This window comes from Caulobacter zeae (assembly GCF_002858925.1).
Classification (GTDB): Bacteria; Pseudomonadota; Alphaproteobacteria; order Caulobacterales; family Caulobacteraceae; genus Caulobacter; species Caulobacter zeae.
Genome location: NZ_PJRS01000049.1, coordinates 55,595 through 109,260, shown reverse-complemented (window position 1 = coordinate 109,260; position 53,666 = coordinate 55,595). Strand labels below are relative to the sequence as shown.

The window sequence follows — 53,666 nt, the reverse complement described above, 5'->3', positions numbered from 1 at the left end:
TTGGATCACGCTTCTTGAGGGCGGCCGTCAGGGTCTCGTAGAAATCCAGCTTGTGGTCGAACTTGGGGTTGGCGACGCGGTCGGGCAGGTCGCCACCGGCCGGGATGTAGAAGTTCTGGATCTCGACGCCGGCCACCTTCACCGCCACGCAGCGGGCGTGACCCTCGCGGCAGTTCATCAGGGTGGGGACGTCCTCGATCGGCAGCCTCGAGGCGATGGCCACGCCGTGCCAGCCCTTCTGGCCGGCGATCTTGATATGCGGCAGGCCCATGGCCTCGAAGGCCTCGCGCGGGAACTCGCCGTCCTGGCACTTGATCTCCTGCATGCACAGGACATCGGGGGCGGCTTCGTCGACGAAGCGGGCGGCCTGCTCGGCGCGCAGGCGGACGGAATTGACGTTCCAGGTGGCGATACGGAGGCGCATGCCGCTCCCCTACCTGCACCGCTCGCCGACCACAAAGAAAAACGCCCGGACACGCGAGGCGTCCGGGCGAAAGTCAGGTCTCTCATGCCGCCGCCGGGAGGGGATAGATCCGGCACGGTTTGCGAAGAGCGGGTCGGGCGCTCATCGCCATGCGTGATAAAAGTGCCACGCCGAAACTTTTAGTCAAGCGAAAAACCGCTTATCTATTGCATGTTGTGAGAATGTCACAAACCGACCGGCTTGCACGGATGTCAGCCGGTCGCCGGCTTGCCCGTGCGGCGGCGCGGATCGGTCAACACGAACAGCTTCGGATCGATGGCGCCGACCTTGTCGAGGCCCGACAGGCGCACGCGGGTCTGGCCGCCCTTCACGTCGCTGATGGTCCAGCCGATCAGCTCGGGCGCGCTGCTGAAGTTCATCTCCAGCCGGCTCAGGGTCTGGCGCTTGGCGTCCTGGGCGACGATCGTGAAGCCGTCGGCCAGCTTGCGCACGCTGGTGATCTTCACGCCGCGGTCCAGGCGCACCTCGCGCGCCAGCAGCAGGGCCAGCGGCGTGCGGCTGAGCGGATAGCTCTCGAAGGTCTTCAGGCGGCTGTCGAAGATGTTGACGTTATTGCCGTTGCTGACGACCAGCAGGCCGTTGGGGCCGTCATACTCGAAGCGCGCCTTGCCTGGACGTTGCAGCCACAGGGTGCCCTGGGTGGTCACGCCGCGCGGATCGGTCTGCACGAAGCGACCCTTGGCGTTGGACAGGCCCTGGATGTAGGCCGTGGCCTTGGCGATCAGCGCCTTGTCCTCGTCCGACAGTTCCTGGGCCAGGGTCGGCGCGCCGAAGGCGGCGGCCATCAGGCCCGCGCCGCCGGCGGCGATCAGGGTGCGACGGTTCATGGTGGTCTGCGTCATGCGAACTCCTTCACCTCCACCTTTGCCCTGTGCGCGCGTCGCGGGAAAGGCCATGGAAGGGCCCTTTTCCGGCGCTGCGATGAAGGGCCGTTCAGGTTGGGGCTGAAGGGAACGCCGCCGAACGGTCGAGGTTTCGCGGCGAAGTGGGGTCAGGCCGCCTTCTTGGCGTCCTTGTCCTTCTTGGCCTTCTTGTCCTTCTTCGGCTTGTCGGCCTTTTCCGCCTTGTCCTTCTTGGCCTTCGGCTCGGGACGGGGCGCGGTCAGGTCGACGGCGGCCATCTCGGCCAAGAGGTCGAGGAAGCCGTCGCGCTTGCCGGCCTTCAGCAGCGACAGGATGCGGGCGTCGGCGGCGGCCACGCGCGGCAGGCTCTCTTCCAGGATCAGGCGGCCGGCCTGCGTGAGGCGCACGGAGTTGGCGCGGGCGTCCTGTTCCGAACGCTGACGTTCCAGGTGGCCCTTGGCGATCATCCGGGCGACCATGTCGGCCAGGGTCGAGCGGTCGATGCCGGTGGCCTTCACCAGGCCCGTCTGGGTGACGCCCTCGTGCTGGGCCACGGCGGCCAGCACCGCGAACTGGCGCTGGGTGATCGCGCCGGCGCCGGTTTCTTCCACATAGATGTCGAGGGCGGTCTGCAGCACCCGGTGCAACAGGTGGCTGGGCGAGCGGTCCAGCACCCCGACCTCGCGCGCCGCGGTCTTGTCGCTCTTGTGCTTGGCCATGTCGTCCGCCCCCGTTTCCGCTGACGGACGTCCAGCTAGCACGCTAACGCGTCGGTTTGACGACAGATGGTCCGTGGTCGGTGGATCAGTCTCGGCCGGATCGACGCGGCGTCAGGTAACCGGAGGCTCTGGCATCTTCTCTTCTTCGGGCTTGGCCAGATGCTTCAGGAAGAAGGGCACCTGGGTCAGCGAGAACAGGACGGCCAGGAGCGCCAGGCCAGGGAACTTGAACCACACCCAGACCGTGTCGCTCTGGGTGCGCCAGACCACTTCGTTGGCGGCGGCGGCGACCAGGAAATAACAGGCGTAGCGGATCGTCAGCGTGCGCCAAGCCGCGTCGTCCATGTGCAACGCTTCGCCCAGCAGCACTTTCAGCGGATTCTTTGCGAACAGCAGGCCGCCGAACAGGAAGGCGGCATAGGCTATGTTTAGCACTGTGGGCTTGATTTTCAGCAGCCGCGGATCGTGGAAGACCAGCGCGAGCCCGCCGAACACCAGTGCGCCGAGGCCGGCGATCAGCGGCATCGGCGCCAGGCGCTTCTCGACTGCGAAGCCGAAGGCCAGAGCGATGGCCGAGGCCACGACCAGCACCCAAGTGGCCGTGGTCATGCTCTTGGTTACCAGGAAGCCGACGAGGAAGGCCAGCAGGGGGCCGTAGTCGACCGTATGACGAACCCAGCCGGCCGACTTGGGTTTAGGGGCTTCAGGACGGGTCACGCGGCTAGTCCTCCAGCCCGACCAGCGAGCGCGAGAAGGCGCGGGCGTCGAACGGCTGCAGGTCGTCGATCCCCTCGCCGACGCCGATCAGCTTGATCGGGCTGTCCGAGGCGCGGGCCACGGGGATCAGCACGCCGCCGCGGGCGGTGCCGTCCAGCTTGGTCATGACGATGCCGGAAACGCCGACGCTGTTGCCGAACACCTTTTCCTGGGCCAGGGCGTTGCGGCCGACGGTGGCGTCGAGCACCAGCAGGGTCTCGTGCGGGTAGTCGGGATCGACCTTCTTGACCACGCGGATGACCTTGAGCAGCTCGTCCATCAGGCCCTGCTTGTTCTGCAGGCGGCCGGCGGTGTCGATCAGCACGACGTCGTAGCCTTCGGCCTTGGCGCGCTCGACAGCCTCGAAGGCCAGGGCGGCGGCGTCGCTGCCGGTGGGCTTGGACATGAAGTCGGCGCCGGCCCGGTCGGCCCACACCTTCAGCTGCTCGACGGCGGCGGCGCGGAAGGTGTCGCCGGCGGCGATCAGGACGCGGGCGCCCTTCTCCGTCAGGTCGGCGGCGATCTTGCCCAGGGTCGTGGTCTTGCCCGAGCCGTTGACGCCGATGAACAGCACGACATAGGGGCGTGGGCCGTCCAGCGGGTCGAAGCGGCCTTCACGGTCGGCCAGTTCGGCGGTGATCAGCTCGGCGAGGGCCTCCTTGACCTCGCGGTCGCTCGAGGCCTTGCCGAAGCGAGCCTTGCCGAAGGCGTCGGTGATGCGGGCGGCGATCTGCGGGCCGAGGTCGGCCTCGATCAGCATCTCCTCCAGCGCGTCGAGCTGTTCCTGGTCCAGCGGCTTCTTGGTGAAGGCGCCGGTCACCTGCTCGGTCATCGCCTGGGACGACCGGGTGAGGCCGGCCGTGAGACGCTGGAACCAGCCTTGTTTCTGCGAGGGCTTTTCGCTCATCCGCGCTCCTGTAGCGAGGTGGGTGGAAAAGTGAAGACGCGATTTACGATTCAGGGTTAGCGCCACGGAAGCGTGAACGGTTGCGCTTGGCCCCGGAGCATGGCGTCTAGAGACCATGGATCCCTTGGCCGCCGCCCTGTTCTGGCTCGACTACGCCGCCGTCGCCGTGTTCGGCGCGACCGGCGCGCTGGCCGCCGCGCGACGCAAGCACGACATCGTCACCTTCGGTTTCTTCGCCGCCATCACCGGCGTGGGCGGCGGCACGCTGCGCGACCTGCTGATCGGCGCGCCCGTCTTCTGGATCCAGAAGCCCAGCTACATCCTGGCCTGCCTGGCCGCCGCCCTGGTGATCTGGCTGCTGGGCCAGCGCGGCTGGCGGTTTCGAGCCCTGCTGTGGCTCGACGCCCTGGGCATGGCCGCCTACGCCGTGGTCGGCACCGCGAAAGCCCTGAGCCTGGGCGTGCATCCCTTCACCTCGGTGATCATGGGCGTGCTCACGACGGCCTTCGGCGGGGTGGTGCGCGATGTGCTGGCCGAGGAGCCCAACCTCTTGCTACGCCGCGAGATTTACATCACCGCCGCCCTGCTAGGCGCTGCCGTGTTCGCGATCCTGCAATGGCTGAATGTCGGCTTCTGGCCGGCCGGGATCGCCGGGTTCATCGCGGCTTTCGGACTGCGCGCCTGCGCCATCAAGTTCGGCTGGAGCCTGCCCGGGTTCATGGGCGGGGAAGAGAAGCCTTAGCTCCTCCCTCGCGAAGCGGGGGAGGTGGCGCGGCGCTATCAGCGCTGTGACGGAGGGGGCGAGGGCCGGCACAGAGCCCAGTCTCGCCCCCTCCACCGCTTCGCGGTCCCTCTCCCCCGTTGCACGGGGGAGGAGTTGGCGTTCACGTATCGAAATCGGGATGCTGCCTCGACACCACCGGGCTCGCCGATCCGCCCATCGGCGAGCGCACCGGCATGTCGGCCAGATGCTCCATCCAGGCCGGCCGAGTGTCGATCGCCAACTGCACCACGGGCTCAACGGCCGACGGATCGTCGAAGGCGAAGACGGCCAGGTCGATCTTCTCCTGGCTCCATTCGTAGGTCAGCGGCGCGCCGCAGGCGGCGCAGAAGCCGCGGCGGATGGCGTCGGAGCTCTGGAAGGTCGCGCGCTCGCCCCGGGTCCAGGTCAGATCGGCCTGACTTACCGTCACCAGAGCGCCGAAAGGGCCGCCGAACGCCTTCTGGCACATCCGGCAATGGCAGATGGAGGCGCGGCCGGGCTGGCCCTCGACCCGAAACCGCACCGCGCCGCACTGGCAGCCGCCGCTCAAGCCCATGATCCTCTCCGCAAGCAGGGCGGCAACAGAGGTCAGATCCCGCGTGACAGCAAGGCCCGACGTGGTGTTGAACGGACGCAGTAATGCGTTCGAGTTAGTAAAACGTGAGAAAATACAACTGCTTCGATAGGGCGTACCGATTCCTCTCGCGCAAGGCGGAGGGATCGATGAAGGGCTGGGGACTGGTTCTGGCGACGGCGCTCCTGGCGGCGCCGGCCGTGGCGCTGGCCGATCCGTGCGAAGGCGCCCTGCCCGCGCCCGGCGCGCGCTTCGATGGTCCTGTCCGCTATGTCGGCGACGGCGACAGCCTGTGCGTCGGCAGGAGCAGCGATCCGTCGACCTGGATCGAGGTGCGGATCTCCGACTTCTACGCTCCGGAGCTGCATTCGGCCGGCGGCCGGGCGGCCAAGACCATGCTCGAGGACGTGGTCTGGCGGCAGTACCTGCAATGCCGGGCGATCAAGCACTCCTACGACCGGGTGGTGGCCCGCTGCACCATCGACGGCGCCTCGCTGGGCGACCTGCTGCGCGCGCGCGGCGGCGTCGAGGGCGGCAACGGCCGGGGCGGTCGCCGCTAGGTCTTCGGCGTCAGCAGGAAGGTCACGCGATAGCCGTCGTGGTCCGACAGGACCGGCTCGTGGGCGCCGTCGAAGGTGGCCTCGACGCGGGTCGGCGTGACATCGACCTCGTCGCCGTCGAGGAAGCCGATCAGGTCCTGGGTGTCGAGCCAGGGCGCGTCGCCGTCGTAGGAGATCTGGGTGTCGCAGGCGCCCGGCAGGTTGTGGCACCAGCGGCTGACCACCTCGAACGGATAGTCGGCCATCACGTAGTCGAACCGATCGGGCGCATGCATGACGTTGAAGTCGCCGCCGACGATCAGCGGCGCGCCCGGCGTGCGGTCGGCGGCCATGAAGCGCTTGAACTCGTCGGCCTGCAGGTGGTGGGCCATGCGGTTGCGCGACCGGGGCACGCGCGAGGCGCCCTTGGAATTGAGGTGTGTGTCGGCCACCTCGACCGGAGTCGGCAGGCCCGGCACGTTGAGGCTGACCAGCATCACGCCCTTGTTGGCCAGGCAGTCCAGGCCCGCGCAGTAGCGATAGGCATGCGACTTCACGTCCTCGATCGGGTGGTTGCTCAGCACCCAGAGTCCGCTGGAGCCCCACTTGCCCAGCCCCTCGCCCCGCCAGCGATAGGCCACGCGGCGATAGTCGGGCTTGTCGCCCTTGGCCCACAGACTGGCGTCGCGCTGTTTCCGCTTGGGACCGCGCGCCACGTAGGGGTAGCCCGAGCGGTCGATCAGCTCGCCGATCTCCTTGCGGAAGCCCTCCTGGATCAGGACGACGTCGGGCTCGGTTCCCTCAGCGCGCATTTTGGCCAGTTCGTCGCCGATCTTCTTCAGCGCCTCGCCGCGACCCTTCTTCACCGGCCAGGGCAGGCCGGCGACGTTGTAGGTCATGACGCTGAAGGTGACCGACGCATCCTGCGCCTGGGCCGCCGCCGGGGCGGCGAGCAGGGCGGCGAGGACGACCGCGAGAAGGCGCCTCAAGCGGCCCGCTCGGCGATCACGCGGGCGCCGTCATGGCCGGTGACGCGGAAGGCCACGATCTCGCCGGCCGGCGCTTCGCCGGTGAAGGCGATCTCGGTGAAGTCTTCGGCGCGCGCCAGGCCGTCGCGCTCGACCAGGCCCGGCAGCACGCGGCCGACCTGGGCGGCCAGGTGGCGTTCCAGGCCGCGCTGGCCGGCTTCGCGCAGGCGCTTAGCGCGGTCCTTGATCACCGGGCCCTTCACCGGCGGCATCCGCGCGGCCGGCGTGCCGGGGCGGGCGCTGTAGGGGAAGACGTGAAGGAAGGCCAGGCCAGCCTCCTCGACGAGGCGCACGGTGTTCTCGAAGGCCTCCTCGCTCTCGGTCGGGAAGCCGGCGATCAGGTCGGCGCCGAAGGCCACGTCCGGCCGCACGGCCCGCACGCTGGCCACCAGGTTCAGGGCGTCGGTGCGATTGTGCCGGCGCTTCATGCGCTTGAGGATCAAATCATCGCCTGCCTGCAAGGACAGGTGCAGGTACGGCATCAGCCGCGGTTCTTCGGCGAACAGCTTCAGAAGATCCGGATCGATCTCGGCGGCGTCGATCGACGACAGGCGCAGGCGCGGCAGGTCGGGGACCATGCGCAGGATGCGGCCCACCAGCTGGCCCAGGGTCGGCTCGCCCGGCAGGTCGGCGCCCCACGAGGTGACGTCGACGCCGGTCAGCACGACCTCGCGATAGCCCTCGGCGGCCAGCTTGCGGACCTGCTCGACCACCTCGCCGGCCGGGGCCGAGCGCGAGTTCCCGCGGCCATAGGGGATGATGCAGAAGGTGCAGCGGTGATCGCAGCCGTTCTGCACCTCGACATAGGCGCGGGCGCGGTCCTTCAGGCCATCGATCAGGTGACCGGCGGTCTCCTTGACCGACATGATGTCGTTGACCCGCACGCGGGTTGTGGTCTCGACCAGGGCGCCGGGGGCGGCCTTTTCGGCGTTGCCGAGCACCAGGTCGACTTCCGGCATGGCGGCGAAGGCGGCCGGATCGATCTGGGCGGCGCAGCCGGTGACGATGATCCGCGCGTCCGGGCGCTCGCGGCGGGCCTTGCGGATCGCCTGGCGCGCCTGGCGCACGGCCTCGTTGGTCACCGCGCAGGTGTTGAACACCACGGCGTCAGACAGGCCGTCTGCAGCGGCGCGGGCGCGCATGGCCTCGCTCTCGTAGGCGTTCAGGCGGCAGCCGAAGGTGACGACGTCGACGCCGTTGGCGCCGGGCATGGTCACGGCCGGACCGCCTTCCTCGCCAACCTCGGGCTTGGGCTTCGGCTGGGCCTTGATGACGGTGTAGACGCTCATGACGCCATGAACGCCGCGAAGGCGTCCTTCCAGTCGTCGTGCCAGCGCGACAGGGCCGGGCGGTTCTCGATGACGTCGCCCATGGCCCAGGCCATGCGCTTTTCGTCCAGGGCGCGCGGCACGTCGTTGTCCGGGCACAGGATGTAGAAGTCGCCGGCGGCGATGCGGGCCAGCATGAAGTGGACGACTTGCTCAGCTGTCCAGGCCGCGTCGGGCTTGCCGCCCGGGCCGCGCTTGGTCATGCCGGTGAAGGTATAGCCGGGGATCAGCAGGTGGGCGCTGACCTGGCAGTCGACGATCTCGCGCAGGGTGTGGGCCAGGCCCTCGGTGAGCGCCTTCACCGCCGACTTGGAAACGTTGTAGGCCGTGTCGCCCGGCGGCTGGGTGATGCCCTGCTTGGAGCCGGTGTTGATGATCAGGCCCGGATGGCCGCTCTCGGCCATCTCCTCGCCGAACACCTGGACGCCGTTGATCACGCCCCACAGGTTGACGTCCAGGATGCGCTTCCAGGCGTCGTCGCCCGAGAAGGCGTCGCCGCCGCCGCCCACGCCGGCGTTGTTCATCAGCACGTCGACGGTGCCGAAGCGCTTGATCGCGACGTCGCGCAAGGCCTCGACGGCGGCGCGGTCGGCCACGTCGGTGGGCACGGCCAGGGCGCCGATGGCCTCGGCCTCTGCTTTAAGCTTGCGGCCGGTGACGTCGGCCATGACGACGTTGAGGCCCAGTTCGACGAAGGCCTTGGCGGCGGCCAGGCCGATGCCGTCGGCCGCGCCGGTGACGACGGCGGTTTTGCCGGGCGCGAGGGCGGGGTGCAGCTCGCTCATGCGCTGACGGTCTCGGGCAGCTTGCCGGTGAACTCCAGGGCCACCGGGCCGGTCATGATCACGTGGCCGTCGGCCTCGCGCCATTCGATGACCAGCGGGCCGCTCTCGAACTCGACGGTGGCGGTGCGGTCGGTCAGGCCGCGACGCACGGCGGCGACCTGGGCGGCGCAGGCGCCGGTGCCGCAGGCGGCGGTCAGGCCGGCGCCCCGCTCCCAGACCTTCAGCTTGATGTGGTCGCGCGAGACGACGTGGGCGAAGCCGACATTGACGCCTTCCGGAAACAGCGGGTGGTGCTCGACCAGGCTGCCGGTCTTTTCGGCGAACTCGTCGCTCACCGGGGCGTCGACGAAGAACACCACGTGCGGATTGCCCATCGAGACGCAGACCGGTGTGTGCACCCACGGGGCGTCGATCGGGCCGACCTGTAGCTCCACCCGGGCGGTGTCCATCTCTTCGGCCAGCGGGATCTGTTCCCACGACAGGCGCGGCGGCCCCATATCGACCGTGACGCGCTTGTCGCCGGCCATGACGCCCGACAGGCGTCCGGCCACGGTGTCGAAGGCCACCTCGTTCTTGCCGCCCGACTGCATCAGGAGCCAGGCCACGCAGCGGGTGCCGTTGCCGCAGGCCCCGGCTTCCTCGCCGTCGGCGTTCCAGAAGCGCACATAGGCCGAGGCGCCTTGCGCCTTGGGCGGATCGATGGCCACCACCTGGTCGCAGCCGATCCCGCCCTGGCCGCGTTTGGCGATCGCGCGGATCTCCTCGGCGGAGGGTTCGAACGGCTGGGTGAGGGTCTCGATGACGACGAAGTCGTTGCCGAGCCCGTTCATCTTCAGGAAGGTGCGGCTCATGGCCGGGCTATATAGTCGAAAGCGACGCAAAATGCACCGCAGCGGGACGACGCAGTGAGATGACGGCCAAGGATGTTCGCGAGGAACTAACCCGCGCCATGCAAGAGCGCCGGCTCATGCGCTTTCACCGGCGTTTCGAGGACGGCTGGGTCAACGGCTACGTGGTCGGCATCGGGCCCGAGTTCCTGATGCTCTGCGAGATCAGCGACCACATCCACTTCAACGGCTTCGGCTGCTACCGACTGGCCGACGTCAAGAACCTGCGGCCCGCGCCCTATCCCGAGTTCATCGAGGCGGCCCTCGAAAAGCGCGGCGAGATCCAGCCCGAGACGCCGGCGGTGGCGCTCAACAGCATCGGCGACATCCTGGCCACCGCCGGGCGACTGTTCCCGGTGGTCACGGTCCATGCCGAGATCGACAAGCCGAACGTCTGCTATATCGGCGCGATCATCAGCGTCGAAGGCGGGGTGGTGTGGATGCAGGACATCGACCCGGGCGCCGTCTGGGAGCTCGAACCGACGGCGCGCCAGCTCGACACCATGACGCGGGTCGATTTCGGCGGCGGCTACGAGACGGCGCTGGCCCTGGTCGGCGGTTCCCCGCCCGCGCCGGTGGAAGCCAAGCGCGCGCCGTTGCGCCTGGTCGCCGACAATGGCTGAGCGCGAACCGGCGGATCTTCGCCTGCGGGCCCGCTTGAGGGCGCTCTATCACGGCGCCTCGCCGACGGCGGTGCGGTTCCGCTATGCGGTGATCCTGATCGACCTGATCATCATCGCCTTCTTCATCGCCGCGCCGCTGATGCACCACCACGGGGTGACCTTCTACCTGCTGGACTACGGGGTGGCGACGTTCCTGGCCGCGGATCTCGTGGCCCGCGCCATCGCCCACGGCGACATCAAGTCCTGGCTGAAGAAGCCGATCACCTGGATCGACCTCTTCGTGCTGGCCACGCTGATGTTCCCCGCCTGGCTGTTCAACTTCGGCTTCCTTCGGGTGGTGCGGCTGTGGACCCTGGTGCACAGCGAGTTCTTCTGGCGCACCGTGGCGCGGCGCTACGACGACACCCGCATCGAGGACATCACCCGCGCGGCCTCGTCGCTGCTGACCTTCGTCTTCGTGGTGACGGGCTTCGTCTATTCCAGCTTCGCGGGCCGGCACGAGGGGATCGCCGGCTATGTCGACGCGCTCTACTTCACCGTCACCAGCCTGACGACCACGGGCTACGGCGACGTCACCCTGCCGGGCGTCTGGGGCAAGCTCCTGTCGATGGCGGTGATGATCGGCGGGGTGTCGCTGTTCATCGGCCTGATCCAGTCGATCCTGCGGCCGCACAAGGTGACCTTCCCCTGCCCCGACTGCGGCCTGCGCAAGCACGACCCGGACGCGGTGCACTGCAAGGCCTGCGGCCGGCTGCTGTGCATTCCCGACGACGGAGCCCCGTAACTCTATCCCGAGGTCAAAAATGGCCTAGTCAGCGCGCGGAATGGCATTAACGTCCCCCGCCATGCTGACGCTCCGCTCCGTTTCCCCCGCCGCCCTGGCGCTTGCCCTCCTCGCCGCCGGCCCCGCCCGCGGCCAGGAGGCCGCCGACCCTCACCTGGCGCTGGAAGGCGTCGAGACGCCGTCTTCGCTGGACTGGGTCAAGGCCGAGAACGCCAAGACCCTGCCCGTCCTGACCGGCGACAAGCGCTACCAGGGCCTGCACGATGCGGCCCTGAAGGTGCTGGCCGCCAAGGACCGCATCGCCGCCCCGACCTTCATCGGGACCAGCGTGTTCAATTTCTGGCAGGACGCCGACCACGTGCGCGGCGTCTGGCGGCGCACCAGCCTGGAGAGCTACCGCTCGGCCGATCCCAAGTGGGAGACGGTGATCGACCTGGACGCCCTGGCCAAGGCGGAAGGCAAGAACTGGATCTGGAAGGGCGCCGACTGCCGCCCCAAGACCCATGACCGGTGCCTGATCAACCTGTCGAACGGCGGCAAGGACGCCGTCGAGGTGCGCGAGTTCGACCTGGCTGCGAAGAGCTTCGTCAAGGACGGCTTCTTCCTGCCCGAGAGCAAGCAGACCATCGACTGGCTGGACGCCGACACCCTGATCCTGACCCGCGACTGGGGCGCGGGCACGACCACCGACAGCGGCTACGGCATGGTGGTCAAGACCCTCAAGCGCGGCCAGTCGCTTAGCGAGGCCGTCGAGGTGTTCCGCGGCGAGAAGGCCGACGTCAGCGCCCGCCCGCACGTGCTGCGCGACGCCAAGGGCAATCGCGTGGTGCTGATCGAGCGCGCCACCGACTTCTTCCACACCAAGACCTTCCTGCTCGACGACGCCGGCAAGGCGACGCAGCTGCCGATCCCCGAGCGCTCGTCTATCCGCGGCATGGTCGGCGGCGATCTGATCCTGACGGTCGAGGAGCCCTGGAACTACGAACCGATGCCGTCGCTGGGCCGCAACTTCCCGGCCGGCTCGCTGGTTTCGGTCAGCCCCAAGGCCCTGCTGCCCAAGCCGGCGGCAGCCAAGGACGACATCGTCATCAGCAACGACTGCGACCCCTGCACGATCTTCGCGCCCGGCGCGCGCCAGTCGATCGATCAGGTGGCGGTGACCGACAACCGCGTCGTGGCGGTGGTCTACGACAACGTCAAAGGCGGCATCCGCAGCTTCAGCGACCACGGCGAGTTCGGCTGGCGCAGCCAGGGCCTGCCAGGCCTCGACAACGCCGCCGTCTCGATCGTCGCCACGGCCGACAGTGGCGACCAGGTGTTCTACACGGTCGAGGGTTTCTTCACCCCGACCCAGCTGAAGCTGGCCGACGCGACCAGGACCGGCGCCGAGACGGTCAAGACCCTGCCGGCGCGCTTCGACGCCTCCAAGCTGCAAGTCGAGCAGAAGGAAGCGACCTCCAAGGATGGGACCAAGGTCCCCTACTTCCTGGTCAGCCAGAAGGGCGCCAAGCTCGACGGCTCGGCCCCGACCTTGTTGCACGCCTATGGCGGCTTCCAGCTGTCGAAGCTGCCGGTCTACGACCCGCTGATCGGCAAGCTGTGGCTCGAGCGCGGCGGTTCCTACGCGGTGGCCAACATCCGGGGCGGCGGCGAGTTCGGTCCGGCCTGGCACGAGGCGGCGCTGAAGGCCAACCGCCAGCGGGCCTATGACGACTACTTCGCCGTGGCCGAGAACCTGATCTCGACCAAGGTCACCAGCCCGCGTCACCTGGGCGCGTATGGCCGGAGCAACGGCGGCCTCTTGATGGGCGTTGCTTTGACCCAGCGGCCCGACCTCTGGAACGCCGTGGTGGTGGAAAGCCCGCTGCTGGACATGATCCGCTACACCAAGCTGCCGGCCGGGGCGTCGTGGATCGGCGAGTATGGCGACCCGGACAAGCCCGAAGAACGCGCCTGGATCCAGGCGTACAGCCCGTACCAGAACCTGAAGGCCGGGGTGAAATACCCGCTGGCCTACATCACCACCTCGACCAAGGACGACCGGGTCCATCCCGGTCACGCCCGCAAGTTCTCGGCCCGCCTGGCCGATCTTGGGCAGCCCTACATGTACTACGAGAACACCGACGGCGGTCACGCCAACGGGGCGGACCCGGCGGCCAACGCCAAGCGCTGGGCCCTGCACTACACCTACCTGTCGCGCCAGCTGATGGATCACTAGATGCGTAAGCTCACCCTGGCCCTCTTCGCCGCCACGAGCCTCATGACCGTTTCCGCCCACGCCGCTCCCGACACCGCGCCCGCCGCTGCCGCCGCCCGCACCCCGCTGACCGAGCTGGGCAAGGACGATCCCTACATCTGGATGGAGGAGATAGAGGGCCAGCGCGCGCTCGACTGGGCCAAGGCCCAGAACGACCGCAGCCTGCCGATCCTGCAGGGCGATGCGCGCTACGCCGGCCTGCACGACGCGGCCCTGACCATCGTCAACGCCAAGGACCGCATCCCGGGCGTGTCGTTCGTCGCCGAGGACGACCTGCGGAACTACTGGCAGGACGCCGACCACGTGCGCGGCGTCTGGCGCACCACCACCCTGGCTAGCTACCGCACGGCGCAGCCGGCCTGGTCGACGATCCTCGACCTCGACGCCCTGGCCAAGGCCGAGGGCAAGAACTGGGTCTGGAAGGGCGCCGACTGCCTGGCCCCGGAAAGCCGGTATTGCCTGGTCTCGCTGTCGAACGGCGGCAAGGACGCCGTGGTCGTGCGCGAGTACGACACCAAGACCAAGACGTTCGTCGCCGGCGGCTTCGAGCTGCCCGAGGGCAAGCACCGGTTCGACTGGATCGACAAGGACACCCTGATCGTCGCCACCGACTGGACCCCGGGCGAGGTGACGACGTCGGGCTATCCCTACGTGGTCAAGCTGGTCAAACGCGGTCAGCCCCTGTCGGCCGCCAAGGAGGTCTACCGCGGCGCCAAGGACGACGGCGGCTATGGCGTGAGCCCTTACGCCCTGCGCGACCATGACGGCGTGGTGCGGGCGGTGTTCGTGCTGCGCCCGCTCGACACCTTCAACGCCGAGACCCACCTGGTGGTCGGCGAGACGACGGTGAAGCTGCCCTTCCCGCTGAAGTCGTCGATCCAGGCCCTGGTCAAGGGCCAGCTGGTGTTCAGCGTCGAGCAGGACTGGGCCGAGCAGGGCCTGAAGACCGGCGACCTGGCCGCCTTCGACCTCGCCGCCCTGAAGGCCGATCCGGCCAAGGCGAAAGCCAAGCTGATCCTGCACCCCACGGCCCGCGAGTCCGTCCAGGGCGTCAACGCCACCCGCGACCGCCTGGTCGTGGCCCTGTTCGAGAACGTCAAGGGCGCGGCCTATGCCTACGACGTCAAGGACGGCGCCTGGAGCCGCACCAAGCTCGACCTGCCGGCCAACTCGACGGTCAGCCTGGGTTCGGCGTCCGACAAGGACGACCGCATCTTCGTCAGCGTGACCGGCTACCTGACCCCCACGACCTACTGGCTGGCCGACGCGGCCACCGGCAAGCTCGACCAGGTCAAGGCCGCTCCAGCCAAGTTCGACGCCTCGACCCACGTGGTCGAGCAGTTCGAGGCCACCTCGAAGGACGGGACCAAGATCCCGTACTTCCTGGTCCGCCCGAAGAACACCAGGTACGACGGCTCGACCCCGACCCTGCTCTACGCCTACGGGGGCTTCCAGGCGTCGATGACGCCGGGCTATTCGCCCACCATGGGCAAGCTGTGGCTCGAGCGAGGCGGCGCCTATGTGGTGGCCAATATCCGCGGCGGCGGCGAGTTTGGTCCCAGCTGGCACGAGCAGGGCCTGAAGGCCAACCGCCAGCGGGTCTATGACGACTTCTTCGCGGTGTCCGAGGACCTGATCGCCCGCAAGATCACCTCGCCGCGCCGGCTTGGGATCATGGGCGGGTCGAACGGCGGCCTGCTGATGGGCGTCGCCCTGACCCAGCGTCCGGAGCTCTACAACGCCATCGTCATCCAGGTGCCGCTGTTCGACATGGTCCGCTACAGCCAGATCGGCGCGGGCTCGTCGTGGATGGGCGAGTACGGCGATCCGCAGATCCCGTCCGACCTGGCGGTGATCGAGAAGTACTCGCCCTACCAGAACCTCAAGGCCGGCCAGAAGTATCCCGAGGTGTTCATCGAGACCTCGACCAAGGACGACCGCGTCCACCCGGCCCACGCCCGCAAGGCGGCGGCCAGGCTCGAGGCCCTGGGCTATCCGGTGCTGTATTATGAGAACGTCGACGGCGGTCATGCCGCCAGCGCCAACCTTGCCGAGACCGCCCGCCGGGTGTCGCTCGAATATACGTATCTGACCCGCAAACTGATGGATTGATCACGCAAGGTCCGTAAACCGGACTGCAATCTCTGGGCGTCATGATCCGAGCTGGCCTTCTGGAGGCTCGGATCAGCGCTCGGGGGGCGCCCGTGAAGATCGACGTTGTCGAGGCCCTACAGCTCACGCCGGAGGACAGCGCCCGCTGGACCGCCCTGCAGACGTTGCAGCCACGCCTGGATTCTCCTTTCCTGTCGCCCGAATGGGCCAAGGCGGTCGCCGTCGCCCAGCGCGAGAAGGGCGACCGCGTGAAGGTCGCCGTCATCCGTGACGACGACGGCCAGGCCCTGGCCTTCCTGCCGGCGCGTATCAAGGCCGGCGTGGCCATGCCGGCCGGCGCGCCGATGTGCGACTATCAGGCGCTGGTTTCAGCCGCCGACGTCGCCGTCGATCCGCGCCATCTGCTGGCGGCCCTGAAGGCCCAGCGCCTGGATTTCTGCCACATGCTGGCCGACGACGAGACCCTGGCCCGCCACGGCCGCGGCCAGGCGGACTCGTGGATCGTCGACGTCTCGGCCGGCTATGACGCCTATGCCGCCGATCGCAAGACCGCCGGCGTCGGCGTGCTCAAGGACATCGACAAGAAGCGCCGCAAGGCCGAGCGCGAGGTCGGGCCCTGCCGCTACACGCCGATGTCGGACAGCCGCGCCGATTTCGACCAGTTGATCGAGTGGAAGCGCGAGCAGCTCCTGGCCACCGGCCAGACCGATCTCTTCAAGACCGACTGGGTCACCCGGCTGGTCACCGACCTGTTCGAGCGCCGCGACGGCGATTTCGGCGGCGGGCTCTACACCCTGCACCTGGGCGACGAGCTGGCGGCGGTGCACCTGCACCTGCGCGGCAAGCACACGATCCACGGCTGGCTGATCGCCCACAACGCCAAGTTCGAGCGCTATTCCCCCGGCCTGCTGCTGTTCCAGGACATCCTGAAGGGCATGAACGCCGGGTCCTACCACCGGCTGGACCTGGGCACCGGGGACTACCGCTTCAAGCGCGAGCTTTCCAACGCCCGCCAGACCGTGGTGTTCGGCTTCTACGGCGCGCCCTCGCCCGCCACCTTCGTGCGCTCGGCCGCCTGGGGCGTGCGCCAGGTCGCCGAGGCCCTGCCGCTGGGCCGGATGTCGGCGCTGCCGGGCAAGGCCATGCGCCGCATCGACCTGCTGCGCGGGCTGCACTGAGGCTGACCAGGCCTTCCGCGCCGGCTAAGCTGCCGGCGGGAACGGGAGGATGACCATGCGGCGGCTGCTTCTGCTGACGGTGTTGTGCGCGGTCGGCTGCGCCTCCGGCGTCTTTCCGGCCGGCGCTCCGCCTAGCGCCTGGGCGGTCGCCCGCATCGAGACCGGCATTACCGCGATCGAGGACATTCAGGCCGTCGGGGTCGGCGACAGCGCCGGCATGGCCCGGGCGGCCCGCACCCGTGTTCGCGGCCTTCGCTGCGCTCCCGCCGAGGCGGGCCGGTTCCGCTGCACCTACCAGACGGCCCTGAGGATCGCGCCAGGCGAATGGACGCCGCGGACGCGGACCTTCGAGCGGCCGGCGCATCCTTCGCCCAGCCAGCCCCAGGCCGAAGGCTGGGTCGTGGTCGAACCGCCGGCGCGCTAGGGCCCTACCCGGCCTTGCCGGTCTCCAGATAGGCCTTCAGGCGGTCCTGCTGCTGGCCCAGCACCTGGTCTACGATCGGGGCGATCTTATCGAGGCCGCCACGCATGTAGCCGCCGGCGTCGTAGCTCCAGGTCACCGTGGTCTTGCCGTCCTTCTCGGCCAGGGCCCAGATCATGTGGCCGGTCGCGCCCGAGAGCTGAAGGGGTCCCAGGCCGCCGAACAGGGTCAGCTGCTTGCCGGGCTGGGCGTTGACCGTGGTCATGTGCAGCACCGAGCCGCCGTTCGGCATCTTCTCGCAGAAGCAGGCGCCCGAGGCCGCGCCCAGCGACAGGTTGGCGGCCGACCCGGACCAGGTGTGCTCGCTGCTCCACCACTTGGCGGGTTGAACCAGCGCGGCCCAGACCTCGGCGGCGGGCTTGGCGATGACGACCGAGCGCTTGGTGGCGAAACCGTTCGACTGGGCGTCCAGCACCTCGGCGCGGGCGGCGCCGGCCGAGAGCAGGGCGAAAGCAATAGCGGTGGCGGCATGCTTCATGGCGCGTCTCCGAGGCCGAAGTTCCGCGATGAAGCGCCGCCATTGGATCGGAGACAAGCGGAAATGGGGTGCGACCGAACCTCGCCCTTCGACGGGCTCAGGGTGAGGTTCGAGTGCAGGGTCGCTTCTTGATCCTCATCCTGAGCTTGTCGAAGGACGAGGATCACGCGCCGATCGAAAGGCTTTACGCCTTCTCGAACACCAGCGGGCCGCCCCAGAAGCTCTGGACGAGGCCGTTCTGCGGGCCGGGATGGCCGGTGGTCAGGAACACGCGGCCGCCGCCCGTTCCGGGGTCGTACTCCGGGTGACGCTCCAGGTAGCGCTCCAGGGAGTCGGCGGTCGAGGCCGGCTGGTGGATCACCGGGGTGCCGGCCGGAAGGGCGGCGCGGAAGATGTCGGCGATGATCTCGTAGTGGGTGCAGCCCAGCACGGCGCGGTCGGGATAGCGGCCGATGCGGGTCTTCAGCGCCTGGACATAGCCCTCGACAGCCTTGGCCAGTTCGACGACGCCGGCGTCGGCCTCGATCATCGGCACCAGGTCCGGGCAGGGCTGCGAGAACACCGCCAGGTCCTGCTTTCGCTTGTCGATCTCGATCTCGTAGACGCGGGAATTGGTCGTCCCCTGGGTGGAGAATACGCCCAGCACGTCCAGTTGCTCGACCTTGTCGCCGCGGCGCTCGGCTTCGTGCTCCCACGGCAGGCCGGTGGCCGCCTCGATGGTCGGCACGATGATGCCCAGGATGTTGACGGGGCGCCCCAGCGCCTTGCGGTAGCCCGGCAGCCAGGTCTGCTGCAGGCGGCGAAGGGCGATGGCAGAGGCGGTGTTGCAGGCCAGGACCACCAGGCTGGCGCCGGCCTCGAACAGCCGCTCGCAGCCGGCCCGTGTCAGGTCGACGATCTCCTCGCCGGGACGGCCGCCATAGGGGGCGTTGGCCTGGTCGGCCAGATAGACGAAGTCCGCTTGGGGCAGACGCTGCACGAGGGCGCGGTGGACGGTCAGGCCCCCTACGCCGGAGTCGAAGACGCCGATGGTCATGCAGCGAGCATTAGACCCGGTCGCGCGCGTCGTCCATGCGCCGGGGCGGCTTCGCGAAAAGGTTACGGTCCTGTCATGTGACGAGGCCGCGACCTTGGCCTAGGGTCCGGCCACACTTAACGGAGAGCCTTCCGTGCAACGTCGCACCTTCCTTCTCACGACCGCCGCGGCCGCCGCCGCGAGCGCCGCCGCGCCCGGCCTTTCCTTCGCCGCGGAGACCAACCCCTTGCTCGCTACGTGGACCGGTCCGTACGGCGGCGTTCCCGCCTTCGACAAGATGAAGATCGCCGACCTGAAGCCGGCCGTCGAAGCGGCCATGGCCAAGAACCAGGCCGAGATCGACGCGATCACCGCCAACAAGGCCGCGCCGACCTTCGCCAACACCATCGCCGCCCTGGAAGACAGCGGCCGCACGCTGAACGACGTGGTCTGCTACTACGGCATTTGGGGCTCGAACCTGAGCTCGCCGGAGTTCCAGGCCATCGAGCCCGAGCTGGACGCCAAGTTCGCCGAGTTCGGCGACAAGATCACCCAGAACGCCGCGCTCTTCGCCCGCATCGAGGCCGTCTACAACAGCCCCGAAAAGGCCAAGCTGACGCCCGAGCAGCAGCGCGTCACCTGGATCTATTACACCAACTTCGTGCGCGCCGGCGCCAAGCTGGACCCCAAGGCCAAGGCGCGGGTCGCGGCCATCAACACCGAGCTGGCCGGCTACTTCACCAAGTTCAGCCAGAACCTGCTGGCCGACGAGGAGACCTATATCGAGCTGACCGACGCCGACCTGGTCGGCCTGCCGGACTCGATCAAGGGCGCGGCCGCTTCCAGCGCCGAGCAGCGCAAGCTTCCGGGCAAGCACATCATCGTCAACACGCGCTCAAGCGTGGACCCCTACCTCACCAACTCGCCGGTGCGCGCCACCCGCGAGAAGGTCTGGAAGGCCTTCGTCAACCGCGGCGACAACGGCGGCGCGACCGACAACAACGCCCTGATCGCCAGGATCCTGAAGCTGCGCGTCGAGCGCGCCAAGCTCCTGGGCTACCAGACCCACGCCCACTGGCGCCTCGAGAACGCCATGGCCAAGACGCCCGACAAGGCCATGGCCCTGATGGAAGCCGTCTGGACCCCGGCCATCGAGCAGGTGGCCAAGGACGTGGCCGAGATGCAGGCCATCGTCGACGCGGAAGGCGGCGGCTTCAAGATCGAGCCGTGGGACTACCGCTTCTACGCCGAGAAGGTCCGCAAGGCGAAGTACGACCTCGATATGAACGAGGTGAAGCCGTACATGCAGTTGGAGAAGCTGCGCGAGGGCATGTTCTGGGCCGCCGGCCAGGTCTACGGCTTCGAGTTCAAGAAGGTCGAAGGCGTTCCGGTCTACCACCCGACCATGACCGTCTACGAGGTGCTGCGCGACGGCAAGCACGTGGGCCTGTGGTACTTCGACCCCTATGCTCGCCAGGGCAAGCGCTCGGGCGCCTGGATGAACGCCTACCGCAACCAGGAGCGCTTCAAGAAGCCGATCGCCACGATCGTCTCCAACAACTCCAACTTCATCCAGGGCAAGCCCGGCGAGCCGGTGCTGATCTCGTGGGATGACGCCAACACCCTGTTCCACGAGTTCGGCCACGCCATCCACGGCCTGAACGCCGACACCACCTATCCGACCGTCTCGGGCACTAATGTCGCCCGCGACTATGTCGAGTTCCCCAGCCAGCTGAACGAGCACTGGCTGTCGACGCCGGAAGTGCTGAACAAGTTCTGCGTCCACTACCAGACCGGCAAGCCGATCCCGCAGGCCCTGGTGGACAAGATCAAGAAGGCCTCGACCTTCAACCAGGGCTTCGACACCACCGAGTACCTGGCCAGCGCCCTGATCGACATGAAGCTGCACCTGGCCGGCGACGTGGACATCGATCCGGACGCCTTCGAGCGCGACGAACTGGCCAAGCTGAAGATGCCCAAGGAGATCGTCATGCGGCACCGCACGCCGCAGTTCGGTCACGTGTTCTCGGGCGACGGCTACTCGGCCGGCTACTACAGCTACCTGTGGGCCGACACCCTGACCGCCGACGTCGCCGAGGCCTTCCAGGAGGCGCCGGGCGGCTTCTACGACAAGCCCACCGGCCAGCGCCTGATCAAGACCATCATGTCGCGCGGCAACTCGGTCGACCCGGCTGAGCAGTTCCGCGCCTTCCGCGGCCGCGACGTCAAGATCGGCGCCCTGATGCGCGACCGCGGCTTCCCGGTGCCCCCGGGCGCCTGATCGCCGTCTCTGATCTGAGCTGAAACGACAGTGCCCCGCCCGGTGAAAGCCAGGCGGGGCGTTTTCGTTTTTCAAGATCCTCCCCCTCTGGGGGAGGTGGCGCGAAGCGCCGGAGGGGGGCGTTTTCAGCTGCCGCAATCGTCGGCCGATCTCGCAGCCACTCCCCTCTCCGTCGGCTTCGCCGACACCTCTCCCACAGGGAGAGGATCTTGCTATGCCGCCCGCCTTGCCGCGCTCGCGCCGCCCGCCCCGATCTTGAACCGGCTGACCAGCCGCGCCAGTTCGGCGGCTTCGTTGGACAGCGAGTGACTGGCGGCGGTCGATTGCTCGACCATGGCGGCGTTCTGCTGGGTGGCCTGGTCCATCTGGTTCACCGCGACATTGACCTGGGCCAGGCCCGTGGCCTGTTCCTGGGCGCCGGCGGCGATCTCGGCGACGGTGCGGTTGATGTCCTGCACTCCGGCGGTTATGCGGCTCAGGGCCTCGCCGGTCTGTCCGACCAGGGCCACGCCCGCGTCGACCTGCTGGCCCGACGCCCCGATCAGGCTCTTGATCTCCTTGGCGGCCTCGGCGGAGCGCTGGGCCAGGGCCCGGACCTCCGACGCCACGACCGCGAAGCCCTTGCCCGCGTCACCCGCCCGCGCCGCCTCGACACCAGCGTTCAGCGCCAGGAGGTTGGTCTGGAAGGCGATCTCGTCGATCACCCCGATGATGTTGCCGATTTCGCGTGAGGAGGCCTCGATCTGGGTCATCGCCGCGACCGCGCGCTCGACCACCTCGCCGCCAGCCTCGGCGTCCTTGCGGGCGGCGTCGACCGACTTGCGGGCATGGCCGGCGCCCTCGGCCGCGCGGCGGACGGTGGCGGTGATCTCGTCGAGGGCGGCGGCGGTCTCTTCCAGGCTGGCGGCCTGCTGCTCGGTGCGGCGCGACAAATCGTCGGCCGCGTGGCTGATCTCGCCCGAGCCGGCCCGGATGCCGCCCACCGCGCCGCTGATCGTCGTCATCGTCTCCTGCAGCTGGCCCATGGCGGCGTTGAAGTCGCTCTGCAGCTTGCGATAGGCGGGCGGGAAGGTCTGGTCGAGGCGGACGGTCAGGTCGCCGGCCGCCAGCTGTTCCAGGGCCTGGCCGACCTGGGCGACGACGGCGGCCTGTTCGCGGGCGCCGGCGGCGCGCTCGGCCTCGTTGGCGCCACGTTCGGCCTCGGCCTGGCGGCGGTGCTCGGCGGCCTCGCCCTCGACCCGCAGCTTCTCGATGGCGGCGTCCTTGAAGGTCGAAACGGCCTGCGCCATCGCGCCGATCTCGTCGCGACGGCCCAGGGCCGGCACGGCCACGGCGTTGTCGCCGCCGGCCAGGCGGCGCATGGCGGTGGTCATGGCGTCGACCGGCGTGGCGATGCTGCGCGCCAGCAGCCAGCCCATCAGCACGGCGATGGCCACGGCGGCCGCGCCGCCGAGCGCCAGGGCCAGTGTCGCGGCGGTGAAGGCCTTGCCCTGGGCCTGGATCCGGGCGGCCAGTTCGGCGCTCTCGGCCTCGTCGATGGTCTTCAGCGCCTTGCGCACATTGGTCAGGCGGCCGCTCTTGCCGATGTCGAGGCGGGCGGCGTCCAGCCGGGCTGCATCCTGGGCGGCGGCGATCTGGGCGCGGGTCTCGGCGCGAAACACCCCCACGGCCTGGTCCAGCTGGGCCAGGCGCGCCTTCTGGTCTTCCTGCTCGGCGCCGGCGCTCAAGGTCTGGTGCGCCTCGTCGTACCTAGCCTGGAAGTCCTCGTACTTCTTGACGAAGGAGGGATCGAGGCTGGCCACGAAGCCGCGGGCGGCGTTCTGCTGCTCGACCAGTTCGGCCGAGGCCTTCTCGACCGTGGCCCGGTAGGCGTAGCTCTCGGCGTTCAGGGCGGTGACGCGCTGGATCGACGACAGGCCGTTCCAGGCCAGGAGGCCGGCGCCGGCCACGGCCGCCACCAGGACGGCGAAGGCGACCACCAGCTTGTGCGCCACCTTGAGGTTGCTGAGCATCTCGAGAACTTCCCAGGATAGAATTGGGAAGAGTTTCGCTCTATAGAATTAATGGAATTTATTCATGAACACGAATGACGTCCGCTGGGCGTCATTCCCGATTGTTTTAGCCCATGAAATCGCTGTTCTGAAAAGAAGTGACACGATGATGCGTCATCTCGCCGCAGAGATAGACTCGTTCAGGCGAGTCCAGGGATATTAGTCCGTATGCTGATTACTTGCGGATGCATTTAGAGCGAAATCGCCTTTTCAGGGATGTTTCGATCTATGCGCGCTAAGCGGGAATCGTGAGATAAGCAACGGCGCACGGTCGCAACCGGGGGACGGGGCCGCGCGTATTGCACGCATGGTCGAGTTCTCGGCCGAGCCAGGACGCCCTCGATGGAAGCCCCTCGTCCCCTGCCCTTGATCGGTCCCATGCTGTGGCTGGCGGCCGCCGCCTTCACGGCCGGCTTCGGCGGCTACCTGCTGGTGGGTCTGGGCGCGCGATAGGACGTGGGCGCCCACCTTTCCCGCTCAGGCGGCGAGAAAGGCGGATAGCCGCAGGCCTCAGCGGCCGCCGGTCGAGCCGAAGCCGCCGGCGCCGCGGTCGGTGTCGTCCAGGGCGGCCACCAGGCTCCAGGCGGCTTGCACCACCGGGGCGATCACCAGCTGGGCGATGCGATCGCCGCGACGGATGACGAAGTCCTCGGCGCCCAGATTGGCCAGGATCACCTTCACTTCGCCGCGATAGTCACTGTCGATCGTGCCCGGCGAGTTCAGGCAGGTGATCCCCGCCTTGGCCGCCAGGCCCGAGCGTGGCCGCACCTGGGCCTCGAAGCCCTGCGGCACGGCGAACGCGAGACCGGTCGGCACCATGAACCGGGCGCCCGGCTTCAGGGTCAGGGGGGCGTCCTCCTCGACGGCGGCGCGCAGGTCCATGCCGGCGGCGCCGACCGTCTCGTAGGCTGGCAGCGGCAGGCCGTGGGCGTGGGCCAGCTGGACGACGGGAATGTGGGGCGTGGTGGTCATTTAGGTCAGGGCTTCCGCGATGCGTTGGGCGATGGCCTGGGCGACGGCGTCCTTGGACGCGCGCTCCCAGCGTTCGGTATGGTCCTTGGCGATCAGCAGGACCGCGTTCTCGGTTCCGCCCATGACGCCCGGCTCGGTGACGTCGTTGGCGATGATCCAGTCGCAGCCCTTGCGGGCCAGCTTGGCGCGGGCATGGGCCTCGACGTCGTCGGTCTCGGCCGCGAAGCCGACCACCAGTTTCGGCCGATCGGGACCGGAGGCGGCCAGGGTCGCCAGGATGTCGGGGTTCTCGACGAAGGTCAGGGCCGGGGGGCCGCCCTTGTCCTTCTTCAGCTTGGAGCCGAACACCTCGTCCACGCGCCAGTCGGCGACGGCGGCGACGAACACCCCGACCTCGGCCGGCAGGGCAGCCTCGCAGGCGGCCAGCATCTGGCGGGCGCTCTCGACGTCGACGCGGGTCACCCCCGGCGGCGTGGGCAAGGCCACGGGGCCGCTGACCAGGGTGACGCGCGCGCCCAGGCGGGCCAGCGCTTCGGCGATGGCGTAGCCCTGGCGGCCGCTGGAACGGTTGGTGATCCCGCGCACGGGGTCGATCGCTTCGAACGTCGGACCGGCCGTGACCAGGGCGTGCCTGCCGGCCAGGGGGCGGGCGGCGGGGCCGCGCAGCATGGTGACGATCGCCTCGAAGATCTCCGGCGGCTCGGCCAGGCGTCCGGGTCCGAACTCGCCGCAGGCCATGGCCCCTTCGTCGGGGCCGACGAACGACACGCCGTCGGCCTTCAGGGTCGCCACATTGCGCTGCACGGCCGGGTGCAGCCACATCCGCACGTTCATGGCCGGGGCCATCAGCACCGGCTTGTCGGTGGCCAGAAGCGTGGTCGAGGCCAGGTCGCCGGCCAAGCCATTGGCGGCCTTGGCGATCAGGTCGGCGGTGGCGGGGGCGACCACCACCAGGTCGGCCGAGCGCGACAGCTGGATGTGGCCCATCTCGGCCTCGTCGGTCAGCGAGAACAGGTCGTCATAGACCTTGTCCTCGCTCAGCGCCGCCAGCGACAGCGGGGTGACGAATTCGGCGCCGGCCTTTGTCAGGATCTGCCGCACGCCGATCCCGGCCTTGCGCAGCAGGCGGGTCAGCTCCAGGGCCTTGTAGGCCGCCACGCCGCCGCCGACGATCAGGAGCACGCGCTTGCCGCCCGGGATGTCGCTCACCTTGAAGGCCTCTCGTTCGCCGGTTCCCCTCCGCGCATAGAGCGCCTCGCGCCCGCAGGCAATCGCGGCGCGCTTCGGAAGGCGGAAAGCTTAACGGTGGGACTCGACTCGCGTTCTTTTTTCGTTCACTAATCGTTAAGGTGGTAAATAACGAGGTGTGGCGATCATGACGGGAGCGTGGCGTTTCGGACTTCTGGCCCTGCCGGCCTTGCTGCTGGCGGCCTGTGACGGCGGGGCCTCGGCGGTGAAGGCGCCCAAGGGCGGCCAGGTCGCGTCGAGCGAGGGAACCAACAGCGGCGGCGGCGCGCCGGTCTCGCGCGAGGTCGCCGACGCGTCGGCGAGTGCGCGGCAGGCGGCCGATCCACGCGATGCGCCGGTGCGGCTGATCGCCGGCCGGCCGATGTGGGCCGCCAACCGCACCCGCAGCGCCGAGGAAAACGCCCAGCGCGGCTTCGAGCGGTTCGGCGAGGCTTTCGGCGCCCGCGACGTAGACGACTATGTGCGCAAGACCCACGCCTTCGTGGCCAAGCCGCCGGCCGGGGTCCAGACCCTGAAGCGGACGAACGGCGACACCCTGATCTACGACCCTGCCGGCAACGTCTTCGCCGTGGTCACCCGGGCCGGGGCGCCGCGCACCATGTTCAAGCCCGACGACGGGGCCGACTACTGGCGTCGCCAGAAGGAAGGGGCGGCCCGCCGCACGGCGGCGTCCGAGCGGCGCGGCCAGGACGGCGCCGGCTGAGCAGGACCAGGACTAGGACCAGACATTGGGGGGGCGGAGGCATGAAGGAACAGCCGATCCCGGACGCGGCGATGCGCGATCCAGCGGCCACCGAGCTGGCGCGAATCTGGGTGGCCGAGCACGGCCTGCACTGCGCGTTGCGCATCGGGGTCTATGACGAGACGCCGATCGACGAGGCGCGGGCCTGGGGCATGATGCTGGCCGACCTGCTGCGTCATCTCGGGCGGGGCTTGTCGGACTATTATAACCGGGATCCGGTCGAGGTGGTCGACGTCCTGCTGGAGGCGATGCGCGACGAGCTGGCCAGTCCCAGCTCGCCGATCAGCGGCGGCCTGAAGCGGTCGCGCGACGACGAGCCCGAGGCCGGCCAAGCCAAGGCGCACTGACGAAAACAGGAGCTGGCGTCGCGGTTGACCGTGCGCCGTGTCACAGTCGCGCGATGGACGCACGGCTAGGGCGAAGGTTCGACCGTGCCGGCGGTCGGATGGCCGGATGCGGCTTGGAGCAAGTCTCCGGCGCGTCCGGACGCCTGGCGCGGCGCCGGCCCGGACGGCCGGCTGCGTGAGGGCATGAGGGCATGTGGGGAAGAGCGTGATCGAGCGACGGAAGCTGCTGGGCCTGCTGGCCGCCGCGGGAACCACGACCCTGTCGTCCGCCGTTGCAGGCGGAGCCTGGGCGGACGCCGCGCGACCCCTGCTGGCGACCTTTCCGAAGCCGGACCGCGAGGTGCGCCTGCCGGTCCCCGGCGGTCGGGTCTATGTGCGGATCAACGGCGACCTCGATGCGGCCCTGGCGGGCGCCGCGCCGCCGCCGATCGTCATGGTCCATGGCGGGCCGGGCGGCACGCACTCGGGGTTCCTCGACGCCCTGGCGCTGGCGGACGAACGGGCGGTGATCCTCTACGACCAGCTCGACAGCGGCCTCTCCGATCATCCGATGGACCCGGCCAACTGGACCGTGGGCCGGTTCGTCGACGAACTGGAGGCCGTGCGCGAGGGCTTGAAGATCCCCCGCTGGCATGTGCTCGGCCACAGCTGGGGCGGCACGGTGGCCCTGGAGTACGGCGCGCGCCGCTTACAGGCCCTGGCCAGCCTGGTGCTGGCCAGTCCGCTGGTCTCGACCCGCAGCTGGATCGCCGACGCCAACCTGCTGCGCGGCGACCTGCCCGCGGCCGTGCAGGACCAGCTGGCCCGCTGCGAAGCAGCGCCGCCCTCGCCATCGGACAAGGCGTTCTCGGCGGCCTGCGATGCGGCGACCGACGCCTTCTACACCGCCTTCCTGACCCGCGAGCCGCCCTCGCCGGCGCACCGCGCCTACCGGCCTACAGGCGACCGGGGCTTCAATCCGGTGCTCTACAAGACGATGTGGGGCGCGACCGAGTTCTCGGCCACCGGCACGCTGAAGGCCTATGACGGCGAGCCCCTGCTCGACCGCCTGGACGGCCCGCGCACCCTTTTCATGGTCGGCCAGTACGACGAGGCTCGGCCGGCCACGACCATCGCCTTTTCCCGCCGGGCCAGGGGATCGGAACTGGCCGTCGTGCCCGGCGCCGGCCACGCGACCTTCACCGACCGGCCGGAAGAGACCGTGGCCGTGCTGCGCCAGTGGCTGCGGCGGCGCGACCGGCCGGACTGAGCGAAGTCCGGATGGCCGGTGTCCAGAAAAATACGCCTCTCCGCCTAACCATATTGAAATTCAACGCTGCCTTATGAGATCCTGAGAATAGGACGTGCGCGATAACGCGCGTTCAATTGGAAGCATTTTAAAAGGATACAATTCCATGAATACTTACGTTGTAAATCTATACTTCGCGAAAGACGGGGTTGGTGCGCCGGACAAGACGATTTCTGTCGATGCCGCTACGCCGGAGCAGGCGCTGGCCATCGCCTCCGCGCAGAATCCCGACTACCGCACGATCGCGTTGCCCTGACGGTTCATCGGTTGTCGTACGCCCCGCCATGGACTCCCAGTAAGGGCTTGGGCGGGGCGGAAGGGGGCGCGGGGGCCTGGCCGTCGTTCGCCTGCGGCCGGGCCAGGTCTACCGCCGCCTCTTGCGGGCGCCGGCCGCGGCGGTCTTCTTGCGGCTCCCCGGCTTGACCGCCTTGCCCTTGCCGGCCTTGCCCGAGCGGGCGGTCGTCTTGCCTTTGCCGCCGCCCTTCTTAGCGGCGGCGGCGCACTTGTCCTTGGCGGCTTTCAGGGCCTTGCCCTTCTTGCCCCTGGTCGAGCAGGGCGCGGCCCGGGCCGGAGCGGCCGAGGCGGTGCGCGCGGCGGTCGGCGCGGCGCGCGGCGGCCATATCACCGGTCCGCGCGCGGCCACGGCGTAGCCGGCCGGCAGGACCGGCGCGCCGGTGCGCTCGATGGCGATGCTGGTTGGGGCCGCGCCGTCCTGGGTCAGGCGACCACTCCAGGACCCGTCGGGACCGACGTTCAGCGCCAGGGTCGAGCCGACGCCCGCCCGGGGCATGAAACGCACGGCCGCGCCGCCGTAATAGGTGCGCTCGATGCTGTCGATCAGGCCGGTGGAGCCGACCGCGCCGGGGCGGCGCAGGTCGCGCCAGGCGCCCTCGACGGGTCCGTAGCCGCCGGCCGGATCGGCGATTTGCAGCGAATAGAGGGCCACGCCGTCGGCGTCGCGCAGGATCCAGCCGCCGTCCAGCGGGCCTTGCAGCCCTTGCGCGGCGGCGATCGAGCCCTTCACGCGCAGCTCATAGGCCTGCTCGACGCTCATCGCGCCGCCGGCTGTGGTCGGAGTCGCCGGTTCGGGCGCGGGGATCGGCAGGATGGTCGGCTTGTGGCGCGGCGCGGGCGCGGTGGGCGGCGCCTCGTCTTCCTCGTCGGTGGTCTGCGGGCCGCTGGCGGCGATCAGGTCGGCCAGGGGATCCGCGGCGGCTTGTGGCGCGGCGACCTGCGGAGCGGCGGGCCCGGAGCTGGGAGAGGGCGCGGCCTGGCCGCCGGCCGGCGGGGCGTCAACAAGCGGGATCGCCTGGGCCGGGGTCGAAGCGGACGGGTTGGTCGTCACCACCTCGGAAGCGGGCGCCTGGGCCAGGGCGGTGGCCGGAAACGACAGCAGGGCGGACAGGGAAACGGCGAGAAGGCGACGCATGAGGGTCCTTATCAGCCCGCCGTCTTCGCGGCGATGGCCTCGGAAACGGCGACCAGCCGCTGGGCCTGAACCAGGTGCAGCCGCTCGGCCATCCTGCCCTCGACCCGCAGGGCGCCCTTGCCGGCGTTCTCGGGCGCGGCGAAGGCGGCGATCACCGCCCGGCTCCAGGCGATCTCGTCGTCCGACGGCGAGAACGCGCGGTTGCAGATCTCCAGGTGCTTGGGATGGATCAGGGTCTTGCCGTCGAAGCCGAAATCGACGGCCTGGCCGCAGACGGCTTCCAGGGCGGCCAGATCCTCGATGTCGTTGTGCACCCCGTCGAGGATCGAGAGGCCGTGTCCGCGCGCGGCGGCGACCGCCAGCGACAGGATCGGCAGGAAGGCCTCGCGGCCCGGGGTCTGCCGCGCCCGCATCTCCTTGGCCAGATCGTTGACCCCCATCACCCAGGCCGAAAGCCGGGTGGTCTTTGCCGCCTCGCCGATCTCCCACAGGTGAAAGGCGGCCTTGGCGGTCTCGATCATGGTCCACAGCCGGGTGTGGATCGGAGCGGCGTGCAGGGCCGCCTCATAGGCGTGGACGTCGGCGGCGTCATTGACCTTGGGCACGAGCACCGCGTCGGGGCCGGCCTCGGCGGCGGCCTTCAGGTCGTCGGCCCCCCAGGGCGTGTCGAGGCCGTTGGTGCGGATGACGATCTCTCGCGGGCCGAAACCGCCGGCCTTCACCGCCGAGACGGCGGCCTCGCGGGCGGCCAGCTTCATCTCGGGGGCCACCGCGTCCTCCAGGTCGAGGATGATCACGTCGGCGTCGAGCGTGCGCGCCTTCTCCACGGCCTTGGCGTTGGAGGCGGGCATGTAGAGGGCGCTGCGGCGCGGCCGGGCGAGGTCGGTCATGGCGGGGATCATCCTGACGGGACAGCTACTGTAAAGCATCCGCCGCGTGGGACGGGAAGCGTCGATCTCGCGGCGGGCGAAGCCATGGCGGGAAAGGGGGAAACGGGGTTAAGCTGGCGCCATGACCACGCAACCGGCTCCTACGCGCTACGACGAAACGGCCCGCAACGTGCTGGGCGGGGAACTGATCCCCTGCTCGCTCGACCCGGTGACCGGCTTCTACCGCAACGGCTGCTGCGAAACGGGGCCGCACGATCTTGGCCTGCACACGGTCTGCGCCGTGATGACCGAAGAGTTCCTGGCCTTCTCCAAGGCCACCGGCAACGACCTGTCGACCCCGCGTCCGGAGTTCGCCTTCCGGGGGCTCAAGGTCGGCGACCGCTGGTGCCTTTGCGCCGGTCGCTGGCGCGAGGCGTTGGACGCCGGCATGGCCCCGCAGGTCATCCTCGAGGCCACCCACGAGGAGACCCTGGCCATCGTGTCGCTGGGGGTGCTGAAGGACCACGCGGCGGTCTGACCCGCGCAAGGCCGGAAGGATCCCGGATGGTCGGTTATGAACGCAGGCTGCTGGTGCTGGTGGGGGCGATCGCCCTGGCCTTCCTGCCGCTGCTGGCCGCCTCGCTGTTCTTCCTGGCCCGCTTCTCGGCCGTGCAGGACCAGTTGGACGCCGTCTATACCCGCACCGTGATCCTCGCTCATGACCTGCGCGGCGAGAAGATGCGCCAGAACTCGCTGGTGCCGGTCATCGTCATCAACGGCGACAAGACTTTGCTGGTCGAGCTGGAGCGCTCCAATCGCCGTTTCGACGCCATCGTCGGCGACCTGAAGGCGCTGGCCCGCGACGACGAGACGCGCGCGGCGCTGGACCAAGTTTCCACCCTGCAACGCCGGCTGCTGGTGTTGCAGAGGGCCGGCGTCGCCCGGCGCCTCGACGGCGGCACGATGAGCGGCGCCAACGCCTTTTTCCAGAACAACGCCGGTCCGCTGACCAGCAGCATCGACGCGGCGATCGACCGTTTCACGGAGAGGTCGGCGGCGCGCTACCAGGCCGAGCGAACCCATAACCAGGCTGTGGTGCGCGGCGTGTTCGGAGTGCTGGTGCTGGCCTCGCTCTGCGCCTTCGTGTTCTGCGCCTTCCTGGGCCGCCTGCTGCTGCGGCTGGTTGAGCAGAAGCGAGGCTACGACCGGGTCGCAGCCCGCCTGGCCGAGCGGGAGAAGGCGATCTCGCTGGCCCGCAAGGAGGCGGTCGAGGTGGTGGCCCACGACCTCAACAACCCCATCACCACCATCCTGTTCGCCAGCGAGAACCTCTTGGCCCAGCCCGGCGTCGAGCAGCAGCCCAAGGTGCGCTCGGGCGTCGAGGCCATCCTGCTGGCCACCGAGACCATGCGGCGGCTGATCCGCAACATCCTCGACCATTCCAAGATCGAGGCCGGCGGCCTGGTTCTGGCCAAGGAGACGGTCGACCTGCGCCGGCTGCTGGCGGACATCGCCGACCAGTTCGCCCTGTCGGCGGCCCGCAAGGGGCTGGACTTCGCCTACACCCCCGACGCGGCGCAGCCGCTGCTTGAGGCCGACGAGGGCCGCATCGGCCAGGTGGTGGCCAACCTTCTGTCGAACGCCATCAAGTTCACCGAGCCGGGCGGGACCGTGTCGCTGTCCAGCCGGGTGGCGGACGGGGCCGTGGTGGTCGAGGTGCGCGACACCGGCTGGGGCATGAGCCCCGAGCAGGCCGCCCGGGTCTTCGAGCGCCACTGGCAGGGCGAGGCCGCCGCCGCCCATGGCAACGGCCTTGGCCTGGCGATCAGCAAGGCCATCGTCGAGGCCCATGGCGGGCGCTTGGGCGTCGACAGCCGGCCGGGCGAAGGCTCGGCCTTCAGCGTGGTGCTGCCGCTGGCGGCCTGAGGTCCGGGCCGCTCAGCGCCGGGGCTTCAGCGCCCTGTCTTCAGTGTAAGGGCATGGTCTGAGGGGCCGCCGATCCGCACTTCGCCGGCGATGCCGGCGGCCGGTCCGCCCTCGCTCTTCACGTGCGAGCCGACGTAGCGGGCGACGAGCCCGTCCGCCCCGCAGCTAAGGCTGGTGAATTCGAGATGCAGCACCTCGCGGTCCGGCCAGCGACGGGCGACCTCGTCGTCGATCAGCCGGGCGACGTCGAGCACGCCGTCGGTCCGGGCGAACAGAACCTGGGCCTGGTCCTGCACCACGCCCCTGGCCTGGAACCAGATACGGTCGCCGCAGGTCTCGGACCGCCAGCCATGGCACACGCCGTCCATGATCATGGCGGGACGATCGAGCGACCGCCCTGCCCGGATCTCCGCGCAGCTTCCGTCGATCTCCTGCTCGATGCGGACATTGGTCCAGGCGTCGAGCGGCTCCGACGCCTGGGCGGAGGCGACGGCCAGGGCCAGAAGAAGGGCGGCGGAGGCGGACATGATCGAAGGGTGCGCCGTGATCGCCCGGCCCGCAACGCGGCTCGCGCGTCTATCCGATTTCGTCGTGCAGCCAGGTGCGGAAGGCGGCCATGGCCGCGCCGTCGGGGCGCGAATGCAGCCGTGTCAGCCAGTAGCGGCCGGTGACCACCTCGGCGGCGAAGGGGCGGACCAGGCGCTCGGCCGCCAGCTCGGGCGCAAACAGGGCGGCGGGAGCCAGGGCCACGCCCTGCCCGGCCACGGCGGCGGCGACCATCAGCACCGAGTTGTCGAACATCGGTCCGCGCAGCGGCGGGGCTTCGGCGCCGGCGGCGGCGAACCAGCGGGGCCACTCGTCGGCGCGATACGACCGCAGCAGGGTCTCGCGGGCCAGGTCGCCGGGGCTCGACAGCCGCTGCGCGATGGCGGGGGCGCACAGGGCCGTCAGCGGCGCGGTCAGGACCGGTTCGGCATGGACGCCGTGCCAGGCCCCGTCGCCGAAGCGAATAGCCAGGTCCAGGCCCTCGCCGGCCAGGTCGACGCGGTTGTTGTTGGTCATCACCCGCAGGTCGACCTCAGGACAGGCGCGGCGGAAGGCGTCCAGCCTGGGCAGCAGCCAACCTGTGGCGAACGATCCCACCACGCCCAGGGTCAGCACCTCGCGCAGGCGCCCGTCGCTGTAGCGGTCCAGCGTAGCGCCGATGCGGTCGAAGGCGTCGACCAGGACCGGGACCAGGGCCTGGCCCTCGTCGGTCAGGGCCAGGCCGCGCGGCAGGCGACGAAAGAGGGAGACGCCCAGGCGCGCCTCCAGCTGGGCGACCTGGTGGCTGACGGCGCCCTGGCTGACGCACAGCTCGACGGCGGCGCGGGTGAAGTTCAGGTGCCGGGCGGCGGCCTCGAAGGCGCGCAGGGCGTTGAGGGGAAGCTGGGCGCGATCCATGGCCAAGGCATGAACCAGCCTAATGGCTCCGTCCAGATATGATGCTTTGTCGCCGACCCTTGCGATCGGCAGGTTCGCCGCGCCAACCGAAGGGGAGAGCGGCATGAACACCAAGTGGATCGCGGGTCTGGGCGTGGCCGGAGCATTGATGGCGGTGAGTGGACCAGCGGCGGCGCATGATCCCCTGCTGGCACCGATCGAGCCGGCCTACGCGGCCCGCTGGCTGGGGAGCGAGGCGCCGATCAAGGTCTACGGCAATAGCTACGTTGTGGGCTTCTCGGGTCTTAGCGTCGGGCTGATCAGGACCAGCCAGGGCCTGATCCTGGTCGACGCCGCCCTGCCCCAGGCCGTGCCGGCCATCGAGGGCAACATCAAGGCGCTGGGTTTCAAGGTCACCGACATCAAGCTGATCCTCAGCACCGAGCCGCACTACGATCACGCCGGAGGCCTCGCCGCCCTGGCCCGCGACAGCGGCGCGACGGTGGTGGCCAGCGCCGCGGCCGCCGAGGCGCTACGGCGCGGCAGGCCGGGCGATGACGACCCCCAGCGCGCGGATCTCGTCCCCTTTCCGGCGGTGACGAAGCTGCGGGTGGTCAAGGACGGCGAGGTCATCCGGCTCGGCGACGTGGCCATCACCGCCCGCGCCACGCCGGGCCACACGGCCGGCAGCATGAGCTGGACCTGGACCTCGTGCGAGCGGCGCGACTGCAAGGCGGTGGTGTTCGGCTCCAGCCTCAATCCGGTGTCGTCCGACGGCTACCGGTTCTCGGACCCGAAGAACGCAGGCGTCGTGGCGAGCTTTCGCCGCAGCTTCGACGTGATGCGCGGCCTGAAGTGCGACGTGCTGATCAGCGCCCACCCCGACCAGTCGGGCGGCGACGAGCGGCTGGCGCGCGCCCGTCGGGCTGAGAAGCCCAACCCGTTCGTCGATCCCGGTGCCTGCCGAACCTATGCCGACCGCTACGCCGCGCGGCTGGACGCGCGCCTGGCCAAGGAGCGGGCGGGCGGCTAGTCGCCCCTATTCCAGCGGCTTCAGCTCGCCCAGCACCGTGGGGATCAGCTCCGACACCGTCGGATGGATCGGCACGGTGCGTTGCAGGACCGTGTAGGGCGCCTTGGCGTACATGACGTCCAGAACGCCGTGGATCGCCTCGTCGCCCGAGACGCCCAGGATGGCGGCGCCGAGGATTTGCCTGGTCTCGGCGTCGACCAGCACCTTCATGAAGCCTTTCGTCTCGCCCTTCTCGATGGCGCGGCCCACGCGGGTCATCGGGCGTGTCCCGACCAGGGCCGGGCGGCCCGAGCTGCGGACCTCGGCCTCGCTCATCCCCACCCGGCCCAGCGGCGGGTCGGTATAGAGGGCGTAGGCGGTCAGGCGGTCGGTGACCTTCCGAGGATCGTCATCCAGCAGGTTGGCGGCGATGATCTCGAAGTCGTTGTAGGCGGTGTGGGTGAAGGCCCCGCGCCCGTTGCAGTCGCCCATGGCCCAGATCGACGGGACGTTGGTGCGCAGGGTGTCGTCGACCGTGACATAGCCGCGCTTGTCGACGGCGACGCCGGCCGCCTCCAGCCCCAGGTCGTCGGTATTGGGTCTGCGGCCGACGGCCAGCAGGGCGTGCGAGCCCTTCACGGCCGGCTCGCCTTCCTGGCAGGAGACGTGGACGCAGGCGCCCTCTTCGCCCCTTTCCGTCTTGCAGGGCGAGAAGCTGATGCACTCGGCGTTCAGCCGCACCGTGACGCCCTCGGCCTCCAGGATCTCGCGAACGGCGTCGGAAACCTCCGGATCCTCGCGGCCGATCAGGCGGGGCCCCATCTCGACCACGGTCACCTGGGCGCCGAAGCGCCGGTACATCTGGGCGAACTCCAGCCCTATATAGCTGCCGCCGACGATCACCAGGTGCTCGGGCAGCACGTCCAGCTGCATCATGCCGACATTGGTGAGATACGAGATGTCGTTGACGCCGGGCATGTCCGGGACGTTGGCGCGGCCGCCGACATTGAGGAAGATCTTCGGGGCCTCCAGCACCTGGCCGTCGACCTCGACGGTGGTGGGCGAGGTCAGGCGGGCGTGGCCTTCGAAGACGGTCAGGCCGTCCATCCCCTTCAGCCATGTCTCGACATTGCCGCGGGCGTTGCGGACCACGGTCTGCTGGCGTTCCTTGACCGCCTTCATGTCGACGCCGACCGAGCCTTGCAGCACGACGCCGTAGTCGGCCGCCCGGCGGGCCAGGTGCGCGGCATAGGCGCTGGCCACCAGGGTCTTGGTCGGCATGCAGCCGGTGTTGACGCAGGTGCCGCCGAACAGCTTGCGCTCGACCAGGGCCACCTTCCAGCCGGCGGCGGTCAGGCGGCCGGCCAGCGAAGGCCCGGCCTGGCCGGCCCCGATGATGATGGCGTCGAAGGTCATGCTCACGAAACCGCCGAGACGATCAGATAGGCGCCGCCCAGTGCGATCACGTCTTCGACAAGAGCCGCGGGCGTGTCGCGCTTGAAGGCCTTGGCCAGGCGGCCGCGCAGCTCGGCGCCGCCCAGGGTGCCGATCACCGCGCCGATGACGCCCAGGATCGCCCCGACGATCCACGCGCCGCCGGCGAAGCCGATGGCCGCGCCCGAGAAGCCGCCGGCGACGATGCGCGCCCCGAACTGCGGCGGGACCTTGCGGCTGGGGGTCATCGGCAACTGGTCGGTTATCAGCTCGACCGCCGCCAGGGCGGTGAAGATCCAGGTGGCGATATTGCCGCCCAGCCAGGCCAGCGGCGTGCCGGCCAGCGGGATCCAGCCGAGATGCGCGCCCCAGGCGACGGCGGCGGGGGCGGTCATGGCCCGCAGGCCGGCGATCACGCCGATGAGCAGGGCGAGGACGTAGAGGGTCATGCGAGAACTCCCGAGCGTCGCCGCGATCAGGCGCGCTCCGGGAGCAAACCGCAAGAGGCGGGGTCGGGCTTGGATGTTCCGGCTGTGGTTCGCCCGATGGAACCGCCCCCTGTGGGGGGAGAAGCCGCGACGCCCAACCCTTCAGCGGAAGCTGAAAACGGCCCCCCACCGGCCTTCGGCCGCCTCCCCACGGGGGAGGATCTTCCGATCAGCCCTTCAGCGGGTACTCCCGCTCCAGCCGGTACACTGAGCCTTCCTTGGTCTGCCAGCTGGAATAGAGGCCGAAGCGATCGACGTGGAACGGCGGCGAATGCAGCAGGTTGTGGCGCTGGATCCAGGCGCCGACCTCGGGCGCGGTCGCGCGCTTCAGATAGGCCAGGGTGACATGCGGGTGGTAGGTCCGGGTCTCGGGCTTCAACTCGGCCTTGTGGGCGGCGCTTTCGTTGGCCTTCTGCAGGCGGCGCAGCAAGGGCTCGTCCTCGACCCCGGCCCAGACGGCGTGCATGTCGGCGCCTTCGCCGAAATGGCCGGCGCCCTTGAGCTCCAGGTCGAACGCCGGCGCCTCGATCTCAGCCAGCGCCTCGTCGAGGTCGGCGGCCACCGGTTCGGCGACGTCGCCGATGAAGCGCAGGGTGATGTGGAAGGCCTCCAGCGGCCGCCAGCGGGCGCCTTCGATGCCGGATTGTCGGGACTGGAGCGGCGCGCCGATCTCGGAGGGGATGGCGATCGCGGTGAACAGGCGGATCATGCCGCCAGCCTAGACGTCTTCCTGGCGGAGCTCAAAGCGTCTGGTCGGCCATGAGCGTCGCGGCCGGGTCGGCCACGGCGTCGGCCCGCTCCTTCTCCGACTTCGGGGTCGAGACCAGCGGCTTGGCCACGGCCAGGGCGCGGCGGTAGGCCTCGGTCAGGGCCGCGTCCGGGGCGGTGGCGACGTCGGGGACCACGCCGACGGCCTCCCATCCGGCGCCGGTCAGCGGATGCACGACCTGGCCGTTGGGCACGAAGACCACCAGGCCGAAGCCCAGCGGCGGCGAGGGGCGGTTGGCGGGATTGCCGCCGCCGCGGGTCTTCTCGCCGATCAGCACGGCGCGGCCGTTGGCCTTCAGGCTGTAGGCGAAGGCCTCTGCGGCCGAGAAGGTGCGGGCGGCGGTCAGCACGAAGACCGGTCTGTCGGCATAGAGCGGCGCGCCGGGCCCCTGGCGGACCTTCCGTTGTTGGACCTCGACGCGGCCGTCGCCTTGCGTCCAGCGGATGGTCTCCAGCACCAGGGGCGTCTTCGACAGGTGGCCCAGCAGGCGCTCGTCGGCCGCGCCGCCGCCGCCGGTGTTCTCGCGCAGATCGATGATCAGGGCGTCGGTGTCCTTCAGCAGGCCCAGGGCCGCGTCGACCATGTCCGCGCCGGCGTCCGTCTGTTCGAAATAGCGCAGCTTCAGATAGCCGATATTGGCCGGCAGGCGGCGGGCGGCCATCAGGCCGTAGGCCAGGCGCTGGTCCAGCAGGGCCTGTTCAGCGTCGGTCAGGGCGGCGGCCTTGGCGCTGGTGGTGGCCACAGACACCCGCAGGTGCAGATCGCCCGAGACGCCGACGGTGATGGCGCTGAGGGCCTCGGCCAGCTTGGCGCGGTCGCGGATCATGGCGAGCTGCGCGCGGCGGGCGCGCAGGGCGTCCTGCACGGCGATGGCTTTGCGCCGATCGAAATAGCCGTCGAGGCTGCGGCTCAGGGCCTCGATGACCTGGCCGGACTGAACGACATTGAGGGTCTCGCCATCCTCGGCGAAGGCGGGCGTCGCGGCCAGCAGGGCGATGGCGGCTGTGGCGGCGATCAGGCGGCGCATGGAAGGTCCCTCTTGAGCGGCGACCATGGGCCACGGCGAGCCGGCATGACGCCAGTTAAGCTTGCGTCATGACCCATTGTTCATCAGTCGGTGGCGGCTTGCTCGGACGGCAAATTGTCTGACAAATAGCGCCGTCCAGGAGGATCGGCGCCAAGGCCGGCCGGGGCGGGAGGCAGGCGATGACGGGACCCTCGATGGATCGGCGCGGGGTGCTGCTGGCGGGGATGGGCGCGAGCCTGGCGGCCGGCTCGAGCGCCGCGGCGGGGCCGGCGGCCAAGCCGGCGCTGCTGGCCCCGCGCCCGCCGATGGGCTGGAACAGCTGGAACAGCTTCGCCACCACGATCAACGAGGCCCAGGCGCTGGAGACGGCCAGGATCATGGCCGCCAAGCTGCTGCCGTTCGGCTACGACGTCTTCACGGTCGACATCCAGTGGTACGAGCCGCAAGCGGCCAGCTACGACTACAATCGCAACCCCCAGCCGGCGATGGACGGCCATGGCCGCCTTCTCCCCGCCCCCAATCGTTTCCCGTCCAGCGCCGGCGGCCTGGGCTTCAAGCCGCTGGCCGACCAGGTGCATGCGCTGGGCCTGAAGTTCGGGGTGCACCTGATGCGCGGCATCCCGCGCGCGGCGGTGAAGGCCAACCTGCCGGTGCTGGGAACCGGCGTCCGCGCCGCCGACGTCGCCGAGACCGCCAGCATCTGCTCCTGGAACCCCGACATGTACGGCGTCGACATGCGCAAGGCCGGGGCCCAGGCCTATTACGACAGCGTCTTCCACCTGTTCGCCCAATGGGGCGTCGACTTCGTGAAGATGGACGACATGAGTCGCCCCTACGACGCCCACGCCGCCGAGATCGAGGCGGCGCACAAGGCGATCAAGGCGTCCGGCCGGCCGATGATCCTCAGCCTGTCGCCGGGCGAGACGCCCGTGCCGCGCGCCGAGCACGTGCGCAGGTTCTCCCAGATGTGGCGCATCTCCGACGACTTCTGGGACGAGTGGTCGATGCTGGAGGCCCAGTTCACGCGGCTGGAGAACTGGAACGCCTTCCGCGCCCCAGGCGCCTGGCCCGACGCCGACATGCTGCCGCTGGGCCGGCTGGCCCTGGGCAAGCGCGACAGCAAGTTCACGCCCGATGAGCAGCAGACCCTGATGACCCTGTGGTCGATCGCCCGATCGCCGCTGATCATGGGCGGCGATCTGCGCCACCTGGACGACGCCACCCTCGCCCTGCTGACCAACCGGCAGGTGCTGGCGGTCAACCAGGCGAGCACCGGCAACCGGCCACACTTCGTGGAAGACGGGACACGGGTCTGGTCGGCGCGACCGGAGGGCAAGCCGGCCGAGCGCTACCTGGCGCTGTTCAACACGACGGGAAAGCCGAAGGCGGCGGGGATCGGGCTGCGCGAGATCGGTCTGGCCGGCGGCGTGTCGGCGCGCGACCTGTGGAGCGGGCAGGATCTTGAGCGAGTCGACGACCGCGTGGAGCGGATGCTGCCGCCGCACGGTTCGGCGCTGCTGCGACTGGCGGGGTGACTGGCTCGACGTTCGAGGTCGACAGCCGCCTTGCTAAAGTTAAGCTTGCGGTATGTTGCTTCGTTCCGTTCTGGCGCTCGGCGTCGCCCTGATTGCCGCTTCCGCCTGCAACGCGCGGGAAACCCCACGTATCGACCGCGCCGAATGGCGTAGCCTGCCCGACGCCAACAGTATGGCGAGGTACTATCCCGAGCGCGCCACCAAGGAGGGGATCGCGGGCAGGGCGGTGATCGATTGCCGACTGACCGCCGAAGGCCGGGCGGTCGACTGCAAGGTGGTTTCCGAAACGCCGGAAGGCTACGGCTTCGGCGAGGCCGCCGTGAAGATGAGCGTCATATTCGCCTTCGTGCCGCCCACGCGCGACGGCAGGCCCGTCGATGACGCCCGGCGGCTGATCCCGATCAGTTTCGCTGGCGCGCCGCAAGGCGGCTCCGCCATCCGCGCTTACCAGCCGACGCCCGACGGCAAGGCGATCGGCGAGGACGCCATCATGATCGTGCGGGTCAAGGAGGGTACGCCGCGCAACGGGTCCGACCGCTTCGCCTGTCCGGACGGCGAAGGCGAATGCGAGCCGCGCCTGGTGACGTGGCCCGTGCGCCCCGACCGCGAGCAGGCCCGGAGGATCCTGGCCGGCGTGGAAGCCCTTGCGAGCGTGACCAACATGAGCTGCGAAATCGCTTCGGACGGCGCGTTGAAGGGCTGCCGGACGACCGGCGAGGTTGGTCCGGAGGCCTCCAAGGCGGTTGCGGCGGCGATGACGGTCCTGCGCGCCCCGCTTCATAGCGACGACGGCCTTCCGACCGCGGGGAGCACGATGGCGATCCGCTGGAACTGGCCGGAACTGGTGAAGGGGATCGCGCTGAACCCCGAGGCGGCGCCTTAGTCCTCGTCGGACTGCGGGCCCTCGGGCTCGCCCACCATGTTCGGCGGGTCGGCGAGCACCAGGCGTTCGGCCAGCTTCACTTCTGGCGCGGCGGCGCGGGTGAAGGGCAGGTACCAGGTCTGGCCGCCGAGCGGAGGAATGATCTCGAGCAGGTCGCCGGCGCCGAAGTCCTGGACGCTCTTGATCTTGCCCAGGTCCTCGCCGGTGGCGATGTGGCGCACGGCCATGCCGATCAGGTCGGTGAGGTAGAATTCGTCTTCGTCCGGCTCGGGCAGGGCCGAGCGGGGGACGTAGAGCTTGAGGCCACGCAGGGCGTCGGCGGCTTCCTTGGTGGTGATCTCAGAGCAGCGGCAGATCAGGCCGTCCTTGACGGCGCGGGCCGAGCCGATGCTCAGCGCGGTCGAACCGTCCTGGCGCAGGAGCCGCTTGAAGCCCTTCAAGGCCAGCGGCTCTTCGGTATAGGTCGAGATCCGCACCTCGCCGCGCACGCCAAAGCCCCCGGCCACGCGGCCGACCAGGATCAACGGGTCATCGGGAGAGATGGGCATCGACTTGAGTCTTTCCGGACCAAGCCGGGGTCGTGGGTAGAGAAGAGAAAGGCGCCGCCCTCGCCAGGAGGGCGGCGCCGTATCCCTTAGCCTTCCGAAGCTTCTTCGGCGGCGGCCGGAGCTTCTTCAGCCGGAGCTTCTTCAGCGGCCGGAGCAGCAGCGGCTTCGGCGGCGGCCGCGGCGGCGGCTTCAGCGGCGGCCTTGGCGTCTTCCTTGGCTTGGGCTTCGGCGGCCAGGCGCTCTTCTTCGCGCTGGGCGCGCTCGGCGGTGCGTTCCTTGGCCTTCTTGCCCGGCTCGGCCTTCTGCGGGTTGTTGCCGGCGGTCCAGGCGCCAACGCCTTGGGCGGCCAGGAAGCGGGCGACGCGGTCGGTCGGCTGGGCGCCCTTCTTGAGCCACTCTTGGATCGACTCGAGCTTCAGGGTGACGCGCGCCGGGTCATCCTTCTTCAGGAGCGGGTTGTAGGTGCCGACCTTCTCGATGAAACGGCCATCGCGCGGCGAGTGGCTGTCAGCGACGACGATCGAGTAGTACGGGCGCTTCTTGGCGCCGCCACGGGCGAGACGGATCTTCAGCATTTTCGTTAGTCCTTGGATCTAAAGCTATTTTTTCTTGAACGGATTGAAGCCGGGCGGCAGGCCGCCCAGGCCGGAGAGCGGGTTGGCCCCGCCCCCGAGGCCCGGCAGACCGGGCAGCCCCGAAAGGCCTTGGCCTTCCGTCGCGTTGGGATCGCCGGCGGGCATCTTGCCGCCGCCGAGGGATTTCAGTCGGGCCATGTCGCCGCCGCCGAGCATGCCGGCCATGCGGGCCAGGCCCTTGCCGCCGTCCTTGCTCATCGACTTGAACATGTCGGCCATCTGGCGGTGCTGCTTGAGCAGGCGATTGACCTCGGCCACGTCGACGCCCGAACCGGCGGCGATGCGGCGCTTGCGCGAGGCCGCCAGGATGTCGGGCTTCTTGCGCTCTTCCTTGGTCATCGAGCTGATGATCGCCTGCTGGCGGCGGAAGATGCTGTCGTCGATGCCGCTTTCGGCGATCTGCTTCTTGACCTTCTGGACGCCCGGCAGGAGGCCCATGATGCCTTCCATGCCGCCCATCTTCTGCATCTGCGACAGCTGGGACGACAGGTCGTCGAGGTCGAACTTGCCCTTGGCCAGCTTGCGGGCCATGCGCTCGGCTTCGGCAGCGTCGAGGTCGGCGGCGGCCTTTTCGACCAGCGCGACGACGTCGCCCTGGCCCAGGATCCGGCCGGCGACGCGGCGGGCGTCGAAGACGTCGAGCTGGTCGATCTTTTCGCCGGCGCCGAGGAACTTGATCGGCAGGCCGGTGACGTGGCGCATCGACAGCGCCGCGCCGCCGCGGCCGTCGCCGTCGGCGCGGGTCAGGATCAGGCCGGTGAGCGGCAGGCGCTCGTGGAAGGCCTTGGCCGTGCGCACGGCGTCCTGGCCGGTCAGGCTGTCGGCGACCAGGATGGTCTCGGAGGGATTGGCGATGCGGGCGATTTCCGCCGCTTCGCTCATCATCGCTTCGTCCAGCGTGGTGCGGCCGGCGGTGTCGAGGATCAGGACGTCGTAGCCGCTGAGCCTTGCGGCGGTGAGAGCGCGCCTGGCGATGTCCGGCGCGCTCTGGCCGGCCACGATCGGCAGGCTCTCGACGCCGACCTGCTTGGCCAGGGTCGCCAGCTGCTCCATGGCCGCCGGGCGGCGGGTGTCGAGCGAGGCGACCAGCACCTTCTTGCGCTCGGTCTTCGACAGGCGCAGGGCAAGCTTGCCGGTGGTGGTGGTCTTGCCCGAGCCCTGCAGGCCGGCCATCAGGATGATGGTGGGCGGGTTAAGCGCGAGGTTCAGGCCGGTGGGGACGTCTCCGCCCAGCATCTCGACCAGGCCGTCATAGACGATCTTGACCACCTGGTCGGCCGGCTTGACCGAACGGATGACGGACTCGCCCGAGGCCTGTTCCTTGGCCTTGGAGATGAAGTCCTTGACGACCGGCAGGGCGACGTCGGCTTCCAGCAGGGCGACGCGGACTTCGCGCAGGGCCTCGTCGATGTCCTTTTCGGACAGCACGCCGCGACCGCCGAGGCGGTCGAAGACGCCTGAAAGTCGCTCTGTAAGGCCGTCGAACATGCGAAACCCACGTTGAATACAGTGACCAAACGCGATCAGCCCCCGTGGACGATCACGTCGACGGGGGTCCTCGCCGTCCTCGTCCGCATGGTGTCCCGGGCTACCGGGGCGGGGTCGTGACGGTGGAGGCGCTGCTGATAAAGCGCCGGAAGTGCGCGCTTATGCGGGAGCGCTGTGGAAAATGCAAGGATTTCGAGTCGCTTGGGCCCAGCTGGTCGAGGGGCTCGTCGAGGGGCGGGCGCCGGCGCGAAGCCCTTTGCCTTTCCGTCCGCGGAGGATTAAGGGCTTCATCGAACGCGTTCGACGGGATGCGGTCAGGGATTGGGGTCCCGTTTCTTCTGGTCTGATCGCAAGGACTCCATGTCGACCAAGCCTCTCATCGCCCTGCTGGCGGCGGCCGCCTGCGCCCTGCCCGCCGCGGCTCTCGCCCAGGCCCTGCCCTATAAGGCCATCGAAGCGCCCTCGACCTGGGAGGTCGATGTCGGCGGCGGGCCGGTCTACGGCTTTTCCCCCGGCGGCAAGGACCCGCACAAGACCAACTTCACCTTCTGGGGCAGCGCCCACTGGAAGGGGAAGATCTACGCCAACGGCCTGGACGGCCTGGGCTACAACGTCATCAACGACGAGACCCTGCACGTCGGCGCCCAGCTGCGCCCGCGCTGGGGTGGTCCAGACGACACCGACAGCGGCATCCAGAGCCCCGACACCGGCGCGGACCTGGCCGTCTACGCCTACAAGCGCACCTGGAAGGACTTCGTCGTCGGCGGCCGCATCGGTCGCGACGTGACCAGCGTCTCCGACGGCTGGGACTTCTGGGGCTCGGTGTCGCGCCAGGACGTGACGCCGGTGGGCCTGCTGCAGTCGATGGTCTATGCCCGCGGCGGCGACAAGAACACCAACCGCACCTTCTATGGCGTCACCGCCAAGGACGTGGCGGCCGTGCCGAGCCTGAACGAATACGATCCCAAGGGCGGGCTGAACCAGGTGGGCGTGGCCTTCCTGATGATGACCCCGATCGGCGACAAATACGCCATCGGCACGTTCGCCAACTACGAGCGCATCCTCGGCGAGGCCGCCGACAGCCCGCTGATCGAGCGCTATGGCCAGCAGGACGAGTACCGCGGCGGCCTGATCGTCGTGCGGCGGTTCATCGGGCGATAGTCCTTATCTTCCCGTCATTCCCGCCCTTGTGGCGGGAATGACGGGAGTAAAAGGCGTTCCACTAGCTTGGCGAGGTCACCGTCGCGCCGCCGGCCTTCAGCCGGTCCAGCACGCCGTTGCCGGGCAGCAGAAAGGCCAGGTCGACGACGGCGACGGTGACGCCAGGCCGCTCCAGCGCTTCGGACAGGGCCTTGGCCGACTGACCGATCTGTTCGTTCAGCAGACCCGCCCCGCCGGGCGCGCGCAACAGGCAGCGCTGGGCGGCGCTGGACGAGTAGCGGGCGCGCACCGAGGCGATGTCGCCGTTGGCCCAGTCGGTCCCCAGCGTGTTCCAGCGCGGGGCCTCGTAGTCGATCTCGTTGAGGGCGTCGCGCAGGCAAGCCAGATTGGCCTCTTCCGACAGCTTGCCGGCCGCGCCCAGCACCGGGCCCAGGCGATACTGGCTCATGGCCTTGACCTTGACGCCCTTGGCTTTCGCCATGCGCTCGATGGTGCTGACCGGCTTGGCTTCCGACAGACCGGCGGCCTGGCGGAAATCGGACAGCACGATGAAGCCCGCCACGGCCGGCTTCCAGTCCTTGTAGGGGATCGCGGTGCGGCGGGCCTGGGTGCGGGCCTTGACGAAGCGGTCCTTCAGGTCGGGCGGCAGCTGGTCTTCCAGCTTCTTGCCGAAGCCCTGGCGCACGCCGCCGCCGCCGGTCAGGAAGAACTTGGTCACCTGCATCGGCCCGACCGAAGCCTCGGGCGGCACCAACACGAGGCTGGCCTGGTCGAGGGCGCGGTTGAGGCGCGGGCTGTCCCACTTCAGCTGGTGCGGCAGGGGCGCGGCCGAGCCGAGCACATAGAGCTTGGCCCCGTTCTTCTCGACCAGCCACAGGGCCGGACCCGGCGGGCGGGCGACGACAAACAGTTCCTCGACCACGGCGCTGCCCGGATCGGCCGGTTGCAGCTCTACGGTCGGCGTCTGGGCCGCGACGGGAACGGCGAAGGCGAGCGCCAGGGCGGTGAGCGCCGCAAGGCGAGCGAGTCTCGAAACGGCCATGGGTGCTCCTCCTGCTTGCGGCCAGACATAGTGCGCGTCGGCGGATGGCGAAACGGGGGCGTGGCTTGCGCAAGTTCCCCGACGCATGGCTGTCTGCGGCGGCTGTCGGCGATGCAAGGAGGGGAAACATGCTCAAGCGGTGGATGGGAGCGGCCTGCGTGGCCGCCGTACTGGCCGGAACCTCGGTGTCGCCGGCCCTGGCCCAGGCGCCCGCGGCGACCGCCTCGGCCGGCGTCGCCTCGCCGGCGCTGAAGGCCCTGGTCGACGAGCACTGGGCCTGGTGGCTGAAGGGCGCGCCGTTGCAGGCCACCCTGCTGGGGGTGCGGACCTATGACGACCAGCTGGACGATCCGTCCCTGGCCTTCGCCGATCGCCGCGCCGCCGAGGCGCAAGCCTTTCTCACGCGGCTGGACGCCATTCCCGACGCCGGCCTCACCCAGCCCGACCGGGTCAACAAGGCCATACTGCACCGCATGCTCAGCGAGCAGGTCGAGGGCAATCGCTTTGGCCAGCGCACCATGCTGTTTTCCAGCATCGGCAGCTGGCACCAGTACTTCGCCGCCCTGCCCGACATGCTGCCGTTCTTCACCAAGGCCGACTACGACAGCTACCTGAAGCGGCTGGACCTCTATCCGGCCTATAACGCCGCCTCGATCGCCACGGTGCGCGAGGGCCTCTCCAAGGGCTACGTCCAGCCGTGCGCGCCGATGAAGGCGTTCGGGGCTACGATCACGGCGACCATCGCCAAGGATCCGGAGGCCTCGGCCTTCTACAAGCCGTTCAAGGGCAAGAAACCCGCGACGATCGCCGACGCCGACTGGACCGCCATGCAGGCCCGCGCCAAGGCGACCATCACCGGCAAGGTCAATCCCGCCTACCAGGCGCTGTCGGACTTCTACGAGAAGGACTACGCCCCCAGGTGCCGCAAGGACGTGGCCGCCGCCGCCCTGCCCCAGGGGCCGGCCTGGTACGCCTACCAGGTGCGGGTGATGACCACGACGACCAAGACCCCCGAGGAGATCCACCAGCTGGGCCTGTCGGAAGTGGCCCGCATCCGCGCCGAGATGGACGAGGTCGCCCGCAAGAGCGGCGTCGCGCCCGATCGCAAGGCGTTCATCGACAAGCTGCGCACCGACCCGAAATACTACGCCAAAACGCCGGCCGAGCTGATGCGCGAGGCGACGTTCCTGGCCAAGACCATCGACGGCTGGATGCCCAAGCTGTTCGCCACCCTGCCCCGCCTGCCCTATACCGTGCGCGAGATCCCGGCCGAGATCGCCGAGGGCAACACCACGGCCTACTACAACGCCGGCTTTGCCAGCACGGGCTCGCCCGGGGTCTATTTCGTCAACACCACCCATCTGGACCAGCGGCCGCTCTACGAGATGCCGGCCCTGACGGTGCACGAAGCGGTGCCCGGCCATCACCACCAGATCGCGCTCCAACAGGAGCTGGACCTGCCGGAGTTCCGCAAGAACGCGGCCTTCTTCACCGGCTTCGTCGAGGGCTGGGGGCTCTATTCCGAGCGCCTGGGCATCGAGATGGGCCTTTACGACACGCCCGAGAAGGACATGGGGCGGCTGTCCTACGAGATGTGGCGCGCCTGCCGACTGGTGGTCGACACCGGCATCCATTCCAAGGGCTGGACCCGCGACCAGGCCATCGCCTTCATGCTCGACAACACCGCCCTGTCGCGGACCAACATCGAGGCCGAGGTCGACCGCTACATCACCTGGCCCGGCCAGGCCCTGGCCTACAAGCTGGGCGAGCTTAAGATCCGCGAGCTGCGCACGCGGGCCGAGACGGCGCTGGGGCTCAAGTTCGACCTGCGCGGTTTCCACGACGCGGTGCTGAAGAACGGCTCTGTGCCGCTCGACGTGCTGGAGACCCAGGTCGACGCCTGGATCGCCAGCCAGAAGGCCGGCTAGGGCGTCATGCAGGCGGCCTCGACCACCGTGGCGTCCAGCGTCCCGGCGGCCGGGGCCTGCCAGTCCTGCTCGAAGCGATAGGCGTCCTCGGCGCCTTCGAGATTGTTGGCCGGATAGCGGAAGGCCGCGGCGTTGCGGAAGCGGTTCGCCGTGCAGTCGACCTCGACGAGCAGCCTTTCGGACAGGAAGGGCGGCGCGTCCGGCGCCTCGGCTTCGGTGCGCGGCTGGCGGAACTCGTGGCGGACCCAGACCTGACCCCGGGGTTTCAGGCCGTCGTTGCCCTTGGCGGTCTTGGCGAACATCAGCACCGCCCCGTCCTCGCCGGCGGCGAAGAACGGCCAGCCGTCGCCCCGCACCTTCTGGGCCCAGCGCGGCATGGCCTTGGCCTTTTCGCCGGGGGTGACGACGACGCCGTCGACGGCGGCCGCTGCGGGAGGGGCCTGGACGGGCGGCGAGGCGACGGGCTGGATAGCCAGCGACAGTCCCGCGGCGAGCATCAGGTCGGCGAGGGTCACCGGCGGCCTCCCATGTCGGACGCGGGGCGCCCTTTCCTTCGTTGCTGGTCACGGTAACATGGGTATCCGAGCGATCAACCGGCCGAGGGCTTGCCGATGACGATCAAGGCCGCCGCGCTGTCGATGCTGCTGCTCGCCGCCCTGGCCGGCGCGGCGCAGGCCGCCCCGACCCGCAAGGACAGCTGGGGCAAGTCGGGGATCAGCTACCTGAAGTACCGCACCGACGAGGCCGAGTGCCTGCACTATGTCGAGACCGCGGCCCCGGTGAAGCTGCCGCTGGTCGACGTGGTGTTCGAGATGGACATGGCTGTCGATCCGGCGGGCGGGCTCGACGCCATGTACGCCTATGCCGACCAGCAGAAGCTGCACATGAACCGCAACTGGCGCGAGGTGCGGCGGCAAGCGACCGGAGCGGTCGAGACCTGCCTGGCCCAGCGCGGCTACAGCCGTTTCAAGCTGACCAAGGCAGAACGCGAGGAACTGGAGGGCTTGCGCGTCGGCACGCCGGCGCGGCAGCTTTATCTGTGGCGGCTGGGATCCGAGCCGCGCTGAGGAGGCCGGTCGATGAGCCTGACCGAGATCGCCCGCTTCGCCGACCTCGTCGAGGCCCAGGTCGCCGCCTCGCGGCTGCGGGCCGAGGGCGTGCCGGTGCTGGTCCAGAACGAACACTGGGGCGCCAGCGACTATCTGATGACCATCGCCATGGGCGGCTTTCGGCTATGGACGCCCGATGTCGACGCCGATGAGGCCCGGCGCCTGATCGCCGACCTGCGGGGCGGCGAGGCGTTGGCCGAGACCCCGTCGTCCGGCGACGTGACCTCGACGGCCAAGGCCGGGGCGGCGCTGGCCCTGGCGGCGACCTTCGGGCCGACGGTCGCCCTGCTGCTCGGCGGCAAGGGCCGCGGTGGCTGGATGCGGTCGGTGGCGGTCGGGGTGGCGGGGCTGTGCCTGGCGGTCGGGCTGGCGGCCTGGGCCGCCGCCCTGTTTGGCTAGGGCGCCGGCGCCGGGGTCGCCTGCAGGCTCTCCGGATCGGCCTGTTTCTCGCCCAGCACCACCACGAAGCTGCCCGCGATGATCATCAGGCCGCCGATGGCCAGGGCCAGGGTCAGGTGGTCCCCGAACAGCAGGACGCCGATCGAGGCGCCCATCAGGGGCTCGATGTTGATGAACACCCCGGCGCTGGCGCTGCCCACGCGGGACGAGCCGTACTGCCAGGCGGCGGTGGCCAGCAGGGTCGACAGCACGCCCAGGCCCAGCACGCTGGTCCAGGCGATCGGCGACAGGTCGAGCTTGGGCGGGCCGTGCATGACCAGCGCGATCGGCAGCACGGTGAAGGCCGCGACGATCACCGTCACCGCCGGGATGGCCATCGGCGTCGGCGGCTTGGGCGCGCGTTTCAGCACCACCAGCCAGGCCAGGAAGATCAGCAGCGAGCCCAGCGACAGGGCCACGCCCAGCAGCGAGCCGGCGCCGTCTGGCTTGCCGGCGATCAGGGCCGCCCCGAGGGTGGCCGCGCCCACGCCCATCCAGGAGGCGCGGCTGACCTTCTCGCCCATGACCTTGGCGCAGACGGCGATCAGGGCCGGCATGGCCCCGACCAGCAGCGCCGCCAGGGTGACGCTGACATGGGCCAGGCCCTCAAACTGCACCATGAAGGCCACGCCGTAGAGCGCGCCCGAGGCCAGCATCACCGGCGACTTGAAGAGGGCGCGGGCCTCCTTGGTCCGCAGGGCGAAGGGGGCGGCGACCAAGGCGGCGACCACGAAGCGCAGCAGCACCATGTGGGCCGCGTCGGTCTCGCGCAGGATCAGCTTGCCCAGCGGAAAGCCGAGGCCCCACAGCGTGCCGGCGAGGATCAGGGCGAGGAAGGCGACGCGTTTCATGGGGGCCTCATGGCGTATCCGTGGCCGCCTGGCGAGAGGCGGCGCGGCCTCGATATCGCCCGGTTGCGTGTCAGGGGCTGTCAGCAGGGCCCGGCACAACATGAAATTTTCGAAAGACGGCGTGTCGAGGCCTTGGAGCAACAGGATCAAGTGCTTGATTTGCATGCACTTCGTATCAGCGCTCCTGGCAACGCTTCATTCGTGTAACATTGTTCACATCTTCAGACATTTTCGCGCCACAACCGCCCTCAACCTAGGCCGCAGTTCGTTTCCACCCCTTGCGATGGAGATCGCCATGCGTCTCGTCCTGAAGTCTCTCACCCTCGCCGCCGGCGCGGCCCTGGCGGCCGGCGTCGTCGCCGCCTCGGCCCAGCCCGCCGCTCCGCCGCCGCCGCCTGCGCCGCCGGAAGCGCCCGAGCCCCCGCCGCCTCCGCCGAGCTTCGACCACATGGTGTTCCGCGACCGCATCGGGCCGGTCCGCATGCACCAGGATCCGGAAGCCCGCGCCCAGCGCCTGCGCGACGTGCTGCAACTGACCGACCGCCAGGACGGCGCGCTGAAGGCCTACATCGCCGCCACGGGTCCGAAGGAACGCCCTGAGCCGAGGCCGGCTCGCGACGAAAGCGCCAAGGACAAGGCGCCGCCGACCGCGCTGGAACGCCTCGATGAGCAGGCCGACCGCATGGCCAAGGTCGCCGCCGACCTCAAGGGTCGCGCCGACGCCACCCGCAGCTTCTACAACGCCCTGACGCCCAGCCAGAAGAAGGCCTTCGACGCCCTCGGCCCGGAAGTGACCGGCGCCCCGAACGTCACCGTCCGCCGCTTCGAGACCCGGGGTCCCAAGCCCGGTTTCGGCGAACGCCGGGTGATCATCCAGCGCAAGTCGGGCTCGTAAGCGCGCGAGACGATTGCGGGCGTCCTCAGGCCGATCTAAGTCAAGGTCGATGGGCGCCCGCAACCACAACAAGAACCCGTTCGACTTCCTGGCCAACCCCGAGCGGTTCATGGCCTTTTCGCGCTGGGCCGCGCCCATGTTCGGCGCGATCGCCGGCGTGCTTGCGGTGGTCGGCCTGATCCTGACCTTCACGGTTCCCGAGGACTACCAGCAGGGCGATACGGTGCGGATGATGTTCATCCACGTGCCCGCGGCCGTGCTGGCGATGTTCGTCTATCTGTGCCTGGGGATCGCCAGCTTTCTCGCCCTGGTGTTCCGCCACGCCCTGGCCGACGCGGCCGCCCAGGCCTGCGCCCCGTTGGGCGCGGCCTTCACGGTGCTGGCCCTGGCCACGGGATCGCTGTGGGGCAAGCCGATGTGGGGGACCTGGTGGGTGTGGGACGCCCGCCTGACCTCGGTGCTGGTGCTGCTGCTGTTCTATCTCGGCTATCTGGCCCTGCGCGGCGCCATCGACGACGAGCAGAAGGCGGCCCGCGCCGCGGCGATCCTGGCCTTGGTCGGCGTCATCAACCTGCCGATCGTCAAGTTCTCGGTCGACTGGTGGAACAGCCTGCACCAGGGCTCCTCGACCTTGCTGGCCAAGCCGGAGAACCGACTGCCAGTCGTCTATGCCTGGCCGATGCTGCTGATGCAGCTGGCCTATCTGTCGGCGTTCGGGTCGCTGTGGCTGGTGCGGATCCGGGCCCTGGTCTGGCGGCGCAAGGCGCGCAGCCTGGCCCTGAAGGCGGCGGAGGCCTGATCGCGTGCAGTTCGATTTCGACGCCGGCAAGTACGCCGTCTATGTCTGGCCCGCCTTCGCCCTGACGGCGGCGGTGTTCGCCTGGATGATCGCCGACAGCCTTTCGGTCGCCCGCCGGTGGCGCGCCGAGGCCGAGCGTCGGCAAGCCGAAGCCAAGCAGGCTCGCCAGTGAAGCGCTGGCTGGCCTTCTCGCCGCTGATCGTGCTGGCGGCCCTGGCGGTGCTGTTCGCCGGCTACGCCCTCAAGCGCAATCCGCAGGTCAGCCCCGACGCGCTGGTCGGCAAGCCGGTTCCGGCCCTCTCCCTGCCCGACCTCGACAGCGGGTCGCCGACCCCGGTCCGCAGCGCCGGCGACGGGCCGATGCTGGTCAACTTCTTCGCCTCCTGGTGCGCGCCTTGCGAGGTGGAGCATCCGCAGCTGATGGCGCTTAAGGCGCGCGGCGTGCGGGTGGTCGGCGTCGCCTACAAGGACGCGCCGGCCAATACCGAGGCGTTCCTGGGGCGCTTGGGCGATCCGTTCGCCGCCCGCCTGGTCGATCGCGACGGCCGGGCCGGCGTGGAGTTCGGCGTCACCGGCGTGCCCGAGACCTTCGTGGTCGACGCGCAGGGCCAAGTGGTGGCCAAGCACACCGGGCCGATCACGCCGCAGGATCTGGACGCGCTCGTTTTCAAGCTGCGTTGAAGCGTCGCGCACTTTCCGGCTTAGAAGCTCGTTAACCACGCTCGCGCACTCTGCATTAACCATGCTATCAACTGCGTCATGAGCACCGTTCGTCCCACCGGCCTGCCCGCCGTCGCCGCCCGACCCTCGTCGGGCGCCGTGACTCCGGCCGGCCAGTCGCGCGCGGCGGCCTTCTTCCAGGCGGCGGTCACCGACGCGACCAGCGCGCGTCCCACGGCCTCGCCGATGACCGTGCAGTTGCAGACCCAGACCGAGCCCCAGGCGCGCCGCACCGTGCCGCCCAAGGCTTTCACCGCGCCGACCGAACAGCCGCAGAAGATCCTGCGCCCGGGTTCGCTGCTGAACATCCTGGTCTGAGGTCGGCGCCTTCGGGGCGCTTTGAAAGTTCGAGCCATCATCGTCATCCCGGAAAGCGCGGAGCGCTTATCCGGGACCCAGGGGACTGGGCTCCGCGGTAGGGTTCGCTTGCGAACGTTCGTCGGCGCATCGCGGCGGCCCCTGGGTCCCGGCTCTTCGCTGCGCTACGGCCGGGATGACGAGTTTGGGGAGCGGTCGGCGCGAGAACGAAAAACGCCGCGACATCGACTGTCGCGGCGTTTTCCTTTTCCGATGTCCCGCGCCTACAGCGGCGGCGGGGGCGGCGCGAGGATCTCGCGCTTGCCGGCGTGGTTGGCGGCGCCGACGACGCCTTCCTTTTCCATCCGCTCCATCAGCGAGGCGGCGCGGTTGTAGCCGATCTGCAGGCGGCGCTGGATGTAGCTGGTCGAGGCCTTGCGGTCGCGGGTGACCACGGCCACGGCGTGGTCGTAGAGGTCGTTGGCCCCCCCCTCGCCGGCGAAGGCGCCCTCGATGGCTTCTTCCTGCTCCTCGTCGCCGCCGGCGGTGACTTCCTCCAGGTACTGGGGGATGCCCTGGTCTCGAAGGAACTTGGCCACGGCCTCGACTTCACCGTCGGAGACGAAGGGACCATGCAGGCGGGTGATGCGGCCGCCGCCGGCCATGTAGAGCATGTCGCCCTGGCCCAGCAGTTGCTCGGCGCCCTGCTCGCCCAGGATGGTGCGGGCGTCGATCTTGCTGGTGACCTGGAAGCTGATCCGGGTGGGGAAGTTGGCCTTGATGGTGCCGGTGATGACGTCGACCGACGGGCGCTGGGTAGCCATGATCAGGTGGATGCCGGCGGCGCGGGCCATCTGGGCCAGGCGCTGGACGGCGCCTTCGATGTCCTTGCCGGCCACCATCATCAGGTCGGCCACCTCGTCGATGACCACGACCAGGTAGGGCATGGCCTCGGGGCGGATCTGCTCGGTCTCGTAGATCGGGCGGCCGGCGTCGTCGAAGCCGGTCTGCACGGTCCGCTCGAAGTGCTCGCCCTTCTCGAGGGCCTCGTTGGCCTTCTCGTTGTAGCCGCCGATGTTGCGCACGCCGATCTTGGACATGCGGCGATAGCGGTCCTCCATCTCGCGGACGGTCCACTTCAGCGCCACGACGGCCTTCTTCGGATCGGTCACGACCGGCGCCAAGAGGTGCGGGATGCCGTCATAGACCGACAGTTCCAGCATCTTCGGGTCGATCATGATGAAGCGGCACTTTTCAGGCGGCAGCTTGTAGAGGATCGACAGGATCATGGCGTTGACGCCGACCGACTTGCCCGAGCCGGTGGTGCCGGCGATCAGCAGGTGGGGCATCTTGGCCAGGTCGGCGATATAGGGCTCGCCGCCGATTGTTTCGCCCAGGGCCATGGGCAGGATCGAGCTGGCCTTGTCGTAGTCGGCGCTGGACAGCAGGTCGCGCAGATAGACGGTCTCGCGACGCTGGTTGGGCATTTCGA

General features: G+C 69.4%; 58 protein-coding genes (2 of these 58 running past the window's edge). 28 read left to right on the top strand and 30 right to left on the bottom strand.

Going from position 1 to position 53,666, the window contains the following annotated elements:
- The 5 genes from xth to ftsY all read right to left on the bottom strand — a co-directional run.
- Positions 1-424: the 5' portion of an exodeoxyribonuclease III gene (gene xth / locus SGCZBJ_RS23860; RefSeq protein WP_101720409.1), read on the bottom strand. It extends 383 nt beyond the left edge of the window; only the first 424 of its 807 coding nucleotides appear in the window; the start codon lies at positions 422-424; its stop codon lies off the left edge, out of view.
- Positions 425-675: 251 nt separating this feature from the next.
- Positions 676-1,269 (bottom strand): outer-membrane lipoprotein carrier protein LolA, encoded by a 594-nt coding sequence (locus SGCZBJ_RS23855; protein ID WP_240621638.1) that lies wholly within the window; start codon positions 1,267-1,269, stop codon positions 676-678.
- A 206-nt stretch (positions 1,270-1,475) separates the two neighbouring features.
- Positions 1,476-2,045 (bottom strand): MarR family winged helix-turn-helix transcriptional regulator, encoded by a 570-nt coding sequence (locus SGCZBJ_RS23850; RefSeq protein WP_101720407.1) that lies wholly within the window; start codon positions 2,043-2,045, stop codon positions 1,476-1,478.
- A gap of 111 nt (positions 2,046-2,156) precedes the next feature.
- Complete coding sequence (locus SGCZBJ_RS23845; protein ID WP_101720406.1) at positions 2,157-2,762, bottom strand: inner membrane-spanning protein YciB; 606 nt, start codon at positions 2,760-2,762, stop codon at positions 2,157-2,159.
- A gap of 4 nt (positions 2,763-2,766) precedes the next feature.
- Positions 2,767-3,708 (bottom strand): signal recognition particle-docking protein FtsY, encoded by a 942-nt coding sequence (gene ftsY / locus SGCZBJ_RS23840; RefSeq protein WP_101720405.1) that lies wholly within the window; start codon positions 3,706-3,708, stop codon positions 2,767-2,769.
- Positions 3,709-3,823: 115 nt separating this feature from the next.
- Between ftsY and SGCZBJ_RS23835 the strand changes: the two genes are divergently transcribed.
- Entirely contained in the window at positions 3,824-4,450 is a 627-nt protein-coding gene (locus SGCZBJ_RS23835) for a trimeric intracellular cation channel family protein (protein WP_101720404.1), read from the top strand.
- A gap of 142 nt (positions 4,451-4,592) precedes the next feature.
- Here the strand turns inward: SGCZBJ_RS23835 and SGCZBJ_RS23830 are convergent, their stop codons facing one another.
- Positions 4,593-5,027: a GFA family protein gene (locus SGCZBJ_RS23830; protein WP_101720403.1), complete on the bottom strand. Its 435-nt coding sequence runs from the start codon at positions 5,025-5,027 to the stop codon at positions 4,593-4,595.
- Positions 5,028-5,194: 167 nt separating this feature from the next.
- Between SGCZBJ_RS23830 and SGCZBJ_RS23825 the strand changes: the two genes are divergently transcribed.
- Positions 5,195-5,605: a thermonuclease family protein gene (locus tag SGCZBJ_RS23825; RefSeq protein WP_101720402.1), complete on the top strand. Its 411-nt coding sequence runs from the start codon at positions 5,195-5,197 to the stop codon at positions 5,603-5,605.
- On the opposite strand, the gene SGCZBJ_RS23820 is transcribed toward SGCZBJ_RS23825, so the two are convergent.
- From SGCZBJ_RS23820 to dapF, 4 genes are read right to left on the bottom strand one after another with little or no spacing between them, the layout of a single operon-like run.
- Positions 5,602-6,573 (bottom strand): endonuclease/exonuclease/phosphatase family protein, encoded by a 972-nt coding sequence (locus tag SGCZBJ_RS23820; RefSeq protein ID WP_240621627.1) that lies wholly within the window; start codon positions 6,571-6,573, stop codon positions 5,602-5,604. The two genes, SGCZBJ_RS23825 and SGCZBJ_RS23820, sit on opposite strands and share 4 nt — an antisense overlap.
- Complete coding sequence (gene mtaB / locus SGCZBJ_RS23815) at positions 6,570-7,901, bottom strand: tRNA (N(6)-L-threonylcarbamoyladenosine(37)-C(2))-methylthiotransferase MtaB (RefSeq protein WP_101720401.1); 1,332 nt, start codon at positions 7,899-7,901, stop codon at positions 6,570-6,572. The genes SGCZBJ_RS23820 and mtaB overlap by 4 nt, the downstream gene beginning before the upstream one ends.
- Positions 7,898-8,809 (bottom strand): SDR family NAD(P)-dependent oxidoreductase, encoded by a 912-nt coding sequence (locus tag SGCZBJ_RS23810; RefSeq protein ID WP_101720400.1) that lies wholly within the window; start codon positions 8,807-8,809, stop codon positions 7,898-7,900. The genes mtaB and SGCZBJ_RS23810 overlap by 4 nt, the downstream gene beginning before the upstream one ends.
- Positions 8,722-9,576 (bottom strand): diaminopimelate epimerase, encoded by an 855-nt coding sequence (dapF, locus tag SGCZBJ_RS23805; RefSeq protein WP_101720399.1) that lies wholly within the window; start codon positions 9,574-9,576, stop codon positions 8,722-8,724. The genes SGCZBJ_RS23810 and dapF overlap by 88 nt, the downstream gene beginning before the upstream one ends.
- 116 nt (positions 9,577-9,692) lie before the next feature.
- On the opposite strand from dapF, the gene SGCZBJ_RS23800 reads away from it, so the two are divergent.
- From SGCZBJ_RS23800 to SGCZBJ_RS23775, 6 genes are all read left to right on the top strand, one after another.
- Entirely contained in the window at positions 9,693-10,235 is a 543-nt protein-coding gene (locus SGCZBJ_RS23800) for a hypothetical protein (RefSeq protein ID WP_133149319.1), read from the top strand.
- Entirely contained in the window at positions 10,228-11,019 is a 792-nt protein-coding gene (locus SGCZBJ_RS23795) for an ion channel (RefSeq protein WP_101720397.1), read from the top strand. The genes SGCZBJ_RS23800 and SGCZBJ_RS23795 overlap by 8 nt, the downstream gene beginning before the upstream one ends.
- A gap of 61 nt (positions 11,020-11,080) precedes the next feature.
- Complete coding sequence (locus SGCZBJ_RS23790; RefSeq protein ID WP_101720396.1) at positions 11,081-13,237, top strand: prolyl oligopeptidase family serine peptidase; 2,157 nt, start codon at positions 11,081-11,083, stop codon at positions 13,235-13,237.
- Positions 13,238-15,388 carry a prolyl oligopeptidase family serine peptidase gene (locus SGCZBJ_RS23785; RefSeq protein WP_101720395.1) on the top strand — a complete coding sequence of 717 codons (2,151 nt, stop codon included), beginning with the start codon at positions 13,238-13,240 and terminating at the stop codon, positions 15,386-15,388.
- A gap of 92 nt (positions 15,389-15,480) precedes the next feature.
- Entirely contained in the window at positions 15,481-16,566 is a 1,086-nt protein-coding gene (locus tag SGCZBJ_RS23780; protein ID WP_101720394.1) for a GNAT family N-acetyltransferase, read from the top strand.
- Between the two features lie 55 nt (positions 16,567-16,621).
- The gene (locus SGCZBJ_RS23775) at positions 16,622-16,990 is read left to right on the top strand and encodes a hypothetical protein (RefSeq protein WP_101720393.1); all 369 of its coding nucleotides are present in this window, start codon (positions 16,622-16,624) and stop codon (positions 16,988-16,990) included.
- Between the two features lie 4 nt (positions 16,991-16,994).
- Here the strand turns inward: SGCZBJ_RS23775 and SGCZBJ_RS23770 are convergent, their stop codons facing one another.
- On the bottom strand, positions 16,995-17,525 hold the full coding sequence (locus tag SGCZBJ_RS23770; RefSeq protein ID WP_101720392.1) for an SRPBCC family protein: 531 nt from the start codon (positions 17,523-17,525) through the stop codon (positions 16,995-16,997).
- 184 nt (positions 17,526-17,709) lie between these two features.
- Positions 17,710-18,561, bottom strand: a complete 852-nt coding sequence (locus SGCZBJ_RS23765) for a glutamate racemase (RefSeq protein ID WP_101720391.1) — start codon at positions 18,559-18,561, stop codon at positions 17,710-17,712.
- A gap of 133 nt (positions 18,562-18,694) precedes the next feature.
- Between SGCZBJ_RS23765 and SGCZBJ_RS23760 the strand changes: the two genes are divergently transcribed.
- Complete coding sequence (locus SGCZBJ_RS23760) at positions 18,695-20,821, top strand: M3 family metallopeptidase (RefSeq protein ID WP_101720390.1); 2,127 nt, start codon at positions 18,695-18,697, stop codon at positions 20,819-20,821.
- Positions 20,822-21,033: 212 nt separating this feature from the next.
- Here SGCZBJ_RS23760 and SGCZBJ_RS23755 read toward each other — a convergent pair whose 3' ends face one another.
- Positions 21,034-22,833: a methyl-accepting chemotaxis protein gene (locus tag SGCZBJ_RS23755; protein ID WP_101720389.1), complete on the bottom strand. Its 1,800-nt coding sequence runs from the start codon at positions 22,831-22,833 to the stop codon at positions 21,034-21,036.
- Between the two features lie 381 nt (positions 22,834-23,214).
- Here SGCZBJ_RS23755 and SGCZBJ_RS26295 point away from each other — a divergent pair, with 381 nt between their 5' ends.
- Positions 23,215-23,325, top strand: a complete 111-nt coding sequence (locus SGCZBJ_RS26295) for a hypothetical protein (protein WP_240621626.1) — start codon at positions 23,215-23,217, stop codon at positions 23,323-23,325.
- Between the two features lie 57 nt (positions 23,326-23,382).
- On the opposite strand, the gene dut is transcribed toward SGCZBJ_RS26295, so the two are convergent.
- Both dut and coaBC read right to left on the bottom strand, forming a co-directional pair.
- Complete coding sequence (gene dut, locus SGCZBJ_RS23750; protein WP_101720388.1) at positions 23,383-23,844, bottom strand: dUTP diphosphatase; 462 nt, start codon at positions 23,842-23,844, stop codon at positions 23,383-23,385.
- The gene (coaBC, locus tag SGCZBJ_RS23745; RefSeq protein WP_165799434.1) at positions 23,845-25,044 is read right to left on the bottom strand and encodes a bifunctional phosphopantothenoylcysteine decarboxylase/phosphopantothenate--cysteine ligase CoaBC; all 1,200 of its coding nucleotides are present in this window, start codon (positions 25,042-25,044) and stop codon (positions 23,845-23,847) included.
- Between the two features lie 175 nt (positions 25,045-25,219).
- Here coaBC and SGCZBJ_RS23740 point away from each other — a divergent pair, with 175 nt between their 5' ends.
- From SGCZBJ_RS23740 to SGCZBJ_RS25820, 4 genes are all read left to right on the top strand, one after another.
- The gene (locus tag SGCZBJ_RS23740; protein WP_101720386.1) at positions 25,220-25,795 is read left to right on the top strand and encodes a hypothetical protein; all 576 of its coding nucleotides are present in this window, start codon (positions 25,220-25,222) and stop codon (positions 25,793-25,795) included.
- A gap of 41 nt (positions 25,796-25,836) precedes the next feature.
- Positions 25,837-26,181 (top strand): DUF5076 domain-containing protein, encoded by a 345-nt coding sequence (locus SGCZBJ_RS23735; protein ID WP_101720385.1) that lies wholly within the window; start codon positions 25,837-25,839, stop codon positions 26,179-26,181.
- A 205-nt stretch (positions 26,182-26,386) separates the two neighbouring features.
- Complete coding sequence (locus SGCZBJ_RS23730) at positions 26,387-27,430, top strand: proline iminopeptidase-family hydrolase (protein WP_101720384.1); 1,044 nt, start codon at positions 26,387-26,389, stop codon at positions 27,428-27,430.
- Positions 27,431-27,575: 145 nt separating this feature from the next.
- A complete protein-coding gene (locus SGCZBJ_RS25820) occupies positions 27,576-27,725 on the top strand; it encodes a hypothetical protein (RefSeq protein WP_165799425.1) in 150 nt (49 codons plus the stop codon).
- Between the two features lie 108 nt (positions 27,726-27,833).
- On the opposite strand, the gene SGCZBJ_RS23725 is transcribed toward SGCZBJ_RS25820, so the two are convergent.
- A complete protein-coding gene (locus tag SGCZBJ_RS23725) occupies positions 27,834-28,898 on the bottom strand; it encodes a hypothetical protein (protein WP_101720383.1) in 1,065 nt (354 codons plus the stop codon).
- A gap of 11 nt (positions 28,899-28,909) precedes the next feature.
- Positions 28,910-29,788, bottom strand: a complete 879-nt coding sequence (locus SGCZBJ_RS23720) for an HpcH/HpaI aldolase/citrate lyase family protein (protein ID WP_101720648.1) — start codon at positions 29,786-29,788, stop codon at positions 28,910-28,912.
- A 121-nt stretch (positions 29,789-29,909) separates the two neighbouring features.
- Between SGCZBJ_RS23720 and SGCZBJ_RS23715 the strand changes: the two genes are divergently transcribed.
- Complete coding sequence (locus SGCZBJ_RS23715; protein WP_101720382.1) at positions 29,910-30,305, top strand: DUF2237 family protein; 396 nt, start codon at positions 29,910-29,912, stop codon at positions 30,303-30,305.
- A 26-nt stretch (positions 30,306-30,331) separates the two neighbouring features.
- Entirely contained in the window at positions 30,332-31,693 is a 1,362-nt protein-coding gene (locus SGCZBJ_RS23710) for a sensor histidine kinase (RefSeq protein WP_101720381.1), read from the top strand.
- 26 nt (positions 31,694-31,719) lie between these two features.
- Here SGCZBJ_RS23710 and SGCZBJ_RS23705 read toward each other — a convergent pair whose 3' ends face one another.
- Positions 31,720-32,220: a hypothetical protein gene (locus SGCZBJ_RS23705; RefSeq protein ID WP_101720380.1), complete on the bottom strand. Its 501-nt coding sequence runs from the start codon at positions 32,218-32,220 to the stop codon at positions 31,720-31,722.
- 49 nt (positions 32,221-32,269) lie between these two features.
- Positions 32,270-33,136: a LysR family transcriptional regulator gene (locus tag SGCZBJ_RS23700; RefSeq protein WP_101720379.1), complete on the bottom strand. Its 867-nt coding sequence runs from the start codon at positions 33,134-33,136 to the stop codon at positions 32,270-32,272.
- Between the two features lie 103 nt (positions 33,137-33,239).
- Here SGCZBJ_RS23700 and bla point away from each other — a divergent pair, with 103 nt between their 5' ends.
- The gene (gene bla / locus SGCZBJ_RS23695; protein ID WP_101720378.1) at positions 33,240-34,148 is read left to right on the top strand and encodes a subclass B3 metallo-beta-lactamase; all 909 of its coding nucleotides are present in this window, start codon (positions 33,240-33,242) and stop codon (positions 34,146-34,148) included.
- Positions 34,149-34,154: 6 nt separating this feature from the next.
- On the opposite strand, the gene SGCZBJ_RS23690 is transcribed toward bla, so the two are convergent.
- The 4 genes from SGCZBJ_RS23690 to SGCZBJ_RS23675 all read right to left on the bottom strand — a co-directional run bounded on the left by SGCZBJ_RS23690 (position 34,155) and on the right by SGCZBJ_RS23675 (position 37,845).
- Positions 34,155-35,543, bottom strand: a complete 1,389-nt coding sequence (locus tag SGCZBJ_RS23690) for an FAD-containing oxidoreductase (RefSeq protein ID WP_101720377.1) — start codon at positions 35,541-35,543, stop codon at positions 34,155-34,157.
- A gap of 2 nt (positions 35,544-35,545) precedes the next feature.
- Entirely contained in the window at positions 35,546-36,010 is a 465-nt protein-coding gene (locus SGCZBJ_RS23685; RefSeq protein WP_101720376.1) for a DUF4126 family protein, read from the bottom strand.
- 208 nt (positions 36,011-36,218) lie between these two features.
- Complete coding sequence (thpR, locus tag SGCZBJ_RS23680) at positions 36,219-36,758, bottom strand: RNA 2',3'-cyclic phosphodiesterase (RefSeq protein WP_101720375.1); 540 nt, start codon at positions 36,756-36,758, stop codon at positions 36,219-36,221.
- 31 nt (positions 36,759-36,789) lie between these two features.
- On the bottom strand, positions 36,790-37,845 hold the full coding sequence (locus SGCZBJ_RS23675) for a S41 family peptidase (RefSeq protein WP_165799424.1): 1,056 nt from the start codon (positions 37,843-37,845) through the stop codon (positions 36,790-36,792).
- Positions 37,846-38,024: 179 nt separating this feature from the next.
- Here SGCZBJ_RS23675 and SGCZBJ_RS23670 point away from each other — a divergent pair, with 179 nt between their 5' ends.
- Together SGCZBJ_RS23670 and SGCZBJ_RS23665 are read left to right on the top strand one after the other, a co-directional pair.
- Positions 38,025-39,380: a glycoside hydrolase family 27 protein gene (locus tag SGCZBJ_RS23670; protein ID WP_101720373.1), complete on the top strand. Its 1,356-nt coding sequence runs from the start codon at positions 38,025-38,027 to the stop codon at positions 39,378-39,380.
- 52 nt (positions 39,381-39,432) lie between these two features.
- Entirely contained in the window at positions 39,433-40,263 is an 831-nt protein-coding gene (locus SGCZBJ_RS23665) for a TonB family protein (RefSeq protein ID WP_101720372.1), read from the top strand.
- Here SGCZBJ_RS23665 and rimM read toward each other — a convergent pair.
- The 3 genes from rimM to ffh form a co-directional block, all read right to left on the bottom strand.
- On the bottom strand, positions 40,260-40,811 hold the full coding sequence (gene rimM, locus SGCZBJ_RS23660; protein ID WP_101720371.1) for a ribosome maturation factor RimM: 552 nt from the start codon (positions 40,809-40,811) through the stop codon (positions 40,260-40,262). The two genes, SGCZBJ_RS23665 and rimM, sit on opposite strands and share 4 nt — an antisense overlap.
- Before the next feature lie 86 nt (positions 40,812-40,897).
- Positions 40,898-41,386: a 30S ribosomal protein S16 gene (rpsP, locus tag SGCZBJ_RS23655; RefSeq protein WP_101720370.1), complete on the bottom strand. Its 489-nt coding sequence runs from the start codon at positions 41,384-41,386 to the stop codon at positions 40,898-40,900.
- 24 nt (positions 41,387-41,410) lie between these two features.
- The gene (gene ffh / locus SGCZBJ_RS23650) at positions 41,411-42,934 is read right to left on the bottom strand and encodes a signal recognition particle protein (RefSeq protein ID WP_101720369.1); all 1,524 of its coding nucleotides are present in this window, start codon (positions 42,932-42,934) and stop codon (positions 41,411-41,413) included.
- Positions 42,935-43,294: 360 nt separating this feature from the next.
- On the opposite strand from ffh, the gene SGCZBJ_RS23645 reads away from it, so the two are divergent.
- The gene (locus SGCZBJ_RS23645) at positions 43,295-44,095 is read left to right on the top strand and encodes a MipA/OmpV family protein (protein ID WP_101720368.1); all 801 of its coding nucleotides are present in this window, start codon (positions 43,295-43,297) and stop codon (positions 44,093-44,095) included.
- A 61-nt stretch (positions 44,096-44,156) separates the two neighbouring features.
- Here the strand turns inward: SGCZBJ_RS23645 and SGCZBJ_RS23640 are convergent, their stop codons facing one another.
- Complete coding sequence (locus tag SGCZBJ_RS23640; protein ID WP_101720367.1) at positions 44,157-45,137, bottom strand: TraB/GumN family protein; 981 nt, start codon at positions 45,135-45,137, stop codon at positions 44,157-44,159.
- Positions 45,138-45,265: 128 nt separating this feature from the next.
- Here SGCZBJ_RS23640 and SGCZBJ_RS23635 point away from each other — a divergent pair, with 128 nt between their 5' ends.
- Complete coding sequence (locus SGCZBJ_RS23635) at positions 45,266-47,065, top strand: DUF885 domain-containing protein (RefSeq protein ID WP_240621625.1); 1,800 nt, start codon at positions 45,266-45,268, stop codon at positions 47,063-47,065.
- On the opposite strand, the gene SGCZBJ_RS23630 is transcribed toward SGCZBJ_RS23635, so the two are convergent.
- Positions 47,062-47,580, bottom strand: a complete 519-nt coding sequence (locus tag SGCZBJ_RS23630; protein ID WP_240621624.1) for a surface-adhesin E family protein — start codon at positions 47,578-47,580, stop codon at positions 47,062-47,064. The two genes, SGCZBJ_RS23635 and SGCZBJ_RS23630, sit on opposite strands and share 4 nt — an antisense overlap.
- Positions 47,581-47,676: 96 nt before the next feature.
- On the opposite strand from SGCZBJ_RS23630, the gene SGCZBJ_RS23625 reads away from it, so the two are divergent.
- Together SGCZBJ_RS23625 and SGCZBJ_RS23620 are read left to right on the top strand one after the other, a co-directional pair.
- A complete protein-coding gene (locus SGCZBJ_RS23625) occupies positions 47,677-48,132 on the top strand; it encodes a hypothetical protein (protein ID WP_101720366.1) in 456 nt (151 codons plus the stop codon).
- Positions 48,133-48,144: 12 nt separating this feature from the next.
- Positions 48,145-48,573 carry a putative signal transducing protein gene (locus SGCZBJ_RS23620; protein WP_101720365.1) on the top strand — a complete coding sequence of 143 codons (429 nt, stop codon included), beginning with the start codon at positions 48,145-48,147 and terminating at the stop codon, positions 48,571-48,573.
- Here SGCZBJ_RS23620 and SGCZBJ_RS23615 read toward each other — a convergent pair.
- Positions 48,570-49,463, bottom strand: a complete 894-nt coding sequence (locus SGCZBJ_RS23615) for a DMT family transporter (protein WP_101720364.1) — start codon at positions 49,461-49,463, stop codon at positions 48,570-48,572. The two genes, SGCZBJ_RS23620 and SGCZBJ_RS23615, sit on opposite strands and share 4 nt — an antisense overlap.
- Positions 49,464-49,758: 295 nt before the next feature.
- Between SGCZBJ_RS23615 and SGCZBJ_RS23610 the strand changes: the two genes are divergently transcribed.
- The 5 genes from SGCZBJ_RS23610 (at position 49,759) to SGCZBJ_RS23590 (ending at position 52,195) form a co-directional block, all read left to right on the top strand.
- Complete coding sequence (locus SGCZBJ_RS23610) at positions 49,759-50,358, top strand: Spy/CpxP family protein refolding chaperone (protein ID WP_101720645.1); 600 nt, start codon at positions 49,759-49,761, stop codon at positions 50,356-50,358.
- A 49-nt stretch (positions 50,359-50,407) separates the two neighbouring features.
- Entirely contained in the window at positions 50,408-51,157 is a 750-nt protein-coding gene (ccmC, locus tag SGCZBJ_RS23605) for a heme ABC transporter permease CcmC (RefSeq protein WP_101720363.1), read from the top strand.
- Between the two features lie 4 nt (positions 51,158-51,161).
- On the top strand, positions 51,162-51,329 hold the full coding sequence (gene ccmD, locus SGCZBJ_RS23600) for a heme exporter protein CcmD (RefSeq protein WP_101720362.1): 168 nt from the start codon (positions 51,162-51,164) through the stop codon (positions 51,327-51,329).
- Complete coding sequence (locus SGCZBJ_RS23595; RefSeq protein WP_101720361.1) at positions 51,326-51,838, top strand: DsbE family thiol:disulfide interchange protein; 513 nt, start codon at positions 51,326-51,328, stop codon at positions 51,836-51,838. Before ccmD ends, SGCZBJ_RS23595 begins: the two co-directional genes overlap by 4 nt.
- Positions 51,839-51,916: 78 nt before the next feature.
- Entirely contained in the window at positions 51,917-52,195 is a 279-nt protein-coding gene (locus SGCZBJ_RS23590; RefSeq protein ID WP_101720360.1) for a hypothetical protein, read from the top strand.
- 263 nt (positions 52,196-52,458) lie between these two features.
- Here the strand turns inward: SGCZBJ_RS23590 and SGCZBJ_RS23580 are convergent, their stop codons facing one another.
- Positions 52,459-53,666: the final stretch of an FtsK/SpoIIIE family DNA translocase gene (locus SGCZBJ_RS23580; RefSeq protein ID WP_101720359.1), read on the bottom strand. It continues 1,309 nt past the right edge of the window; only the last 1,208 of its 2,517 coding nucleotides appear in the window; its start codon lies off the right edge, out of view; the stop codon is at positions 52,459-52,461.

Excerpts from the sequence above, each read along its gene's own strand:
- SGCZBJ_RS23855 (WP_240621638.1), bottom strand. The coding sequence starts at position 1,269 with ATGGCCGCCGCCTTCGGCGCGCCGACCCTGGCCCAGGAACTGTCGGAC.
- SGCZBJ_RS23850 (WP_101720407.1), bottom strand. The coding sequence starts at position 2,045 with ATGGCCAAGCACAAGAGCGACAAGACCGCGGCGCGCGAGGTCGGGGTG.
- ftsY (WP_101720405.1), bottom strand. The coding sequence starts at position 3,708 with ATGAGCGAAAAGCCCTCGCAGAAACAAGGCTGGTTCCAGCGTCTCACG.
- SGCZBJ_RS23835 (WP_101720404.1), top strand. The coding sequence starts at position 3,824 with ATGGATCCCTTGGCCGCCGCCCTGTTCTGGCTCGACTACGCCGCCGTC.
- SGCZBJ_RS23830 (WP_101720403.1), bottom strand. The coding sequence starts at position 5,027 with ATGGGCTTGAGCGGCGGCTGCCAGTGCGGCGCGGTGCGGTTTCGGGTC.
- SGCZBJ_RS23825 (WP_101720402.1), top strand. The coding sequence starts at position 5,195 with ATGAAGGGCTGGGGACTGGTTCTGGCGACGGCGCTCCTGGCGGCGCCG.
- mtaB (WP_101720401.1), bottom strand. The coding sequence starts at position 7,901 with ATGAGCGTCTACACCGTCATCAAGGCCCAGCCGAAGCCCAAGCCCGAG.
- SGCZBJ_RS23810 (WP_101720400.1), bottom strand. The coding sequence starts at position 8,809 with ATGGCGCGAGGCCGACGGCCACGTGATCATGACCGGCCCGGTGGCCCT.
- dapF (WP_101720399.1), bottom strand. The coding sequence starts at position 9,576 with ATGAGCCGCACCTTCCTGAAGATGAACGGGCTCGGCAACGACTTCGTC.
- SGCZBJ_RS23800 (WP_133149319.1), top strand. The coding sequence starts at position 9,693 with ATGCGCTTTCACCGGCGTTTCGAGGACGGCTGGGTCAACGGCTACGTG.
- SGCZBJ_RS23795 (WP_101720397.1), top strand. The coding sequence starts at position 10,228 with ATGGCTGAGCGCGAACCGGCGGATCTTCGCCTGCGGGCCCGCTTGAGG.
- SGCZBJ_RS23790 (WP_101720396.1), top strand. The coding sequence starts at position 11,081 with ATGCTGACGCTCCGCTCCGTTTCCCCCGCCGCCCTGGCGCTTGCCCTC.
- SGCZBJ_RS23785 (WP_101720395.1), top strand. The coding sequence starts at position 13,238 with ATGCGTAAGCTCACCCTGGCCCTCTTCGCCGCCACGAGCCTCATGACC.
- SGCZBJ_RS23775 (WP_101720393.1), top strand. The coding sequence starts at position 16,622 with ATGCGGCGGCTGCTTCTGCTGACGGTGTTGTGCGCGGTCGGCTGCGCC.
- SGCZBJ_RS23770 (WP_101720392.1), bottom strand. The coding sequence starts at position 17,525 with ATGAAGCATGCCGCCACCGCTATTGCTTTCGCCCTGCTCTCGGCCGGC.
- SGCZBJ_RS23765 (WP_101720391.1), bottom strand. The coding sequence starts at position 18,561 with ATGACCATCGGCGTCTTCGACTCCGGCGTAGGGGGCCTGACCGTCCAC.
- SGCZBJ_RS23755 (WP_101720389.1), bottom strand. The coding sequence starts at position 22,833 with ATGCTCAGCAACCTCAAGGTGGCGCACAAGCTGGTGGTCGCCTTCGCC.
- SGCZBJ_RS26295 (WP_240621626.1), top strand. The coding sequence starts at position 23,215 with ATGGAAGCCCCTCGTCCCCTGCCCTTGATCGGTCCCATGCTGTGGCTG.
- dut (WP_101720388.1), bottom strand. The coding sequence starts at position 23,844 with ATGACCACCACGCCCCACATTCCCGTCGTCCAGCTGGCCCACGCCCAC.
- SGCZBJ_RS23740 (WP_101720386.1), top strand. The coding sequence starts at position 25,220 with ATGACGGGAGCGTGGCGTTTCGGACTTCTGGCCCTGCCGGCCTTGCTG.
- SGCZBJ_RS23735 (WP_101720385.1), top strand. The coding sequence starts at position 25,837 with ATGAAGGAACAGCCGATCCCGGACGCGGCGATGCGCGATCCAGCGGCC.
- SGCZBJ_RS25820 (WP_165799425.1), top strand. The coding sequence starts at position 27,576 with ATGAATACTTACGTTGTAAATCTATACTTCGCGAAAGACGGGGTTGGT.
- SGCZBJ_RS23725 (WP_101720383.1), bottom strand. The coding sequence starts at position 28,898 with ATGCGTCGCCTTCTCGCCGTTTCCCTGTCCGCCCTGCTGTCGTTTCCG.
- SGCZBJ_RS23720 (WP_101720648.1), bottom strand. The coding sequence starts at position 29,788 with ATGACCGACCTCGCCCGGCCGCGCCGCAGCGCCCTCTACATGCCCGCC.
- SGCZBJ_RS23715 (WP_101720382.1), top strand. The coding sequence starts at position 29,910 with ATGACCACGCAACCGGCTCCTACGCGCTACGACGAAACGGCCCGCAAC.
- SGCZBJ_RS23710 (WP_101720381.1), top strand. The coding sequence starts at position 30,332 with ATGGTCGGTTATGAACGCAGGCTGCTGGTGCTGGTGGGGGCGATCGCC.
- SGCZBJ_RS23705 (WP_101720380.1), bottom strand. The coding sequence starts at position 32,220 with ATGTCCGCCTCCGCCGCCCTTCTTCTGGCCCTGGCCGTCGCCTCCGCC.
- SGCZBJ_RS23700 (WP_101720379.1), bottom strand. The coding sequence starts at position 33,136 with ATGGATCGCGCCCAGCTTCCCCTCAACGCCCTGCGCGCCTTCGAGGCC.
- bla (WP_101720378.1), top strand. The coding sequence starts at position 33,240 with ATGAACACCAAGTGGATCGCGGGTCTGGGCGTGGCCGGAGCATTGATG.
- SGCZBJ_RS23690 (WP_101720377.1), bottom strand. The coding sequence starts at position 35,543 with ATGACCTTCGACGCCATCATCATCGGGGCCGGCCAGGCCGGGCCTTCG.
- SGCZBJ_RS23685 (WP_101720376.1), bottom strand. The coding sequence starts at position 36,010 with ATGACCCTCTACGTCCTCGCCCTGCTCATCGGCGTGATCGCCGGCCTG.
- thpR (WP_101720375.1), bottom strand. The coding sequence starts at position 36,758 with ATGATCCGCCTGTTCACCGCGATCGCCATCCCCTCCGAGATCGGCGCG.
- SGCZBJ_RS23675 (WP_165799424.1), bottom strand. The coding sequence starts at position 37,845 with ATGCGCCGCCTGATCGCCGCCACAGCCGCCATCGCCCTGCTGGCCGCG.
- SGCZBJ_RS23670 (WP_101720373.1), top strand. The coding sequence starts at position 38,025 with ATGACGGGACCCTCGATGGATCGGCGCGGGGTGCTGCTGGCGGGGATG.
- SGCZBJ_RS23665 (WP_101720372.1), top strand. The coding sequence starts at position 39,433 with ATGTTGCTTCGTTCCGTTCTGGCGCTCGGCGTCGCCCTGATTGCCGCT.
- rimM (WP_101720371.1), bottom strand. The coding sequence starts at position 40,811 with ATGCCCATCTCTCCCGATGACCCGTTGATCCTGGTCGGCCGCGTGGCC.
- rpsP (WP_101720370.1), bottom strand. The coding sequence starts at position 41,386 with ATGCTGAAGATCCGTCTCGCCCGTGGCGGCGCCAAGAAGCGCCCGTAC.
- ffh (WP_101720369.1), bottom strand. The coding sequence starts at position 42,934 with ATGTTCGACGGCCTTACAGAGCGACTTTCAGGCGTCTTCGACCGCCTC.
- SGCZBJ_RS23645 (WP_101720368.1), top strand. The coding sequence starts at position 43,295 with ATGTCGACCAAGCCTCTCATCGCCCTGCTGGCGGCGGCCGCCTGCGCC.
- SGCZBJ_RS23640 (WP_101720367.1), bottom strand. The coding sequence starts at position 45,137 with ATGGCCGTTTCGAGACTCGCTCGCCTTGCGGCGCTCACCGCCCTGGCG.
- SGCZBJ_RS23635 (WP_240621625.1), top strand. The coding sequence starts at position 45,266 with ATGCTCAAGCGGTGGATGGGAGCGGCCTGCGTGGCCGCCGTACTGGCC.
- SGCZBJ_RS23625 (WP_101720366.1), top strand. The coding sequence starts at position 47,677 with ATGACGATCAAGGCCGCCGCGCTGTCGATGCTGCTGCTCGCCGCCCTG.
- SGCZBJ_RS23620 (WP_101720365.1), top strand. The coding sequence starts at position 48,145 with ATGAGCCTGACCGAGATCGCCCGCTTCGCCGACCTCGTCGAGGCCCAG.
- SGCZBJ_RS23615 (WP_101720364.1), bottom strand. The coding sequence starts at position 49,463 with ATGAAACGCGTCGCCTTCCTCGCCCTGATCCTCGCCGGCACGCTGTGG.
- SGCZBJ_RS23610 (WP_101720645.1), top strand. The coding sequence starts at position 49,759 with ATGCGTCTCGTCCTGAAGTCTCTCACCCTCGCCGCCGGCGCGGCCCTG.
- ccmC (WP_101720363.1), top strand. The coding sequence starts at position 50,408 with ATGGGCGCCCGCAACCACAACAAGAACCCGTTCGACTTCCTGGCCAAC.
- SGCZBJ_RS23590 (WP_101720360.1), top strand. The coding sequence starts at position 51,917 with ATGAGCACCGTTCGTCCCACCGGCCTGCCCGCCGTCGCCGCCCGACCC.